Consider the following 57,671-nt stretch of genomic DNA (forward strand, 5'->3'; position numbering starts at 1 on the left):
GCAGAACGTAGATCATCTTCGCCATCTCCGCACGGGTTACGGTACCGTTCGGCTTGAAAGAGCCATCGTCGTAGCCGTTAACTACGCCCAGCGATACCAGAGTGTCCACGACTTCGGACTTAACCTTAATGTCAGCCGAATCCGTGAACGCCGCACCAGCGAACATGGTGAACGCGCAAGCGAACGCCAGCACCAGTGCGAGAATCTTTTTGAGGTTGCATACAAAAGAACAAAAGCAAACGATAGACAGAATAGTTTTTTCAAAACCATTCATAAATTCAACTATTTCGCGAATATCGGCATGCTCAAAAATGAGTAAATAAATGGATATTTCACATCCTGTGCACGAAGCAGAGAAAAGAATATCTGTACAAAATCTATTCAAATTTTTGTTTATACTGACGAAATATTTTTTGCATTGAACGCATGAAGTCCGCAACTTATTATCCATAATATGGTTCATGTTGTTAGACGCACAACCCCGTAAAATGTTCTCGATTCTTGATAGTTTTCTTCGAGAACACGATTTAGTCTCATTTTTTGGATTTTTATATGCCATCTCAAAAAGATTCTCGCACTGGTGCTGGCGTTCGCTTGCGCGTTCACCATGTTCGCCGGTGCAGCGTCTTACAGCGACAAGGCTGACATCAAGGCAAGCACCGCTGTAGACATGCTCTCTTCTCTGGGCGTAATCCAGGGTTACGATGACGGCTCCTTCAAGCCGAACACCACCGTTACCCGTGCTCAGATGGCAAAGATGATCTTTACGATCATGAATGGCGGTAATGACAACGCCAACGCTTACGCGTCCCTCCCGACTGCGTTCACCGATCTGCCGACCGCAGCTTGGGCACAGGGCTACGTACGTTACCTGCAGAACACCGGCATTATCGCTGGTAAGTCTGCTACCAAGTTTGCTCCGAACGATACCGTAACCGGTCTCGAGGCTGCAAAGATGGTACTGGTAGCTGCTGGCTACAATGCTCAGAAGGCTGGCCTGACTGGCGCAGCTTGGGCTCAGAACACCATGAAGTACGGCCAGCTGAACAACCTGTTCGAGGACGTTGACACCGACCTGAACGCTGCTCTGCCGCGTCAGTACGCTGCACAGATTCTGTACAACGCACTGGACATGGAGCGCGTAGTCTGGTCCAACGATATCGAGGACTTCAAGCCGGCTACCGACGTTGATGACGACAAGACCATCGGCGGCAAGTACATGGACCTCGTTAAGACCGATGCTGCTCAGCTTCTGTCTGTCGAGAAGACCTCCGGCAAGGACACCTACGAGATCACCCTGGGCAAGGCTGTTAAGTACGGCGATGGCGATCACACCAAGGCTAAGTTCGACAAGGTTCCGACCGATGTTGCTGATATGATTGGCCTGAATGTTAAGGTTCTGGTTAAGGCTAAGGCTAACGGCGACACCAACGTTTACGGCGTATACGCTGACAACGATTCCAAGGTACTGGCTTCCGGTACTGTTGGTACTCTGGACACCGTAAAGAACGAGTCCAAGAAGTTCAAGGTTGACAGCACTGAGTACAAGGCTGAAAAGGCTCTGGCTGATGTTCCGGTTATCTACCCGAACAAGGAGTCCGTTCCGTCTGGCATCGATACTCTGGGCGAAGTTATTTCTGCTAAGGACACCTATCCGGCTTACTCCATCAAGGCTATTGATCTGAACGGCAACAACAAGGCTGATCTGGTTGTAGCTGTTCCGACCGAAGTTAAGGAAGTAACCTACGTTGGTTCTTCTGCTGCTACCATCGGCGGCAAGTCTTACAAGTTCGACGATGCTGACATCTATGACGGCATCAAGAAGGACGACTGGGCTGTAATCGTTTCCGGCGACTTCACCTCCTCTGGCGATCCGATTATCTCCAAGGCTACTGTAGTTTCTGGCAAGGTTACCGGCGTTAAGACTGGTTCTCCGGACGAGATCAAGATTGATGGCAACTGGTACAAGAAGTCTACTTCTGTAACCACTTCTCCGTCTGTTGATGATGAGGTAGCGGCTGCAGTTGTTGGTAACTACGTTTACAACATCGACACCACCGGCGCTTCTTCTAAGAACATCCTGTTCGTTTCTGACAACAAGAAGGCTGAAAACAATCTGGGTAAGGATTGGACTGTTGAGGCTCGCGTTTACTTCACTGATGGTACCAACAAGAAGGTTATCGTAGATAAGGTTAATGGTACTGATGTAACTGATTCTGTTGATGCACATGCCCTGCAGAACAAGCTGTACACCTACGCTACCGATAAGGACGGCAACTACGAGCTGAAGAATCTGGTTGCTTCCGGTGCATCCAAGAACCTGGCTGGCTACGATAACTATGTTGACACTACCAGCACTACTACTCCGGCAACTTCTCCGCGCACTCAGTTTAATGGCACTGACTACGCTAATAAGCGTATCAATAACACCCTGATTGCTGACGATGCTGTTCTGTTTGTAGTAGCTAATACTGAGATTAAGGTTATCTCCGGCAAGACCGCTCGTGACTGGGCCAACACCGTAGCTGTCAAGAATGTTGGTTTCCTGACCAAGGAATCTAACGGTATTGACTACGTCAAGGTTGCTGCTCTGGTTAATGATGGTGCTAAGGTTGCAAACGCTGATGGCGACAAGATGTACGCTTATGTAACTGAGGATTCTTACGAGACCAAGAAGAATGGCGACACTGTAACTAAGTTCCATGCAATCGTCGGCAACACTACTGAGGCTGTTGACCTGTACGAGGATGGCACTTCTCACGTTGGCACTGCAGCTGGTTCTGTAATCGTTTACACCGTTGACGGCGACGAGATCGACGTTAAGACCGTTATCACTGCTGGCACCAAGGCTGATACCGTAAACAGCACCGTATTCGCAAACGGCGCTTACGCTATCAAGGGCTTTGATGGCAAGAAGAAGGGCGATATGTCCCTCGTTGATGAGAAGGGCGCTGTTATGAACGTAACTCTGGACGAGGATTGCGTATTCATCGGCGTTGACGATGCTAAGAACGTTGGCACTGTAAGCGAGATTGGCGCAGTTCCGACTTCCGCTGATAAGGACGAGTTCGATCGTTACGACCTGAACGCATACGTTGTATTCAACTCTGAGAATAAGGTTATCGCTGTTGTATATGACACCGTTAACAACGAGCTGAATATCACCAACGTTAAGACCGCTTCTACCGTAGCTGCTAAGAACGTTACCCTGACCTCTCTGTCTGCAAAGGCTATTGAGGGCGCATCTGAAACTGTTACCGTAAGTGCTGATAAACTCACCGCAAAGCCGGGCACTACTGTTACCCTGACCGCTACCGTATCCAATGCTGGCATTGCTGACAAGGACACCACTGTTGTTGTTAAGGGTGATAAGATTGGCAACGTAACTATCGTTGTTAAGAAGGGCCAGACCTCTGGTACCGCTACCTTCACCATGCCGACTTCCAACGTTGAGTTACTTTCGTAAGCGCTACTGCTAAGTAATTAACGGCAAAACTGAATAACATCAGTTAGTTGAAAGTCCCCGAGATATCTCGGGGGCTTTCCTAACTTAACAACAAGGAGCAAAATTATGAAATTCGATACCAATGACTTGGTTTATGCCTACCTTACCATGCAGGAAGCCGATAACGACATTGCAAAATTCGAGTATTACTGCACAGATGATGACTTTCTCAAAAAATATGACGACCTGAGCAAAAATCAGAAGAAACACTTCTTCGAGCTGCTGGAGCAGGCCATTGAAACCATCGAGCCCGTGGGGGAAATCGTTGATTATTGCGATCCAGAGGACCAGCTGGACGATTTGCGAAGATTCCATAATCAATTGGATACCCTGTTTTACGAGTTTGGGTAAATTCAAACCTTCCGAGGTATTTTCCAACGTCACTTGGTGATATTGAGATTGATATGCTCGGGGGTATTTTTTATTTGAGGTCAACCGTTGTCATATTACAATTAAAAACCCTCGATTCTGATAATCGAGGGTTTCTTTTTGCTATTCAGCTTACTTAACAAGCATAAAGTACGCCAGCACGGCGATACCGAGGAGAATTCGATACCAGCCGAACACCTTGAAATCGTGCTTCTTGACGAAGCCCATCAGGAACCGGATGATGAGCAGTGAGGACACGAACGCGGTGATTGTACCGATGCCGAGGATCATCAGCTCGGTGGATGTAAACGCAAAGCCGAACTTGAGAATCTTGAGCAGGCTTGCGCCGAACATGACCGGAATGGCCAGGAAGAACGTAAACTCCGCAGCACGGTACGCGACACGCCGAGCAGCAGCGCGCCGACGATGGTCGCGCCGGAGCGCGAGGTGCCCGGGAACACAGCCGCGATCAGCTGGAACATACCGATCATAAATACAGTCGGGTAAGTAAGCTCAGTGAGTGCGTTGATTCGCACCGGCTTGCCCTTATGCGCGTTCTCCACCAGAATGAATGCTACGCCGAACACAATCAGCGCGATGGAAACCGTCTGGTAATTGTAGAACAGTTCTTCAAACAGGTCGTTCCACTTGAGACCGACGATCGCCGCCGGAACGCACGCTACCAGAATTTTGATCCACAGCTTGACGGTATCCGTATTCAGCACGATGGATGCGCCGCCGTGACGGCCCTTTCGCCGTTCAAACGGGAAAATCTGTCCCCAGAACAGGACAACGACCGCGAGTATCGCACCGAGCTGAATAACCACCTCGAACATGCTGTAAAACGCTTCCGACACGTCCAGTTTGACGAACTTGTTGAGCAGGATCACATGTCCGGTACTGCTGATCGGCAGCCACTCGGTGATGCCCTCTACAATGCCAAACAGAAATGCTTTGAGCAATTCTATCATGTGATTATCCTACAAAATCAATTTATTTACTGATAATACAATAGCATAACTTACCCTTCACTGCAAGTGAGCGCACAAAGAAAACCCCCGAGGAAAATTTCCTCGGGGGAATCTTTACTCATTCAGCGGGAGCCAAATGGGTTATTGGATTGTGGCCGGACCACGAATTACCACTGGGTAATGTTGCGGTTTACGTCAACAACTAGAACAGTGATCTGATCGTCGTCGTCGAAGTAAGCCTTTACGTTCGGAGCAGCGTCCTCAGACAGACCAGTGATGGTGTAGCTATCACCAGAGTTGGTGGTGGTGCAGAAGTCGCTGTCGAATGCGTAAGCCAGATCGATGTTGGTGTAATCCAGACCGGTTACGCCCTCAGAATCGTCAGAGTTTACGAACATTACGATAGTATCCTTGCTGTCAACCTTTGCGAACTTCTTGGTGGAACCAGCAGAGGTCATGGTACCGGTGTACTTGCCAGCAACAGTAGCGTCAGCGGTCAGAGTACCGGACATCAGGTTGATGTCGCCAGAAGCTGCATCGTAGTTAGATACGAAGTAGTTGTTATGGTCACGGTCAGCCTTAACGTCAACGTCAGCATCGTTCAGATCGCCGGAATAGGTGATCAGAGCGCCGCTCTTCAGGTTCTTAACAGAGCTATCATCGGTCTTGATGGTAACATTCTCAGAACCATTCCAAGCAGTAACGATGTACTTGGTGCCATCGTTGGTATCCTTAACAACGTCGTCCATAACTACTGCGTAGTTGTCATCGCTGCCGCCGGTGGTGCCCTGCTGCAGGTCGATGAATGCTACCTGAGCGTAGTAGGAGTTGCCGGACTTGTTAGCAACAGCAGCTACATTGCCGATAGCCTTGTTGTAGTCAGCAGCGGTCTTGCCGGAGATTACCTTGTAATCAGCGTCAGTGCCGGAAGCAGTTGCCTTGTACTTAACGAATACAACGCCGGTGGATTCGTAGTACAGACGGGACAGATCGGTGGAGCCCTTCTTCAGACCGTTAGTATCAGCCTGGGTGTAGATCTTCATGTCAGAGGTGCCGTGACCGGTCTTGTCGCTCTGCTTGATGCTGCCGTCGGTCATCAGACCCTCAGTAGCGTCAACGTATGCGTCATAGCCGTTCAGAGCGAACTCGCCCTTATTAGCGTTGTCCTCAATCTCAGCGATACCAACGCGGCTCAGGGTGTAAACATCACCAGATACCTCGTAGGATACCAGAATCGGAGCAGCAGCTACAGAAGGAGCAGAAGCAGTGGTATTCCAAGTAGCTACGTTCGGGTTAGCAGCATTGCCTTCAGAGAACGGCATGATCGGGAAGGACTTGTTGTCCTTGTCGTCCCAGTACTTCTCGATGGTAACGGTCTTCTCAGAGCCGTCAGCAAACAGCATGTGAGCTTCCCACTGAGAACCGGTGCCGCCCTTAGCAGCAGCCTCGATCAGCAGAGCCATGTCATCAACATTGCCTGCAGTGGTGTCGGTGTAGTAAACGTAACCGTTTACAACTACCATGTCAACGTTAGAGCCAGTGTTCGGGCGCTTTACGAAGGAAGTGCCGTTACCAGCCATGGTGTACCAGTTGCCGCCAACGGAAACGCCGTCGTCAGACTTGGTGCCGGTTACCTTGCCGGTAACAACGTCAGCCTTCTCAACCAGGCCATTGCCGGTGCCGTAGTTGCCAGCTGCAGAAACTACAACGTAGTCATCCTTCTTGATGCCATCGTACCAATCCCAATCGTCCTTCTCGAGCTTGGTCTTGGTGATGATGTCGCTGTCGCCCTTCTTGTAGGTTACATTGATGTAGTCAGAGCCTACAGCGGTAACCTTGCCTACAGCGAAGGTCTTAACCTTCAGGATGGAGTAGTTGGAAGTGCCGTCGGTAGCCATCAGGGATACCTCAGAACCCTGCCAGTACTTGGAATCCTCGAACTTAGTGCCAGAAGTCGGCTTGTTGCCGTAAGCATTTACAAAGTCCGGAATAGTAGCCTTGGTAGCGCCAGTTGCCTCAGAGTTAAAGGTGAAACCAGAAGCAGTCTTGTACAGAACGTCGCCGTTTACATAAACGGTCTGCTTAGCGGTTGCAGCCAGATCGTACTTGGTGCCGTCCAGCTTAACCTTAGCGCCGTCCATCTCCAGCTTCTTCAGAACGTTGGACTGCTGGGAGTTGTCGGAAGTTGCGAAAACGCCGTAAACAGTCTTGCGATCCTTGTGAAGAACGGTAACGGTCTTGTAAAGCAGATCAGAGTAATCCTTCTTAACGTCGGTGAACTCGAAGATTGCCTTGCCGGAATCCTTGGACTCGGTGGTGTTATCCCAGTCAACAACAGACGCGGTGGAGTCCAGAGTTACGGTGTAGGTGTCCTTGCCGTTGGTCTTAACAACGTTGGTCAGGGTAGAAGTAGACTTCTTCAGAGACATGTACTTCTCGCCTACGGTCTGGTTGTCATCGCCCAGCAGGGTTACGCTGGTGTAAGCATCGTCGCGCCATACAACGGTCGGGGTGTCGATTGCGTTGTAGATCAGCTGTGCAGCGTACTGACGCGGGCAAGCTGCGGTGAACGAGGTGTTAACATCGTCCAGCAGGCCGTTCTCGTCAGCCAGAGCGTTGGTCTTGGAAGCCCAGCCGGAACCTACCAGGCCAGCCTTCTGAGCGTCATAACCCAGGGTTACGAGCAGCATCTTAGCAGCTTCCTGAGCAGTTACAGATGCGTTCGGCGCAAAGATGGTGTTGCTCTTACCAGCAATGATGCCCAGGGACTGGCAGTACTTGATGTAGCCACGAGCCCAGTGGGAGCCAATGTCGGTGAAAGAGGTCTTGTCATCGTTGTACGCAGAAGCGTCAGAGTTACCGGTACGCAGGACATAGATCATCTTTGCCATCTGCGCACGGGTTACAGTTGCGTTGGGCTGGAAAGAGCCGTCTTCGAAACCTTCGATGACGCCCAGCTCAACCAGAGTGTCCACGACTTCATCCTTGACCTTGATGTCAGCCTGATCCGTGAACGCGGCACCAGCGAACATGGTGAATGCGCAAGCAAACGCCAGCACCAGTGCGAGAATCTTTTTGAGATTCTTCATAGGGGAATTCCTCCTTATAAAATTTTTCGAGTTTTCACTCGTCGCTTAGTATATTACCATAGTCAAACACAAGGGTCAAGCGCAGTTCACCATCCGTAACATGAATGTAACATTACGTGTAATATTACAACTGGCACTGTTGCATTTCTCTATGCCTATTCTATACTATATAATAAGGTATACTTTGCGTGGCAAGTCATTACGCCGTGCAAATATAAAAGATGCTTGTTAAAGCTTCGCCCGGATTTTCCCTCGCAGCCACCGTTTCTCATCTACAAACGACCGAATCTGCACGACTACCCTATCCCCTACTCTGAACTCGTCGTCGCTGAACTGCTGCGCGTACCGGCAGACCACCGTACAGCCGTCAGTCAAACGGCAGAACACACCGCCTGCATACTTACTGGAAATGGTAGCAATGCGGCTGGAGCCTACGGGATGCCGCAGTTCCGCATTGACATACGGGTCAGTGCCGACGTCACGAACAGATAGTGCAAGCATATCCTCACCGACACTGAGCACTTTCGCCTGAAGCTGCTGACCTGCATGATATTCTTCCCGCATATCCGCGAGGTAGGTATAGCTCATAGCCTGCTGGCCCATCGTCACATCGAAACCGCAGGCCGTAACCGTAATGCGTGTCGGTCCGCAGGCCAGCACAGATGCGGATACCACATCGCCCTCGGAAATATGCTGAACATTCAGCGCGTGCCACCGCTGCTGCTCCAAGGCCAGCGAACGAGCCGCGATTGCACACTCTCCCTCGCGGTCTACGCCAATGATAATGTAATCAACGTCTGCACCAATTACACTGTTCGGGTTGATACCTGTCGGTTCAATCCAGAACAGCGGCAGCGGAATCAGCACCTTTACCAGATGCCGCATGACTACCATGCAGGTCAACACCTGCTCAGGCTCATCATCAGTCGGAAACGGAATGCTTTCCAAGCCGATGACCGTATTTCTCAGCAGCGACCGCGAGGAGAACGAAGCATAAATTGCGTTCCATTCTTCGCGCTCATCATCAGACAGATTGCGGTCCAGTTCGGAAAACGCAGTTGCGTTAAACGCTTTGCGCGAGGTCGAAAGTCGTTCCAACAGTTCTTTGTTATCAAGTTTCATGTTGTTTTCCTCCTCCATGTTGTTGTAATGTCAGTTTTCCGGTATGATCCGGATAGGCCACCAGACACGAGAAGTGCGGTGGAATGTATGCCGCCTGTGCCGCATCGTCCAAAAGCAACACCGTAAGTACAGATTTCTGTGTCGCAACCTCTTCTTTGTCCGGCAATGCAAACAAATCCTGTTTTTGCGAAATGTAAAATACCCGAACCAGCAAGCCGCTTTGTTCTCCAAGCGCATACAGCGCAGTATGGGATTCACGGTGAAACAAAAGCGTTTCTCGGGGCAGAATGGCAAAGATTAAATCCAATGCCTGTGGAATGAATGGCTCATAATGTGGACCAACTGCTGAGATAATGCCATCGAACTCCCGCAGATACCCTGCGTCGCGCAGCTGGCGGCAGATCGGAGCTATCGCATTCGGCGAAATATCAAACTGTCGGCGCAGCAGCGGAAGTACCTGAGATTTTCTCATACAGCTGGTGACATTCAGCACTTTCAGCAGATATTTCTGCTGTGGGCTCCAGAATCTCATGTATCGAACCTCCGTTTCAGCCGATTTACCACCGGATCGAGCATTTCCTCACTGCCGTACTCCACAATACAGCTGAACAGGATTTTAGCTGTGTACACCAGCGAGTTCTTGCGAATCTCGTTTTCGTTGGCTTTCATGCGAGCCAGTGCATTTTCTGCAATCTCGAAATCCAGCCGCCACAGTTTCTCCCTCACGTAATCCTGCGGATAGGTGCAAATGCCAATACGCAAGCCATCGCAGTAATACAGCCAATACAAGCAGTCATGCAGCAAGGCGCGTTCGTCATCGGCAAACGCTTGAACCTCCGCTCGGCGCTCAATTTCCTGCAATTCAGCTTTCTCGCGCGTTCGACCGACAAACGAATCTCCTTCAGTATAACTCATCTCTGTATTTCTTATCTCTTTATTACTTGTGTGCCGATTCTGCATGTCTAGACCTGCAGATTTGGCACTTCTAGAAGTGCCATTTTGGCATGTCTTGAACTGCGATTTCGGCAGGTCTTGTTCAGACGTTCCAGATTCCTTCTGGTTGTTTTCAGACATCTGTGCATCGTTTTCTCCGGTTTCCACCGTCATTTCTTCACTTTCTTCCGTATCCGGTTCATTTTCCAGACCTGCCATTTCGGCAGGTCTGCTTTCATCTCTTTCATCTGCGGAGAACGGAGCGCAATCATACGAAAATGCAGCCTTTTCGCTGAATTGCACTTCGGCGAGGTAAATGCGATTCGGCAGGCCGCGACCTTGTCGCTGTTCCCATACCAAGTGTTTTTCTGTCAACTCCTTGAAACACGCAATGGCTTTCTTGTACGAAATCTGCATTTCCTGAGCCAAGTCCTCGCGGGTATAGATCACATATACCTCGCCATAACGATTGATCCAGCTATTACGGCGCGAAAGCTGAAATCGATTGAGCAGGAACGTGTACGCTACCTTGCTCTCAAGCGTCATATCTGAATAGCCGCTGTCGCTGAACAGCCAGCGCGGCATCTGCATATGGTAGTACGATATAACATCGTCCAGTTTCATCAGCCCGAAGGATGGGCGATTTTCATTGGTTTGCTGATTCATGGCTCTTTATCTCCCTTGTTCAGTTCGTTTTGTATCTCTTGAAAGCGTTCGTTGGTAAATAAATACGATGTTGCATAATCCTCCTCATCCAAGTGCAGCAGTTCAGGATAGGTTGCCTGTGTGGCAGGTGCCGGTTTTATCGGTTCCGCTTGCTGCGGCTCAGGCACTTTTTCTTCATTGCGCAGCTCGGCTGGCTCAGTATGGCTATGGTAGTCCGAGATAGACACTGGCCGCAGCTTCTTGAAATCCGCAAACTCCGGCGGTGTTACCTTATATAACAGCATGGGAAACTGTCCGCGGAGCATAACAATACTTTTGGCATTATCCAGACGCAGCACCTCATCCGGCTGCATAAGAGCACGTTGGGTATTACTGCGTGTTTGTGAGTACGGACGGGACAGGTTTGCAACCGGCGAAAAAAGCGGTGTCTGCGGCTGCTGGTTGTTGGTGACACGGATTGTTGTCATACCACATTTGTCACTCACAAACTTTGCGCTCGTGAGGTCATTCACACCAAGGCAGAGTGTTGCATCACAGCAAGCTGCGATCTCCTCCCACTCGTGGCGCGGGTACATATCTGCAAGCTGTGCGATGGACTGCACGATGACGATACAGTTCATGCGGAAACCGCGTGTGAACGCGATGGAACGCTTGAAGTCACCCAGCTTTCCGATAGACGGAAATTCGTCCAGTACAAAGTTGACCGGTATCGGTAATTTGCCGTCTTCTGTTTCGCGTCGCGCGTATTGTTCCAGACGTGAGAAAATCATGGTGAAGAACAGTGAGGACAGGAAAGCGTAGGTGCTGTCCTGTGCAGACAAAATGCAGAAGTATGCACAAGGCTTGTGTCCGGGCAGTGTCAGGTCAATGGAACTGTCTGCGGTAAGGGCATCCACCAACTTGTCCTGAAAGACGTTCAGACGGTTGCCAAGACCGATCACAATATTGCCGCGCAGATTCTCTTTGGCCTGCAGGAACAGACCGTACGGACCTTTCGCCGGATGGCCGGCAGGCAGGAGATTGATCTCGCGGTCAATCCTAGAAAGGCCGTTCTCCGTCAAAAGAGAAAGTATCCGTCCAAGCCGACGTTGGGACAGCGGCAGTCGATGGCCTGCACCGTCTGTATCGTGCTGGACATAATACAGCAGTGCCGTTAGCAAATTCAGTTCGGATTTAGACCAAAAGTCACCGGCTTCTTTTTCGTTCGAGGTGTTATTGATGATGGTAGATGCAATAATCGGTATCAGACGTTCATCGTAATCGGCTTCACCGATACAGTTCCAATGGTCGGAGTGCTCCATATCCAAGAGGTTAAACACTCTTACCTCATAACCCATATCTTCAAGATAACCGGCGGTACTCTCGTACAGTTCGGCTTTCGGGTCGGTCAGTATCATGCTCTCTTTTCGCTTGACGCACTGGAAAATGAGTGGTCGAACAAAACCCCAGCTTTTACCCGTGCCCGGTGCACCGATGGTCAGCATATTTCCAGCAAGGCCGCTTTTGCTGTTGGAGGCGATGTACTGCGAGAAACGGTTGTCGTCCAACGGATCATCACGATGTTTGCCATACACGGTACCGGTAAGGTCAGGCAGCTTGCCGACTTCCAAAACAGTTCTCATCTCGTCCAGTTTCATAAAACGCGAACTGCCGTGTGTAGCATCCGGCAGAATGTCAAACCCGCGCTTGTCCTTGACCGGATGATAACCGGACAGCCAGTTATAACCTTTCCGCGTCAACAGGCATGCCAGCACCAGAATAGCAGCGGTGATACCCAATCCGGTAAGGGTGAACGGTGCAACAAAGTTGCGAATCGGGTTCACGACCCAGATGCTTGTAATGCTGCTGTTCGCATCCATGGACTGCCGAATGCCGAGCCGTACGGAATTAACGATCATGCCATAAAAGTACCAGCCATGCCGCCGAGCACTGCATAGAGCCGCCAGTCCGCATTGTGCTTTGCTTTCCAACGTTCTAATCGTTTCCGACATCGCTCTTCCAGTTTGGCGATGTGTTCAGACAGCGGTATCATAGATCAGCACCCATTTCGAGGATACAGAGCGCCTGCTCGTCGATTACCGCGATGTGGAAGAACGGCGGCGGAAATATCTGCGACAGAAAGCGCTTCTGACTTTCAAATGCGGCAAGCAGTAAACCGTGATAGCCTGCGGCTCGTGCCTGTTGTGCCGCGCGAAACACCTGCCGCAGCTCCATATCCGCTACCACACGAGCAGGAATTTGAAAGACTGTACTAAAGAAATCACAGTCGGCTAATTGCGGTGCGGTAACCGGTGCACCCAGCATACGCGCCAGCCGCGCGCGATACTGCGGCAGCTTCATCAAGCGGAGCTGTAAGACACCATCCTTGTTACACGGCAGTAAGTATGCCGGGCTGATCTGCTGATAGAACTGTGCATATCTGACCCTCTTGCTGTTCTGCAAGGGCTGATCGTCAAGCAGTGCGCGGTAAATGTCAGCGTAACTGCTGCCGCACAGGAAATATGCCTGCTCGGTACATCCACATCCCAGCATGAACGATTGTGCACAGTCTATCTCTCGCTGAATGACAACTCTCTGTGCTGATTTCGGATAATGCACGGCAAACAGTGTGTCACCGAGCCTCAGAAAGCCAGATACCAGATTACTGCCCAGCGGATGCTGTCCTTCCTTTGCCCGCAGTGCTGATGCAGGGAGATAACCGTCATGCTCTCGCAGTGCAGGAACTTCATCCGCAAACGGATCAATGCCGGCAGCATACATGGCAAGTACCACTTCGGCGTTTTCGAATCTTCGATTGACGCGCTGTGTATGCTGGTCAGCCTGCATCGGGAATCCCTGTTCTGCGAGCCATGTATAACCGGCCGGTGTCAGCCGCCAGCCGTAAGTTTCGGAGTATGGCCGCAGATACTTTTGATCTACCAGTGACTGCATAACCGATGAACGGAAAATGCCGCGAAATCGGCGTTCACTCTCATGGTCGATATTCTTACACCAGCCGATCAGCCGCATAACAGGCAGCATAGTTTTTGTTCTCAAATAATCGCCTCCTGTTCTAAAATTACCGCACCACTCTTAGCAGGTCGCGGTAATTGTAATTCTGATTTCCGGTATTCCGGAACATTTTCTTGTTTTAAACAAATGGATAGTGGAATATCCTACTAAAAATCCAACATAATCATCTTTTGTTTTTGCCCTTCAGCTCCGGCGGTACTACCGCCGGAGTGAAGAGCCGTTTTTACCGCGCCATCCACGACTTTTGCACCTCAAAATAAGGCACCACAGTGATCTCAGTAAAGCCCTTTCCATCGGGCACACTGTCCAAGATCAGACTGACGGTCTGGCTGTTGTCATCCTCGAACAAAACACCCTTGAGCGCATTCAAAACACACTTCCATTCCTTGTTATCGGGATCAAACGTGCGGTCGGAACGATGTTTCTCCGTGTGCTCTGTAATAACCACAAAGGCACGTTCATACCACGGCAGATTTCCACCGCCGAGCCGGTGCTCATGCAGCATTTGCAGGAGCGTGCTTTCGATGTATCCGGTCACATACTGGCGATTGCTCTGCAATAGCGTATTCAATCGAATACGTGTCCAGCCGTTCCGATTCACTTCTACCGAACACCGCTCTACGGAGGGATACGGGAGAATATGCTGTAAATGTGCACGCTTACCGGGTCGGAGAACGTCACGCAGGCAGCGTCTTGCTGAAAGCGTCGTACTCTCCATTTTGCAGAGCAGTTCATCTGCCAGACAACTGCACTCCCGTGCATCCTTGGATTGTTTCAGCTGCTCGGAGAGCTGCGTTAGTTTCTCCAAATCTTTGGAAAACGGTATGTCAATCATCTTCGTTCAGAACCTCCTTCTTCGGCCGTTTTCGGCGGCGTGCCTCTTCGATATGCTGGCGCTGACGAATGCGGGCAATGTCACGCGGGTCGGTGGTAATGAGCTCATGCTCTCGCGGGGACGCAATGATCTGCACACCGAGTCGGTTCCGTCCGGCGCACAGCAGAGCCTGTCCGCGCGTGAAATTGGCGTGCATCTGCATTTCTTCGTCCGTCAGGTGGTAGTGCTGCTGAATGAGCGCAGCCTCCTCGGGTTCGGTCATCAGCGCAAACTTGATGCGGCTGTTGTTGAGCAGTGCCTTGCCGAATTTGCCGTTTTCCAGCGCAAAGAAGTCCTCCAAGTCCTGCGAGGCGGCAATAGCGGACGCGCCGTAGCCGCGCACCGTCTTGAAGAGCTCCAGTACGAACTCCGCTGCCTGCGCATTAGAGCCTGCGCCGATCAGCGACCATACCTCATCGAGAATGACGACCTTGTTCTCCGCACGGGACATTCGGCAGTAATCCAGACAGATGTCCGCCGCCAGAAGTGTGCCGAACGGCAGCAGCTCCTTACCTATCTCTGAAATATCAAGGACAATATACTTGTTGTTCATGTCAACATTGGTTTCGCCGCCGAGATTTGCTGCCGAGCCATTGACAAAACGGCTGAGAATACCGGCAAGCGGTTTGGTTTCCTCGCGTTCACTTAGCAAGTTATAAAAATCTGCGGGCGTGGGCTGCGGTTTTAATGTTCCGTCCGCATCGTACAAACTGTCATTATCGCGGGTAATACCGAAACGCTCATACAACCGCATGAGTTCCACATCCAGACGGCTTTTCTCGTCCTCGGTCAGCCCGCGCCGCAGCAGTGAAAAATAGATATGCAGACGGCTGATCTTATCTGCCAGTAGCGAATCTTCACGAGTGCGCGTACGGGTCAGTTCAGCGTTGACATCCAGTGTGCGGCGGCGAATCTCCAAAAAGTTGATGCAATCCGTAGAGGACGGTGCGAGTTTGATGTACAGACCGCCGATAGCCTCACACGCTGCACGGTACTCGTAGCCTTTGTACGGCGCAATCAGGAAAACCTGCTTGCTCTGCTGACGGTAACGCATGGCAATGAGCTGCAGCAGATAGGTTTTACCAGCGCCAGACATACCGAGGACCGTCATGTTGGAGTTGCTGTATCGGTTGCCGTCAAAAATATCCAGCATACAGACTGCATGGTTGCGTAAGTCCTCGCCGATCAGGATACCGTTCTGCTCACAAAGCTCCATCGAATAAAATGGAAACGCACCGGCCGCACCGGAGAGCAGCGTATTTCTTCTCGCTTTGCGGGCGATTTCCGGCGCAGGAGCGACTACCGGCAGGAATGAGTGAAACGCCTGTTCCTCCACATAGTCACAGCGTTTGCAGATAATATCCTGTGACGCACAAAGGCGTTCGACCTCCGCCAGACGAGTATGCAGCAGTTCCTCGTTTGCGGCTGTGACCTCAATGAGCGTGTACATATCGTAGTAATCTTCGTTGGCCGTATTCATCTGCTGCTTGATGTATTGCCCTGCATAGATTGCACTGCCCATCTGCTCGTAGTCTGCACGAGTATCATCTACATCACGCATACGACTGCGGCTCCAAATGGTCGAATTGGCGACTTTCGGCAGTATTTTCTCTCTCGGACGGCGCAATAAAGTAGTAGAAAGCGAAATACCATCTCCCATTCCGACGAGCGCCGCCAGCCAGCCGCCGCGTACAAGGCTCTGATAGCCGTAACCGGCAATGTAGAGATAGGCATGGCATACACCGTCTATCACCAGATAATCGCGGTGCGTCATATCAATGGCAGACGGACAAATGAGATCCATTACGCGCGTAATGCCGTCGGATTGGTCTACTCTCTGTTTGTTTTTCTTAGCTTTCCTGCGTTTCTTCCGGCGTTTTTTCTTGTGCGGAATCTCGGCAGCTTCCTCTGTAACGTTTATCGGTTCCTCGTCATCTTCCGAATCGCTTTCGGTCGGGATACCAAAGTAATCTTCCATCATTAGTCGAAAATCTACCGGCAGCTTGATATTCCGCGAAGTCTGCTTGCAAAGCATACCGAATACGGTTTCTACCATCTGGTTGTCGATGTACTGCGGCTCTGCGACGGTCAACCCACAGCGTGCAAGGTAGCCTTTCGCGGTATCCGCAATTTGGTAGAGCGCATCTGCACGCTGTTCCGGTGTCTTGGCCGCAGGGGCCATATCCGGTTCAAACCGGTATGCGACAAAAAAGCGTGTGGTGAAGGCACCACCTTGAATCATACCGCGGACCTGCTCGATATTGTCCTCGATGCATGCCTGACAGCTTGCATCTGTCTCGGCTGCGGCATATTGATGCATACGCCGCGTGTACTGTTCAACATCGACCAGCTGCGAGAGCCCGAGAATCTGCACACTGCTCGGTGCGATCTTGAGCCATGCGGCAAGTGCTCCGACAATGCGGACACGTTCAGAGGTACTTTGCAAGAAGAAGTTCATTGGCAGCACTTCAAACAGTCCGACAAGACCGCCGTCCCTTGTATAGATAATGCCACGGTCAATGTCTGCGATCGGCAGGCTGCCCTGCAGGTCATCACTTGCGGCGGCGAGTTTTTGCGGGCTTTGCGCGCCAAAAATCGTGTCTTTTATGTTCATATTTGATCGTTTCTCCTTTGTTTAAGATGATTCGGCGGTGCCGCCGCCAACGGAAGTACACGGACAGGTATCGGCTCAGTGAGTCATCGCGGATACCAATCAGTGCAAAACCACAGACCGGCACGAGCAAGCACAGTGAAATAATGAGCTTGATTGTAAGCGATACCATCAGCTGATGCGCGATCAACATGCAGATACCAAGTGTTGGCGCAGCCAGAATGACTGCTTCAATGCAGTTCCGCAGTTCAAACATACCGAATACGCGCCCTGCATCTGTGAAATTTGTCGGAATAAAGTAGGTATCTTCGTCATTCATCTGCAATCATCTCCCATTCTGAAACCGGTTCAAAAAGATGCCCCATCTGTTCACGATATTTTGCGACATTCAAGGCCGCAGCGGCACTACGCCGGAGAAGCACGATTTCAATCGCGCGTGTGAGCAATTCGACAACATACGGCGTGACTGGACAATCCATCAACTCGATCTTGCTGATACGCTGAATACTGACTCCGCTTGCCTGTGATAATTCAGCCAGCGAAATTCGACATTTCATCCGAAATGCCCGGAATCGCAGCACTTGTCCATTGTAATAGTCTTCGTTCACTTTTTCCTCCTATCCCAATACCCAGAAAGGTCCGCCGGAAGCGGCACCTTTATTACATTCGTTTAGGAATATGTTAATATCCCACTCTTTTTGACTACGCTCATAGCTAGCGCAGTCTGCAACCAGAATTTTGCCTTGGCTGGTAATTCCGCGCAGAACAATAAAATGCCCGCCGCGCGTAAAATGACCACGACTCATAATCGCAATGACCAGTTTGCCATCCTGTAAAGCCTGCACAAGCTGTTTCTTGCTCTGACCGATGCCGCGGCAAGGCACGCCCCAGTGGGCGGCACCGTCCGGAATCAGGCTGTGGTAGCTGCCCGATCCCTCGCAACGATGGCCGGTCTTGACCGACCACACACACACTTCCGGCGGTGTAACCGTCTTGTTGGTTAATGTAGAAATACAGATTGCAAGTGAGCTCGGTCCGCAGCCTGCTCCGGCAATAGTGTTGGTTTTGCCATACATTTGACTGCCCCAGCGGCTGTCATACTGGCTGAAATACACCACGTCTTTGGAGTTGCCGCGACCGGTAAATACAATGTCGGACAAATCTGCATCAGCTGAATTGTCTGTTGAACCAACCGGCGCAGAGTAGTCACTGTCCGAAATCGTGTCTGCGATAAGTCCGGCCCACGTTTTCTGCTGATCGTCGAATCCCAGCTTGTCCATAAGCTCATCCGGTGTCATATCGTAAATTACGAGTATGTAGCCAACCAGTTTGCCATCCTTATACTTAGGTTCGAGCTTGTACTGCATTTTGTCTTTCATGGTCTGAACGATCTTATCCTCATTCAGTAAGGCTACATTCTGTTCGTTCAAAACCGATGTAATCGCCACCTGCCAGTAGTCGTTGGTGTTGCCAAGCCGTGTTTCGATAGACAGGAATCCTATGTTTTTCGGCAACAGCGATACGAACAGATCGACCGCCTGCTGTTCCAGTGAACGCTGCCGTTTCCACGAGGCATTCAGGTTCTGCGCCTGTGCGGTCATTTCCTGAATATCAGCCGATTTCACACTGGGTGCGTCAAACAGATTACAAGGTATCCCTGTCAGAAACAACAATGGTATCCCGAACAGGACAGCAGAAGCGGCGAGCACAGGCTTTACAAGCCGTTTCCCGGCTTCAACTGCTGTTGCAGCAGCGGCACCATGCAGACCTCCGGTCATTGCCGACTGTGCGATTCGTGCAGCAGACAAGAATGCCTGTTTACGGCTTGCGTTTTCGTCTTGCATTGCGGTCACCTCCGTTTCTGGGCGTTATGTCCTTTCGCTTAACCGGCTCTGCAGTACGGCGCAATGTATGCGGTTGAGATGCAGGCGAAACCGGAGAGGTTGGATTGAGTGATTTGCTGCGGTTCTGCCGAGGATTAACCGTAGGATTCTGTGCCGCAACAGGAGAAATATCCGGTCTTGCAGCAGCAGAAACTCCTCGATTACGCTGCGGTGTCACATCCGGTTTTGCTGCGTGTGCAGGTGTGCGCCGCGATGTTGCATCCGGTTTCGTTGTTTGTACTGATGTGCGCTGCGATATTACATCCGTTTTGGCTGCGTGTGCAGGTGTGCTCGGATGTGTATGCTCCTGCTTTGCCGGAGAAACGGTCTTCGGTGCCGTTGCAGGAGTGACAGTATGATCAGAAGCAGGAACGGTATTTTGCGGTGTTTGAACAGGTACCGGTGTACTTGTGGTATGGCTGTTCTGCGATGTATTCGGCATAATAGGTGCCGACTTGGTGGTTGCCTGATTCTGTACATGACTGACAGTTTTCTGCTCACGGCTGGAATGCACTTGCGCGGAAGTATGTCCTGCTGCAGCATGCTCTGTTTTCGATGTATCACGAGTCATTGCAGGACGCGGCGGTGTAACCGGACTGATTCGACCGGACTGGTGTCCGTGCGTACCGCTGTTTTTCTCCGTTTGCGTATTGTGCTCAATCGTTTGCGGCTGAAGCGAAGTATTTTGCTCTGTACCGTGTTCCGTAAGACGAGAGTCTGCTGCGTTCTGCGCATTGGCATTTTGTACAATATTTTGCGGACCATTCTGTGTAGTCTGCGTTTTGTTATTTGCTTGCTGTGTCTGCGGTGTAATAGGCGGCCGGCCAGTCTGTGGAGAGATTGGCGGCTTGGTTTCAGCAAAATTATGCGGAAGCGGCGGAACATGCGGCGCAATAGGCGAAACGCGAGAAGAAACTGTCGGATTTGTACTGCTTACATGCGAAACGCTTTCGCCGTCAATAAAATCATCTGCGTCGATGCTGATATCTGCATATTGGTGCGGTGCATGAACCGGTGCTGTGCGCTGCGGCACAGTTCCGGCCGAACGGCTGACATTTACAGTGCTTTCAGCATTGTTGTTAATCTCTGCCGATGCTGTCTGCGTACTGGCTCCAGACGGTGCACCGATCTCGGCGACACGCCCGGTAGTGACCTGACGATCTATACCGTATGCAAGCGGATCCCAATAGCGCGGCTGCATTGTATTGGTTGCATGCGGTGGATTAGAAATGGTGTTTTTGATAAATTCTGCCGCGTGATGGAACATCAGCGCGCTGAGCATACCCGGAATATGATGGTGTCCCAGCGGATCTCCGGTCGATGCCGGATTAAGCCCAATTCGCAGCACAATGCTGTCCAGTTTTCTTGCAGTGCGGACAATGCCGGTAATCAGCATGACCCACGGTACAATAGCAACACCGGTCGGTGAATTAGACATGGCAGAGAGCAGCATTTTGACAAACATCACGTTCAGAACCATTAGTGTACACATAGATGCAAACATTCGCAGCCACCCGCGGAAAATCTCGGCCGTGCTTTTGGAACCGCCCATTGCAAAAGCCAACGGTGCGCAGTAGATGAGTACGCATAGAATAACGTACCGTTCCGCGACCTCGAAAAACAGCTTGATGATCTGCCACTGGATATACACATTGACTACGATGACCACCAGCCAGCCTGCATTCGGAAGTAAACTAAAGAAATCTTCATCAAATGGCGTAAAGGAAACTGCACGCGGCATTTGGAGCAATCGCATAATAACCGCTGTAAGGCTTAGTCCGATATTGCATATCTGTCTGGCGCATACCAGCAGAAAGCTGAACATTGCAGTCCGAAGAAACAGACGCGTGGGATCTTCAGCCTCGATTCCAACGCCGGATACCATAGAACGCAGTGCTTGATATGCTAAATTGCCTATCAGCAGTGCCCATCCAACCGCAAGAAGAATGGTGGCAATTTCCTTGATGATCGGTACGCGTGCGGCAAAATAAGATGTATCCGCACGGAGCAGTGTCAAAAGCTGCTGAAGCAGTTGCTCTACCATCTCGTACCACATGGTAGCAAGCCATTCGCATAAGGCTTTGATAAGTTTTTCTAGAATAGGATTACCTCCTTCCTCTTGTCATAATGCCTCGAATTTCGTATAATGTACTTAATCTAGCGTAGCCAGACCGTTGAACAGCGGGCGGACATAAGCGATAAATGCGCCGATGCCGTTGATAATGACCCAGGCAAGCCAGACGCGTTTAAGCCAGTCCCACGCCTGGTCGGCCTTCTGCTGCGTTCCAGACATTTTTGCGCCAATGACTGCGACAGCGGACATCAATCCGGCGAGCACTGTGGATACACCGGCAATCTTGGTATATACATCCTTGATAATACGATTTGCGACAACCCACATGTCATCAACGGCGCCTGCATGCGGCAAGATGACTGCAAGCATAAGTACCAATAGTGCAATGCGGTATACAAGAAATAACCGCTTCATGAGCAGCGAATAGTTGATAGTTTTCTTTTTATTCATAGTGAAATATCCCTTCGATAGAATTTTTAATGGAGTAGAATTTATGTCTTTGACTGTAGAACTGAATGTTTCTCAACTGGTGATTCAGTTGGAAACTCTAGAGAATCGTTTACAAACAGGCGAACGATCTATGAAGCTGAAGACAGAAGCCCAACAGATCTCTCTCATAGCCAATAAGGCACGTTCACTGCAGCAAAATTGGCGGCAGGAAATCGTTAAGCGTGCTCAGCGCATTGCGGAGCAGTGCGGAGAAATAGAAAACGGAAGCTGAATGAGCTTCCGTTACGATTATTTGATTTCTTTTCCGATGACACACAGCCGGTAAGCCGGTTCGTTGGCAATACAGGTAAGCAGTGTGATTCGGTTATCCGATGTAGGATTCAAGACGGAGGTATTAGTTGCCCCAATACGCCCTGCCGAGATAACTCGATAGGTTCTCACGCCAAGTGATGTCCGGTAAGTGATAATATCGCCGATTTGCACGTTTTTCAGTGTACCGAAATACGGCCACGAACCTCGATTGTGTCCGCAGAGTGCGACATTGCCATTCCAAGTGGATGTACCGTCTACATGGCCTGAGCCTTTTCGCATGCTTTCATAGGTTGCACCGGGATAGACATACGCAAACAGCTTGCGATTACCAACGGAGACAGCGCCGAAGTGACCGTTAGTGCTGACAAGCTGTGTTTGTGCAGTGTAGCTGTCGCTGCTTGTAGCTGTATCGGCAAGCCGGTTGAACGATATGCCTTCCAGACCGTTCAGCTTTTCATCTGTATTGATCTGCTGTTCTACGGCATCCCCCCACGGGTCTATGTATGAACCAACGGGAATCACCGGCGAACCTTCACACGGTGTTGTGCTGCCTGCATCAGTGCTCATGCTGTCCGACGGGATGATGATAGAAGCTCCACCCGAATCGTCTGCACTGTCAATATCTAAGGCTTGGTTGGACGAGGTTGAGACGTAAAAGTGATTGGGGTAGAGATCTGCTGCGTAGTGGTATTCGAGAGCAGTGGCTACTTGCATCATAATGCTTATACAAGTACACATACTGCAGGCTGATTTTATAATATTCATTTATTTTATCCTTTCACTATGATGTGTAGTTATATTATAAAACTAATATTGAGGTGCATATTATGGAATTGTTGGTTATTGGAAATGGATTTGACATCGCTCATGGACTGCCTACAAAGTATAATGATTTCACCTGCTTCTTACGCTGCCTTACTAGGCGTAATAATTGGGAATCTGGCCAATGGTTCAGAAAATCAAATACAGAATTTGGTGAAAGTTATCCCCAGGTTATCAATCTAATAAAACTTGCTTATTATGAGCAACCTGGCAATCTTTCACCCGTAGCAGCAAAACTTGCAGAAGTTTTAGGCAACGCAATAAACACCCAAAATATATGGGTTAAAATCTTGAGCATGTATGATTTATCCAAGCAAAGTGAACGATGGGTTGATTGTGAGGAAATGATTTATGTTGTTATTTCTTCTCTCGAGAACAGTCCTTCAGTTTTAGATCCGGTAACAATTAGCTTAACCGCACTCATTGGAAAATGTGAGCACATATGTATAACTCGGAATCCCGATACACTCTTTAAACAACTAGATGAACTTAAGACGCTGTTTGATCTTTATTTGCAGTTAATGTTTGAGAATCAAAAAAATATATCGAATACGCTTAATTTTTTTGAAGAGAAAAAATTTGACTACGTCCTTAGTTTTAATTATACGGATACTTATGAGCGCATCTACAAGATAAATGAGAAAGGTACGGAAAGCAAGAAAGCAAGGGAATCATATATTCATGGACGCATAAGAAATGATCCGGATTCCTCAGTTAACATTGTGCTAGGTATTCATGACTCTTTGGAAGAACCCTTATGTAATACTAACTTAGAATATGCTCAATTTAAGAAGTATTTTCAAAGAATCATTTGTAAAACCGGTGCAGAATATCAGAATTGGTTTCAAAAAATTGATAAAGAGAATGGCAGACGAGGTGGTTGTACCAATAATCATGAATTAAAAAACACCACTATTTTCGGTCACTCGCTCGATGTGACAGATAAGGATATACTAAAAGATATTATACTTCAATCCAGCCAAACAACCATATATTATCACGAACCTAAAGAGCATACGTCAGAAGTACTCAATTCATATATCCTTAATCTAATACAAATATTAGGAAAAGAAATCTTAATACAGCTTACTAACTCCGATAAACTTATTTTTAAGCCAACTTCTGCTTTGTCTTAAATTATCACCCCAAACGCATAATCACTACCAACAAACGCTTCCACCACATGATGCTGTGCCTCGCCGCCGGTTTCTATGGCAATATCACGCCCTATCAGACGCTTTGCCAGCTTGCGACGCAGGATAACGGTATATTCCGTTTCTGCATGGCCTTGCAGCGCACTCAGCCGTATTCTCGGTGTGCGGACCCGCACAAACTGGCGGCTCACGACATCGTGGATACGGCGTTCCTCGTTATACACATAAACGCGCGCCGTATGCCAGAGAATGTATCGAATCACCCAGAGAATTAGCAACAGCAGCAGTAAGGCAGCCGCTCCGCAGACGATCATAATCTGTGAAATCGTCACATCCGGATCAAGAAACGGCAGGATAGGCAGCTTACTGCCAATGTAAGTAACTGTATATGTCACATGATCTACACTGGTTTTGCTGAGTGTACCACGGTACACCGCACTGGCCCGATAGCCGGTCGCCACCTGACGGCTGGTATAGGTTGTTTTACTGTACACCGCTGTTGCTGTCCAGCTATCCGGCACATCAGAATCCGAGACATTGACAGTCGGTGACCAGCTCAAACTGGTGCGCGGCAGGCTTAATCCATCAGCCTGTACCGATTCCGGTACCAGCGAGCGATCATTATACGGCAGTTCATACGTTTTGGTTACGCTGTGAGGATGGCTGTCCGTCACTGTTTTGTATCCGGTTGTCTCTACTTTGATGCTCTGCAAATCCAGTGTCAAATCACCGATATAACCATCCTTGGTATATGACTTGGTTACCGGAAATTTGTCGATAACAGCGGATAAATCAGCAGATGAAGCATCAAGTGTTACTGTATCCTCTGCATCCTGCGTTTCCGTTTTGTGGTGCACAGTCTTATCCATGCGCTCATAGCGATACCAATAGCCATCCTGTTCAAAAGGCTGCTCTTTGAGTGCCGCCGGATCAAAGTCCGGCGGCATTTCATATGTCTTGGATAAGGTCGGAACACCGTTGATCTCAATCGGTTCTACACTGACCGGCGTAAAAACAGCCTGATCTCCGTCAAGCAACACCTGTTCCGTACCAGCTTCTGCTGCGCCTGCCGCACTGACAAGCAGTGCGGCAAGAAGTGGCATCATCAGCCACCGCAGTCTCTTTTTCATCATAAATATCCCTCTTTTCTGTGATTAGTATCCGGTTTTCGGCAATGTAGGAAGCGGATAAATCGGCGTGCGGTGAATCTTAGTCACCCAGGCGCTCGTAGAGCTATCCCATTCACCCTGATACGAACCACCGCAGTCTACACGATTGGTAATGTTATAACCATTTCCCATATAGGACGGCACATAGACGTAAACCGTTGCCTTTTCAGTCATCTTAAATCCTGCAGGCACAGTTCCAAACTCGTAGCGGATATCCGTCACATACTCACCGATCGCCAGTTTGAGCGAGCCGGAGTCCACCTTGAATGAGTAACGGTTGGTAGAAAGCAGGTTGTCCGCAAGGGTGCGGTATCCGTTTTTATTAGTCTTATAGGTGATCTTGTACCAGACGCGCGCATTGTAAGTGCCGGTTGTGATTGTGCCTACGCGAACTGCATCTGTCGGGATGCGGTCGTGCCAGAAGAAATTATCCAACGGAACATTGGACTGATTAGCAACATTTGTGATATCATAGCGCATATTATCGCCCGCATCCACGGTATAATTACCTGTTTTCTTAATGCTGGTCTTGATGATTGCCGGGTCATCGTACATCTCAATACGGACCACATCGCCCTCAACTTTCAGTTTCACTTCAGCCTTTTGCGTATTCAGCTGATAAAAACGCGGAGCCTTGGATTCCCGTACGAAGTACCGGCCCAGCGGCAGCGGATTGGAGGCTGCAATACCTCTGGAATCTGTGGTAATCGTATCAACAACACGTCCGGTTTCAGCATTTTCAATCTCGAAAACTGCACCCGACAGCAAGCTGCCCTTCAGCTGATTGGTAATGGGATTATCCTGCGAGGATTTCTTGACCACCTGAATCTGACCGAGTACCGGTGTGTTTTCTACGACCAGTTCGGTCGTTTCGCCGCGGTGGACACGCAGAGTACGAACAGTGTTGTCCAACACATAACCCTGTGCGGCTGCAATCTCCTCGACCTTCAGCTTAACTTCGCTCTTGCCATCGGTCAGAATGTCATCGAGTTCGATATAACCGTCTTGATCTGTGGAATATTCGCCGATCAGATTGTTGGACTCATCTTTCACGAGGAATCGAACACCGTAAATGCCTTTCTTTGTCACAGCGTCGATTTTCTTAATGCGAATACTTGCCAGCTTCTCATTTTCAAACTCCACGGTTGCCAACTGACCGGCTTTCACGATCACGTTCTGCGGCGTACCGTCCAGTCGATAACCTTCGGGACACGAAATCTCCGTTACCACATAAACGCCAGCCTCCAAGCCGCTAACCGTTGCCAAACCTGCAGAATTGGTCGTATATTTGCCAATCACTTCACCATTTGCTTTAGTGACTTTGAAAACACAGCCGCTCAGCGGCTTGTTCGTGCCCTTGATGGTCTTGACGATTTGCAGGCCGTAAACACGCGTATTGGTAAAAGTCACTTCATAGGTTTCGCCAGCACGAAGCTGCACCGTTTTGGGCGTACTGTCAAGCTGGTAAGAATCCGGCGCTTTTACCTCAGAAATGACATAAGTGTTTTCCTCCAACTCCGGGAGAAAAATAGCGCCATCACTATCAGTTACCGCATCTTCTCGAACGATAGAACCATCTCCACGTGTAATTCGGAAAACGGCACCTTGCAGAGGCTTATGGCTTTGTGCATCAATTTTTTTGATGAGTAAACCGGGTTTGCGCGTATTTTCAATCGTAACCGTTGTCGGTTTCTCAGTGGTATGCTCAATCTCAAACGGCTTATCATTGAGGATGTACTCCTGCAAAGTGGATTTTTCTTGGACTCGGTAAGTGCCGGCAGGTGCCTTGCTGATAGTGATTTTGCCGTCACTGTCGGTCTGATAGTCGCCCAACAGGACATTATCTCGCCAAATCGAGAAGGTTACACCTGCAATCGGTTTCTTGCTCTGGCTGTCTACCTTGACTACGGTAAAATCTTTCTGGACCGTGTTATCAATGATGATATCAGTATTGCCGTCTGTCGTATGCTCTATGATAACAGGTTCCTTGCTCAACGTGTATCCTGCCAACGTGTGGCGCTCGTAAAATACATAAGTGCCATTGTCTGCATAATGAAGCGTGAATTTGCCATCCGGTCCGGTCGTATAGAATCCAATTGATTTGCCGTCACGAAAAGCCTCAAATACGACGCCCTGCATCGGTTTACCAGTATCTTTGTCGATTTTGGTTACCGTCACATCTTTTTTCATCGTGTTGGGAATTGTGAAGAAGGTAGGCTGCTCTGAATCATTTTCAACGGTAAAGGTCTTTTCGTTCAAAACGTACTTGGGATCTGTCACCGTTTCCCGTACCTGATAAGTGCCCGGTTCGGCATAGGGCAGCCAAATTCGGCCTGAATCATCCGTAGTATAATTGCCGAGCAAGCGTCCATCTTTCCAAACTTCAAAGGTGACACCAGAAATCGGACGATGTGTTTCTGCATCTATTTTGAGCAGACCGAAATGCTTTTTGACTGTGTTAGAAAATGTCAATGTGGGAATTTCGGCCTGATCTTTAATGAGTTCTACGGTTTGCTCCGGTGCATCCATATTATAGTGTGTAGTATCACCGCCCGATTCTTTAATCCGATAAGTGCCAGGCTGCAGGTCCTCGACCATTGCTTCGCCGTTGCTGTCGGTTGTCACACTGGTCAAGTGACTGTCATTAAAATATACGTCAAACTTCCAGTCCTTCAACGGCACCTTAGTTTCTCGATCAATTTTAACGATGCGGATTGCTAATTTTTTGGTGTTTGAAATGTTAATTTCGCGCACAATTTGAGTAGGATCGGCCGAAGGATCGATATAAACTTCGTGTACCTGCTCATCTTTCAGGTAACCGGAGGCCGCTTCGGTTTCAACGACCTGATAAAAACCTTTGGGCAAATTATTAATCCGAGCATATCCATTCACATCTGTTTTCAGCGTTGCGATCGTTTGCCCATCACGACGTACCTCAAAAGTTACACCGGCAATGGGCATTTTGCTTTCTTTGTCGTATTTATAGATCTGAATGGCCGGCTGAGGAGCGTTACGGAAAGTTAATTCGATATCTTTGGTGTTGTTCCATTGGAAGGTTTGAATATCGCTGCCATCGGTAACGTACCCCTCCGGTGCGGACACCTCATAACATTCAAAAGAGCCTTTCGGCAAATCACGACCCTGAATGATGATCTCACCCAGAGCACCTGTTGTATAGGAATGCCGATAATCGTTGTCAATGCCTTTGACCTCAAAAACAGCTCCCATGAGGTTACAACCATCCGCCGAAGAAATCTTGTGAATCTTAAAAGTGTGGTCCGTGCTGTTTGCAAGCTGCAGTTCAAGAGTCTTGCCACCCTCAGAGCCAGTGTTAATCGTCTTGGCAGGCAGGAGCGTATAGCCTTCCGGTGCAGACATTTCTTTGAGCGTTACATTTGTGTTCAGCGGCAAATCCACAAAAATGATTTCGCCGGATGCCGAGGATGTTCCGGTCAGCGGTTTGCTCAGGCCGGGATAGGTTAACTCAAAAGTACAGCCTTCTAGTCCTGCACCGGCTTCATCGGTTTTCACAATACGCAGGCGAGTAGTCCCTTTAGGCACTTCCTGTGCAGTGAAAGTTAATTTCGCAGTAGAACTCTTGACCGCAGGCTCAACCATAATGACCGGTTGCACGCCGCTGGCATTCGTTGAAGCAACAAACACATCGTAGCGGTCAACATTCATACTTGCTGTGATAACGGTTTGCAACTTGCTGTTGGCGGCATCCATTTTCTCTGCGACTTCTTTGGGAATGCATAAGAGAAAAGTTTCGCCGTATGCCATATTATTGGCGTTTTTATACAGTATTTTATCGTTTTTAACATTAGTGAGCGTCAATGTACCGTTGGTGCTCTTGGTTCCGGTCGAATCCATTAAAAAGGCGCCTGTCGGCAGATTCGATGCTGTCAGTGTGATTTTATTACCTCGTACAAAGGTAGCGGATGCAGCAGCCATCGGCAGCACCATGTAGTTCTGACCGTCAATCCGCTTTTCTGAAAAGATTCCGGAGCTGATAATACCATCTGTCAGGTTGATAGTGCCTGCCTTGGCATTGGAACCGTTATATGTGCTGCTGCCAGGCGTATAGTTAACGGTACATGCAGTCCACGGTGCATGGTTCAAACCGCTCGGGCCCCAACCGGTGTAAAAGGTGTTGCCATACTCGAGCATTTTAATCGCCGCATACAATGTCAATGCCTCAGACGTGTTGGAAGCGCTAAGCGTTTTGCCTGATGCGCGATAACCAAGAGATGTGGAACTGGAGTATGTCACACCGTAATTGCTATTTGCAGCAATCTGTGCATCACCTAAAGCCACCCAGATTGCAGCCTGTGAGGCGCTGAAATACATGTTTGCAGTGAAATTACTTGCATTGATGGGTGCCTTCACCCAACTGATGAACTCATTGAGTGTCATACGGGAATCGGTTTTTGTGGCTACACCATAGACGTGCATATCTGTGACTTTACCGGTAACAGTATACGGCTTGCCAGAGCTGCCCGGATTCGTCTTGGTGTGATCAGCACAATATGCACGAATCGTTGTGCCGTCGCTGGCCTTCGTGTACATCGGCCATACATTGCGCGGCGAGTTATTCTGGCGGAACCATGCCTTTTGTGTTCCGGAATCCCAGATGTTATAGGTTTCACCGACCTTGATTTCGATAGCGGATGCTTTGTTATCTTCGTCCGCTGCTGCTGCGGTCGGCACGATTGCCATACCGGACAGCATCGTTGCAGCTGACAGGGCAGCAGCTATCATGCGCTTTGTGATAGATTTTTTCATGTTATCACCCTTTTCATTGAAAAATAAAACGAGAGATCGTAAATGACCTCTCGTTTGTTCGGTTCGAGTATTCAGCTTAGAAACGGCCGAATATCTGAACCGCATATATTTGATTGTATTCGTTTCTGCCGATTGCCACACCAACAGCATTGACCTCGTCACTGAGAATCCATGCGCGGTGGACAGAAGATGTCATAAAGCTCTTCATCAGCGACTCAGGCGTAGATTCCGCAGTACCGCTGATAATATTTTCTGACATGTAATTTGATAACGAAACACCTGTTTCTTCAAGCAATTCGGTTTTCGTACTGCCGTCCGGCCGTTCGTGTGAAAATGATACCATGATTTCCTGCAGGCGAACCTGTGCGACCTCACTGAGTGCACCGTTGACATATACAGGCGAAAGATTAACATTTTCACGCTCGTTGTTGATACAATCGATCATAGTCTGTTGTTGGGACTCAAAGTTTTCAATAGCTCCTGGGCTTTCATAGCTACTGTCAATCGGTGCAGGAACGTAATGGGTTATTCCACCGGCCTGTGTCAGTGCATTGCTGATGACGATACAGCACAATGCGATTGCTACATTACTCATATACTGATACCTCCATGGTGGTGCGCGAGATGGGTTTTCTCTATCTTTCATAGACTATTCTCCCTCGCAAAGCGGTTTTCCAGAAATTCGAGAAACAAATCCTCCAAATTCATATCTGGCGGAATACGGTGCAGGTACGGTTCAAACCGTCTGCGTGAGAAGCTAATATTACCCGTTTTCTTCTCTGTTTGTGCTGCTGTTACTTGATTCCATGCCTTATCCAATTCTCCGGCCGTAATGGACGGCGGCGGACAATTTTTCTTTATATGCTTCATCACAGCAACGGATATGCGATGATTTTCTGCATTCAATCGCTTCTGAAACAATTTCTGTGTAGCTTCATCGTAATAAGAAATCGCAACGCCGCACAGCATATTCAGCCTACGCTCGTCTACTGCATCAAGCAACGTCGGAATCAGATATGTTAGCCGCACAGCATACCGCACATCAGTAACCCCAACATCGAAGAAGCACGCTACTCTCTCTCGAGCTTTTAACTTGTGGTGAATTTCACCACAAGTTGCATTAACCAAATCACTGCGTTTTCCCTGTTGACGGTAGGCATCCAGCAAGGCCCGATACGCCCAGCCGCGTTCGCTTGGGAGAAGGTGCTGACGCCTCTGTAAATTAGTCACGGTAGCGATCACGATAGCACGAGCATCGTCTACATACTCAATATCTGCCGATATTGCATCCATTCCCAGCATTTTGCACGCATTAACACGATTGTGCCCACTGAGAATTTCATATCCGCCTGCCTTACATGGCCGGACTTTGATATTCTCAATCAAACCGTTCTCTAAAATATCATCAGCCAGCATCTTTAGATTTTCTTCGCTGTACGGCTTGAAACCGATATTAGATGTAAAGAAAGGATGTAGCTGTTCAAGCGGAATTTTAGCCGTACTGCGCGGTTTCGATGATTCTGCCGGTATTATGCCGAACAGACCTTCAAACGCTTCATCAACAGTCTGATCTGCATTACTTGACGGTGCAGATAGCTTTGCACTGCGTTCTTTCAGTGCGTTTGCAAGTACGGATTTAGCCATTCCTCATGACCTCCTCCGCTGCCGCACGATAAGACAAAGCTGCCGCATTCTTCGGCGCATATTCCAACAGACTGATCCCAACAGCCGGATGCTCCGCTACCTTGATAGAATAGTCAATCGGCTGGCTGAAAATATGCATTTGCTCACCGTAGCGCTCCACCACATTCTGCCGTGAAATCTGATTGAGAACCGTGCGCTGCATAAACATCGTCAGCAGAATATCCACCTGTTTAAGATTTGGATTGAGCGATTGCTGCACCTTACGGATAATCTCAATCGTATCGTTCAGTCCTGCCGTGTCCAGAAAATGTGCCTGCGTAGGAATGATGACACGTTCCGAAGCAACCAACGCGTTGAGCATCTGCAGGTCTAAATGCGGACTGCAATCTATGAGTACATAGTCATATCGCTCTTTGACCTGATCGACGATTGCAGACAGAACTCTTTCTGGTGCAACGCTGTTGTCGTTCAGAGGGAACATCGATCTGGTATTCTGCATACTGACCAACCGTGAAAGCGTACCGGCCAGTTTGTTATTGGCTGGGATCAAGTGCAAATTTTTTGTTGTCTTCTGAATTGTCTGTTCGACTGACTGTTCTAACTGCTCCGGCACATCAATCGCCTGGAACATCAAATTGGCAAGCGTCGTGGACAGCATCTGTGGTTCATATCCCATAGCGAGTGTCAGACTTCCCTGCTGATCGTTATCCACAAGAAGTACTCGTTTTCCTGCCTGCGCCAGTGCAGCACCGATATTGTAAGTGCTGGTGGTCTTTCCTGTACCACCTTTTCCGCAGCAAAAACTGATTACCATATATTTACCTCCTCTCGGCGTATTGTCCTATATTAACGTTATCTATATAAATACAAAAAAGCCTGCCGAGTTCTGTCTTGATCCTCTTGTATCAATCCCCATTACTCGGCAGGTTTCTTGCCTGCACACTCTGCTTTTTCACCTCAATTCACGAATACAAGATTTTTTCGGCCGTGTATACCCTCACAAATTGTTCGTGAAATTGGACAAAATCAGCGAAACACCCGTGTTTTATAGGATTTCTGACCTTGTCCCTATTATAACCTAATCGTCGATCCGGCGCACGATTCCGGTTGCTTTCATAGCAATTCCGCCTCCCATTTTCGGTATTTCTGCTGCGATAGTGGTAGTATTTACTGAAACCGTGCAATTCATGTAGAAAAACCGTATGCACAATGTGTTCCTATTCATGAAAATTATGGTTTGCAGATCTGTTTCTTTCGCGTTAGCAGCTACTCTGCACAGCGGACGCACAGCTGATATGTAATCTTCCAAATACCGTCTTCCCAATCCGCAACCCCCTTTGTCGTCCACTGTTTTTTCTGCCAGTCCTCGAAATATATTTGCAGCGAAACATGGGTCGTTCCATCTGTCGGCAAATAAATATAGCGATAGCCCTCGCATACAGACATCGGCGGCAAAACCTCTTTTCACAATGGGTACTCTCTGCCGTTAAAGAGATACCGTTCCAGATAAATCACATTGCCGCCCACATTTCTGATATAAATTGCAGGCACACTTTGATCCGGCTGTATACCGTCGGCACTTTTCAGCGTAATCGGCTGCGTCAGCAAATACAGCTCCACCTTGTTCTGCGCCTCTGCCTGCCATTTGCTGAGTTCGTACTGCTTTCTACCGATTTGCATACTGGAAATCAATGCAAGAACGGATACAATAAACGAAAAGAAATGGATGGAGTTAGTACATAATGATGGAAAATGATGTGCTGACGATGAGAATATGCAAAGGCATAATAGAAAGAAACTGGTTTTTTACACATTATCGAATCCGTGCCGTCCAAGAAGGCCGAGTCGCTCAAGGCATGGCTGGCCATGGTGGGCCGTGAGAGGATCTGGATGCGCTGCTGCAGGATCTGCTCGCTGAGCTGCCTCTGGAGTTCCTTGCGGCGTGCAGTGCGGCGGATATGCAGGTGCTGTGAGCGGAAAACAATCAACCGAACAGAAAAAGGGCGACCATACGGTTTCGCCCTTTGTTTGTTGAAATCAGTAGCTGACGATCAATCCGCCGCGCTCGGCGTAGTAGCTGCAGAGCCCGCGGGTCGGCAGGATCTCGATGCTTGTATTTTCCCAGATATCCAGAATGCTGTTTTTCAGCGTCTGAGCCAGTGCGAGATTATCACAATGGCTGATCGCGACGTTTCCGCCGATGAATCCGTGCTCCTTCATGGTGCTGACCAGCGTCTGTACGACCTTTTTCGCACCGCGCGCCTTGCTTTCAAAGGCGATCTTTCCCTCATCACTGCCGCTGCCGATGCCCCAGATGCCGAGAGCCTTGGCGAGCATACCCGTCAGACGATGGATGCGTCCGTTCTTGATCAGGTTGTCAAACGAGGAGAGCGCAAAGAGGATTTTGGTTTCTGCAGAAAACCTCTGGCGTGCGCCGCAATATCGTCAAAGGAAAGGCCATGACGGATCAGGCGCTCGATCTCCTTTACGCAGAGCAGAACCTCCGGTCCGGTGGATAAGGAGTCCAGAATGACGATCTTTTTATCCGGGTTTTTCTCCAGCGCCATATCTCTTGCCGCAAGAGCGCTGTTCATACTGCCGGACAGCTGCGAGGAAATGGTGATCGCGATCGCGCAGTCCGCCTGTTCAAACTGTGCCAGCCATGCGTCCGGCGTGGGGCAGGAGGTGTGGCCGGCCGAGTGTTCCTGCTCCATGGCGTAGAGCATTTCCATCGTATCCAGATGCTCGTCATCAACAAAATCCCGCTCCCCGATGCGGATGGTAAACGGCACACTGGCCAGCCGGATCCTTCCGTCCGGACTGGTGGAAGGGAGCAGATCACAGCTTGAATCCGTAATAATGTTCCAGTTCATATGGTTTTTCCTTTCTCTCTTACCGAAAATTTTCAGTGTTATTGTGGTGAAAGCGCTCTCTCTTGCAGTCGGTCGATCTGCACCGCACACGGCAGCCGGCCTGTCCTGCACACTTTCCTTCATAAAACAGAAAATGTGGGGTCCTAATGTTGTATTCATTATATAACAGAACGCGCATTTGATAAATAACAAGTCTTACAGATGTTTACAAATACTGGTATGGCCGTCAGCGGGTCAGATATTGCAGGATCAGAACAAGGATCAGCATATGTACGGGATAAAAGGCATAGCAGGCATACTGGAATGGCTTGCTGTGATAGCCCTGCCGTCCTCGGTACAGCCAGATGGGGAGGAGCGCCAGAAGTGCAAGACCTTGCTGACAGATCTCAAATTCCATGCCGAATATATGGACGGGATACAGCAGACCGCCCAGCAGCTGCACATTGACCCAGTAGAGGGCGAGAAGCTGCCCTGCCAGACACCACCACTTCCGTCCGCGGAAGAAGTAGAAGATAAAGATCGTCAGCACGCCGGTGCCGTAGTAGTCCACCATGCTCAGGGTGCCCAGCACTGTGCCGATCAGCACAACAAGCAGGGCGGTGAGCAGGTACAGCCATGTTTTTTGTTTTTTGCGCACGGTTTCCATCAGATGAATGCCCAGAAGACCGAGCAGCAGCGTCCAGATCACGTTCTGGTGCACCGGATAGAACCAGGTTCCGCCGTACATCAGGTCGAACGGCACTTCGGAGAGCACGGCAAACAGCGCAAGCCGCAGGGCGTATTTCCGGAAGCTGTGGGTATGAAAATATCCTTCCACCGCCATGAATGCGAAGATGGGGAAGGCTAGCCGTCCGGCACACGTCAGCCAGTCCTGCGCGGGCAGGAGGGTCGCCCAGAGATGATCCATCAGCATCAGCACCATGGCGAGAATGTGAAGTGCCGCGGCGCTGAGGGAAAAACGGCCGGAGGCGAGAGAGGACAGGTTGTTGGTTGACATACGGGTACTCCTTTATCTAAGGCAACACCGCACAATTAAAGCTGCGGCGCTTTGCCGAAATTTTTCACCCTGATTGCGTTGCGATTTCTTGCAATACGAAAGTATTGCTGCAAAACCGCGCCTTATCAGAGCACAAAATTTGCTTGCAAATCGCTCTTGTCTAATTATGCGGTATTGCCCTAAATCGTTCGGTAATCGGGAGGGGAGACACAGGAATGTGCTCTGCATTTATTATATACAGAAGAGCGGACAGCCGCAATGCTGCAGCGATAAACTTTTTGTGAATATCCGCGAGGCGGACACGGCGCACAGACGGAAAACGCCCTGCCGACCGGTGCGGGCAGGGCGAGAAAAGCCGGAGATACAGATTCCCGGCACAGTATTGCAGCCATGCCGGGAACGGTTGAGGGATTATGAAGATCAGAAAGTTACAGCTCGCCGCACGCTTCGCGCTCTGCGAGTTCTTTCATGATAGCGGGATACTTTTTGTCGAGCTGATACAGTATGCCGACGATCAGAACGATGGTTTCGGAAAGATACAGCGTGCTGTACATCCACGAGTCGTTATGGAACACATACTTGCAGTAGTACGGCAGGATCGTGCCGACAACAGCCTGATTGGTGCTCTGGAACATCCAGAGCAGCAGGACAGCGATTGCGGCCCAGATGCTCATTACCTTGACCCAGGCAGACTGATTGTTGCCAAACGTTGCACGCTACGTCACCGCCGCCGTAAGCCAGGCGTGTCAGAATATTGATTTTTCCATTTTCAGAAACAGATCGTGTAGGCAGAACCGCCTCTGCCTGCATGGTTGGATTGGTTTTCACGAAACATTCTCTCCTTCTCTGGTTTCGCTTCCAATTTACAGCCGCCCCAATAAAATGCACCTGATCAATGCTGCGTTTTCCGGCCTGCTGCAAGCGGATAGGATTGTTTAGCGTGCAGCCTGCCTGCTTCACAGAGATCGTGCCTCGAAATTTACATCTTTTGCAAGGTGCAGACCGCATCTATTATCATGGCACGAATTAACATGAATGGCGAGAAATTCTTGTATATTATATATAAAAACCCGAGTATATTTTATGCGATAGGTAAAATGAGTAGTTAATAATGCACAATTTATAATAAAAAAATGCGCGTAATAGTTAAAAAACGATGCAAACCGAGAACCGGCAAACCTATCTAAGCTGATGACCTTGCTTCCGAACATCGTTATCGCGGTCGCGGTTGCACTGCGCTTCTGCCCGCGCTGCAGAAGGCGATGTATTCGACTTCGTTCGGACACCGTACCGCACGTTGAAGTGCCCAAAAGGTTAGACAAATAGTTTTAACAAAAATTGCAAGCACCGTTGCGGATGGCATTGACAGCGTCAGAGCAGTTCGGTATCAGCATGCTGGAGCCGGGTAAGAGAATGGGATGGAAATAGTACATAGTACAACGTCTTTCGCTATTATTATATATCATGTTATTCCTGTGAAATTATAATTTGATTACGCTCTCAACAATGGAATAAAGGCAGTTCAGATGAAATTTCTAAATTTCAGTTTTGAACGAAAATTCTATGTTTTGGAGTGAAAATTATGACGAACAAACAGGAAAAGATGATATGCAATACCTTTGGCATTTCGAAACTCATGCCGTTTCAGAAGAAGGTAATCGCAGACTTATCCGATGGTAGAGATGTACTTGGTTTAGCACGAACCTCCGAGGGCAAGTCGATCTGCTTTCTCTCGATGATTACCCTGCACCCGAATGGTCTGCTGATTGGTATTCTCCCGACCGTTGCACTCATGCGTGATCTGGTGCAGCGTTGCGAGGACAGTAAAATCCGAGCGGGCTGTTTGTACAGCGGCAATGCGGAGAATACCAATGTCATCGAACGGCTGGCACATGGTAAACTTCAGGCGCTCTTTGTTGCGCCGGAACGACTGAGTGATTCTCGTCTCTGGAAGGCAATTCAGAAGAATAGCGTACACACGGTTGTCGTTGCTGCTTTCAGCGCAACTGTTACGCCGGATGATATTTCATATATTGCGAAAAGTCTACGCATGAAAAATCCTGTTGTTCATATCGGCAAGCTCAAACGTTCTAATCTCTCCCTCAAGAAAGCGTTTGTGAAAAATGACGCTGCTCGTTATACGAAAGTCAGAAAAGCGGTTCAGAAATGCGGCAGTAAAGGGAAAATCGTTATCTACTGCACTCGTGTTTGCGATGTAGAAGATATGCGTGACTTTCTGATTGAGGATTGCGATATTTCGGCTTCTGCTATTGCCCTCTGCCACAGCAGGCTCTCCGACCGAGCCAAACAGGAAAAACGTTTTCGTTTCGGTGAGGCACATATCATGATTGCAACTTCCGCGTTCGGAATGGGCGTGAATATTTCGGATATCCGCCTGATTATTGTCTCTCAGCTGCCGTTCAGTGTCGCGTCATTCTACCAGATGGCAGGACGAGCCGGGCGCGACGGCAAACGCGCAAAGGCACTGCTGCTCTGGAATGACGCCGATTTTCAGATGAACCTTGACATTATTTCTGACACGGATGACCATGCAGTTGAAGCCGCCAATGAACTGTATGCGATCTGTGAATCATCGGACGATCTGCACGACGCAGTCATCGGCTGCTTTGCGAAGGAGGGTGAATAATCATGGACTCTCGCTATGGTATCCACACGATCGAATTATTTCACAGGGTGTCTAAGAAGGACTTCAACAAGGTGTTTCATAGTCTGAAAAGTATGAATTCTGGCAATTTTTATCCAGACACGACATATCATTCTGAGAAAGGTCTGACGAAGTATATCTGCACCTCTTACTGCGGCCAGGGCATAGTGCTTTATCTATACCAGCAGGTGCGTAGCAAGAACAAAACAAAGAAAAATCTTGCATCTTTTATTCATTTTCGGCTCAATCCTCATACTTTACTGCACGGAGAGTATGTGCCAAAGAAAGTATTCCAGGCGGAAGAAAAACAGCTCAACTCGCTCGACAAGGAAATGACCAAGCTGCTGCGTGAAATCGGTCTGGACTGCGAGTTCGAACAGCTGACGCTCTCTCGCATCAACTGCTGTCTGGACTTCTTCCCCGAGTCACAGAAATGGGTCGATGAGGCGCTGCGCGTCATTCGACGTAGCCCGTACATGAAGCAGTACAAGCTGTGTACATTCGGCAAAGGATTCCCTAATCATAAGGAAAAGAACGCGCATTCGTGGCGTATTTGCTGCAAGACGACCACATTGACGGTCTATGACAAGACATTTCAGCTGATGGAGGAGGACTTGCTGGAGCAGTATGACGCGCCGATGCTTCGGTTCGAGGTGTCCCGCTCGGGAGCGAAGTTCAAGCGCGGCCTGTCCGATGAAGTCAAGGGCAGCAACAAGGAAATCCTGAAAACCGTGATGAATGAGTCGGAGAAAACCATTCACTCATATATGAAAAAGCTGCACGCAAATCTGCCGTTTGTGCGATATTCCGACTGCATCGCACGGATTGAAACCGTCAAACACTCCGCTACGAGGAAGAATATGCGACTGCTGGTCGAAAAGCTGTCCGATTGCAAAAGTTATGCACAGGCTGTGAAAAACAGCGGGCTGTCCGAGAATAAGCTCCGAACCGTAAGGAAGCAATTCGAAAAACTGGGTGTGCAGCCGGTGACGATGCGCGATACGGCAGGAATTGATGAATTGAGATTTATGCGGTAAATATCACCCCATGCCTTGTTATTCAGCTTGGCATGGGGTTGTTTTTTCAAGGAGCCATTGCAGCTTTTGCGGTGAGATAACCAACATATGTATAAGATAGCATGAATTGCGGTGAAATGCGTTTTCACTATCTAAATTCATATCAAGGAGCTGATTTTCAATGAAATATATCGACTATCACAAAATGAAAGAGTTTTATACCATTGCTGAGGTCTGTCATTTATTCGAGATGGACAAGAAAGAATTGCGGTACTACTCTGAAAAGTACGGTATTTTCCCGCAGGAAGACCAGTATGGCAACCACGGCTTCCGAAAGGTCCTGGTTCGCAAGCTGTACAACTACATCTACAAGGAGCAGAAAAATAGCAAATTCTCTTCCGCTCCGTACTGTTCATTTTACGTTCCCCCTCGTGAGATGTATATGCTGCTACCGAATTTAGTTATATTTTTATGCTATTTGCGTAAATGCCGAAATATATTTCTGTATGGTATGGAATGCACGAGGTTCATTACAGTCAATATCACACCTATATGCGTGCAAAATCGCCTCCCTCGCAAGCGGTTTCGATTACTTTTCATCATGCTTACGCGCAAACGCAAAGGCCGGAGAACCACCATTGCTGATGGTTCTCCGGCTGTATGGGGGGAAGAAAAGGTGTCAAATGCGGCCCATGATGTAGTCTCGCAGGAAGTGTGTGCGCGCGGCGCCGGGATCAAGACTGCTGTCTAACCTTTTATGACACATAGCTGCCGCTATCGCGCACGCCGAGAATATTCAAATGGTTTTCGTCCATTTTCGCGGTATTCCCTCCTCAAGATCATCTGACATTTTCCGCCCGAATATGCTATACTGAAGATACTACATGCAAAAGAGGAAAAGAGTTATGCAAATTCAGCAGCTTACCTACTTTGTCGCCATTGCGGAGCAGGGCAGTATCAACAAGGCCGCGGAGAAGCTGTTCGTCACGCAGCCCAATCTGAGCAAGGCCATCAGCAATCTGGAAAACGAGCTCAAGGTGCGTATTTTCAACCGCACGAACAAGGGCGTCGTGCTGACCGACGAGGGCAAAAAGCTCTACCAGTACGCGCGCACGATCATCAACCAGATGGAGCTCATTCAGGGTCTGTCGGAGAAAGAGCACACGCCGGTGCTGTCTATTGCCTCCTATCCAATCATCACAATAGGGCGTCTGATGGCGAAGTTCTACAACGATTACCACGATAACCGCGTGGCGCTCAAGTTGGTGGAAAACCGTCTGCAGCAGGTGATCGAGAGCGTGGAGCATGGCGAAGCGGAGATTGGCTTTGTGATGAGCAACAACGTGCAGGTAAAGGAACTCAAGCACATGCTGAAGTTCAAAAACATTCAATTCCACGCGCTGGGCACGGACACCTGGTACGCAAACCTCGGTCCGAACCATCCGCTGTATCATGCGTCTGAGGTGACGATGGAGCAGCTCCTGCCCCATCCGTTCGTCCGCCTTCCGGACGATTATTTTTCCAATCTGAGCTTTTATCTGGAGATCGACGGCGTGCGTCTCGAGCAGTTCAAGCGTGTTGTTTACGTCAACGACAGCGCGGCCATCCTGTCGCTGCTGCGCTCGACCGATGTGGTTCGCCTCGGTCCGGGACTGAGCGCGCCGGACTTCGCGGAGTACGGCATCCGCACCATTCCAATCCGAAACTGTCAAGTACAGATCAATGTAGGCTGGATTCAGCGCAGCCGAGAAATGCTGAGCACAGAAGCACAGGCATTTGTGAAGATGCTGGAGGAGCTTTACCCGAAAAATGAGAAATAAGACGTTTCGAGGGTTATAATAGGCTATTCCATTTTGTTATGGCTGGGTTATAACAAAAGCAGAATGGACAAAAAACTGCAGAATGGTATACTGAATAGTGTCAAAGCAAGGGCGCTGTGATTTAGTCACAGCGCCTATTCTTTTGTCTGTTTTCATGAAAAGCGGACATAAAACTGTACAGGAATACTATTCCGTTTCGGTTATAACGTCACTATAACTTTTATGATTTGGACAGGCATAACAAATTTATGATACGGTATAGACACAGAAAGGAATGAGGCTTATGACACCGATCAGCGCACTTGCGATTCTATTCTGCATCTACGCAGTCAGCGAGCTGATTGCGCAGAAAACCAAAGCAATATTCTCCACGGTGCTCAGCATTGCGATCCTGCTGCTTGCAAGCTTCTGGAGCGGCATCTTGCCGCGCACACTGATCGACGACGCGCAGATCACCGGGTTCGGCAACATCATTGCCGGCCTGCTCATCGTGTCGCTCGGCACGACGATCGACTTCGCGGAGTTGCGTCGGCAGTGGAAGGTAGTCGTCACCGCGCTGTGCGGCGTGTGCGGCGCAGTTGCAGCAATCGTACTGATTGGACGACCGTTCATCGGCAGCGAGATGGCGATCGCCGGCGCACCGATCTTCGCAGGCGGCAGCGCGGCAACGCTCATCATGACGAGCACGCTCAAGGAGATGAGCCTCACAACGGCGGCGACGTTCTGCATCGTGCTTTACGTGACGCAGAAGTTCATCGGCGTACCGATCGCGTCCCTTCTGCTGCGGCGCACTGCAAAGCTCATCCGCGATGACGCGGCGCTCGTAGAGCAGTACAGCACTTTGCAGGAGGAAAACGACGCGGCGCATCACGGTCCGCTGCATCTGCCAAAATGCTGCGAGCGTCCTTCGATGTACCTCGCCAAACTGGCAGTCGTTGCGGTCATCGCGTACTATGCATCCAAGCTGACCGGCGGTGCGGTTCACTACTTCGTCATGTGCCTGATCATGGGCGCGGTGTTCTTCGCACTGGGTTTCCTCGATAAAAACATCCTCGGAAAAACGCAGGCCTCCAGCCTGATCACGTTTTTCGTCACCATTCTGATCTTTTCCAATCTGGCGCAGACCACGCCGGAGCAGGTGCTGTCCGTTCTGCCTGCGCTGCTGACCGCAGCGGCCTGCGGCGTTTTCGGAACCATGGCGGCCGCGCTGCTGTGCGCTAAGCTGCTGCACATACCGGTCAGCCTTGCGGCGGCTTACGGCATCAGCTGCACGTTCGGCTTCCCGACCACCATGCTCATTCCGCAGGAGGTCTCCGAGGCGTTCGGACGAAACGAGAAGGAAAAGAAAGCGATCTTGAATTTCCTGCTGCCGAAGATGCTGACGGCAGGCTTCGTCACCGTTACCATCGTGTCCGTACTCATTGCAGGCGCGGCGGTGAAGATGCTGTGAACTGAGCCCCGGTACAACGGGCTTTCAATAGAGGAGGTATACGAAAATGGAGCAAATTTACACGCAGATCCGCCAGTACATCGACGAAAACAGACAACCGATGCTGAACCTTTGGCGCGAGCTGGTGAACACGGAGAGCGGCACGACGCAAATCGACGGCGTGAACGCTGTTTGCAGCATCCTGCGCCGCGAGATGGAGAACGCCGGCATCCACACCCGTGTCCGCGCCATTCAGAACTCCGGTGACATGCTCATCGGCGAGTGGAACCCCGGCAGCTCTAAAGCGCCGCTTCTGCTCATCGGCCACATGGACACCGTGTTCAAGGAGGGCGCAGCGAAGGAAAATCCGTTCCGCGTAGACGAGAACGGCATGGCGCACGGCCCCGGCGTGCTAGATATGAAGGCCGGTCTGGTTATGGCACTGTACACGGTCAAGGCGCTTGACAGCGTGGACTGGAAGGAACGCCCGATCAAGTTCATCTTCGCAAGCGACGAGGAAAACCTGCATATGCGTTCGGACGCGAAGGAGATCTTCGCAGAGGAGGCGGCAGGCGCGCTTGCAGCGTTCAACTTCGAGACCGGCTACATGGACAACCGCTTCGTGGTCGGCCGCAAGGGCGGCGGCCCGGTCAGCATTAGGATTCACGGCAGAGCATCCCACTCGGGCATTGCGCCGGAGAAGGGCCGCTCGGCGGTGCTCGAGGCTGCGCACAAGATCGTCGAGATCGAGTCGCAGAACGACATCATGCGCGGCAGGCTGATGAACTGCGGCATGGTGGACGGCGGCATCGGTGAGAACACCATCCCCGACTCGTGCGAGGTGCGCATCGGCATCCGTTTCCCGAACGCGGAGGTGCGCGATGAGATTTTTGAAATCCTGCACCGCGCGACCGAGCATAATTCAGTGCCGGATACTACGGCGGAGCTCGATCTGAGCCGTGTCATGCAGTGCATGGATACGACAGACGGTGTTATGGCGCTGTTCCGTCATTTGCAGCGCACCGCGCAGGACTGCGGCTTCGGTGAGATCGACTGCTTCCAGGTCGGCGGTCTTTCGGACTCCGGCATCACGGTAGCGTGCGGCGTGCCGACGGTATGCGGCATGGGCGTGCGCGGCGAGGGCAATCACACCCCGAACGAATATGCGGAAGTAGAATCGCTGTTTCAGCGCAGCGTGCTTGCGGCGTGCGCAGCGTATACGCTGAACGACGATTTTGCCAAAACTGCCGAATAAACGGCAGATAAGGGATAAGGAGGTATAAACTCATGGCAAACAAAGAGAAACAGGCGGAAAACAAGGAAAAGATCGGTATCGGCGCATGGCTGGCACTGATCGTCCTCATTCTCGTGCTCTCCGGTGCGTTCCGCACGGCGGAAGGACCAATCAAGGTGCTTGACTTTACTAATCTGGCAGGCTCGTTCGGACAGATTGGCGACACAGGTGCGAACCTCATCGGCAAGGGCGGCACCGGCGCGAAGGACGGCTTCATGGCAGGCTTCAATCTGATTCCGGCGGTCATGTTCTTCTGCGGCCTGCTCGGTGTATTCGAGCAGCTCGGCGCATTCAAGGCGTCGGATATCCTGTTTCGTCCCCTGCTCCGTCCGCTGCTCGGCATCCCGGGCAAGTGCGGCATCGCATTCATCTCGAGCTTTACCGGTTCGGACGTTGCGGCCGTCATGACCCGTGAGCTGTACGAAGACGGCGAGATTACGGACGACGAGCGCACGATTTTCGTAGCGTATCAGTATGCAGGCTCGGCGTGCATCAACAACACCATCACCGGCGGCGCACCGCTCGTGGCGATCTGCCCGGTGGCACTCGGTCCGTGCATCGTCATCATGTTCGTCTGCAAGCTGATCGGTGCGAACATCGTCCGTCTGATTCTGCGTGCAAAGCGCGGTAAGGCATAAGGAGGTAACGGAAATGAGCAATCAGGCAACCAATACAGCGGCTGCAGCCGCACCCGCAAAGGCAAAGAAACCTCAATCGTAGATACCTTCCTCAAGGGCTGCGCAAAGGGCTTCAAGGTCGGCATTGAAAATATCACCCCTGCGATGATCCTCGGCTATGTACTGGTGTACATTCTGAAGGAGACCGGTCTGATGGACATTCTCGGCACGGTCATGTCGCCGGTCATGGGACTGTTCGGTCTGCCGGGCGAGGCTTTCGCGGTTCTGATCTCGGCGTTCTTCGCCAAGGCCTCCGGCTGCGCGACCGCCGCTTCCATGTATGAGGCAGGCGCGCTGACGCTCGGTCAGGCGTCTATGATGCTCCCGGCATGTATCCTGATGGGTACGCTCATCGGACATTATGCGCGTATCGTGCTCGTAACCGACACCAACAAGAAGTGGCATCCGCTGCTCATCGCCGTCTGTCTGCTTGATGCGGCTATCAGCCTTGTCATCATGCGCGTCATTCTGGCGGCAATGGGCGTTCAGTAAAAGGAGGCCGAGCATATGCTTTCTAAGTTATCGCGTCGGCGCGGCCTTCAGCTCGAAGCGCTCGGCAGCGTGCTGATCTGCACGGTGATGCTGGCCGATCGGTTCCTTTTTACCTTGCAGGACGGCTTTGTCCTCACCACAGCCATCATTTCCGCCGTGCTGCTGACGATCGGCATCCGCGTGGTCAAGCGGCACGACGAGAAAAATCAGAACTGATCCTTCGGGCGTTCCTGATACCCCAACCGCCCGAATTCACACCTCTTTTGGAAAGGGCCTGCGCTGTCAGGCCTTTTCTGTTTCTCCCCCCATTTTGCACAGCAGCGATCTGGTCAGCTACACGATTTCAGACCGTCCGGTACTGAGACCATGCTGAACGAGGCATTTGCAAAAATAAAAAATCCCCGATTAAACCGCAAGGTCAGCAAGTTCGGCTGACCTTGGGTTAAACCGAGGATTTTTTTGATTCTGCTTATTTTTTCGCCTTGCTGCCGACCAGATAGCACACAGCGGCAACGATCATGCCATTGATGGATGCGATACCCCACGGAACCAGATTTGCCACCACAGCGCCCAGCAGAACGCCGATAACCGCAAACCAGTTCACCGTTTCGGTGATCTCCATGTCGTTGTACTTCTCTCGGTTCATAAAGAAGCTCATCACCAGAATAATGCCGACCGGCGGCAGTGTGCAGTTGAGGATATTCAGCCAGCCGCAGAAGTTCCAGTACAGCCAGACCGACAGCACCGTGCCGACAATACCGGATATCAGCACCATCGGCTTCTTTCTCTGGCCGAAGATGTTCGCCAGACCCAGACCGGCGGTGTACAGCGCGTTGTCGTTCGTAGTCCAGATGTTGAGACCGAGAACCAGAATCGCCAGATAAAACAGACCGAGGTTGATCATAACCTCAAAAATGTCATTGCCGCCGACGTAGACCGACGAAATACCGCCGAAGAAAAACATCAGCGAGTTGCCGATAAAGAACGCGATAACGGTCGTGATCGCACCAACCTTGCCGTTGCGGGCAAAGCGAGAGAAGTTCGGCGTTGCCGTGCCGCCGGAGACAAACGAGCCGATAACCAGACCGGCGCCGCCGACAACGGTCAGCGTACCGCTGGACTTGGCAAACTGATCAATCAGCGTGCCGTTGCCCTGTTTGACCGCCATCACCATGGCAACCGTACCCAGGATTGCAACCAGCGGAACCGCAATATAGCTGATGAGCGTCAGCGATTTGATGCCGAAATACGCCGAGGCCGTCATACACACACCCGCAATGATAACGAGCACCCATTCAGCCGCTGTGCTGCCGCCGAGCAGCTCATTTGCAACCGGAATGGCAAACATGGCGATACCGACGCCGAACCAGCCGATCTGCGTAAACGAGATCATCGCGCTCGGCAGGTACGAGCCTTTTGCACCGAAGGCTTTGCGTGCCAGCAGGTCAAGGCTCATGCCGGTTTCCGCGCCGACGTAGCCGAGCAGACCGGTGTACAGGCTCAGGATCAGGCCGCCGATGATCATAGAGATGATAAAGCCGCCGAAATCCAGTCCGTCTGCCAGCTCCTTGCCGACCCACATGCTGGCCGAGAAGAAGGTGAAGCCCAGCATGATCATGAACATGGTTACGATGCCGCGGCGCGCATAATGCGGCACGGCCGCTTCCGCAAAGTCGATATCGACCGGTGTGTTGTCATTTTTCATAGATTCTTATCCCCTTTTTGTGGCAATACCGCATAATTGAACAAGCGCGATTTGCGAGCAAATTTTGCATCCTGATTAGGCGCGGTTTTGCGGTAATACTTGCTGTATTACCGTGAAATCGTAACGACATCAGGGTACAAAATTTCCGCAAGGCACCGCAGCTTTCATTGTGTGGTGTTGCCTTATTTATTAAAGAATGTACTTTTTGAGCGTCGTGGTGAACTCGTCAATGCGCTGACGCGCGATCTCCTCCAGCGTTACGTCCTTCAGGCTCTCGACAAAACCGCGCTCCTGCTGATACAGCCAGCGCGTCAGCTTTGCGTCCAGCTTTTCATAGTGGCAGTCCTTCAGCCAGTCCTCATAGGAAATCGGCAGCGCATGACCCAGTTTTTCCTCCAGCAGCGCCTGCTTGTCGATCTTGTCGGCACGCGCGAGAATGCCGTTCCAGAATTCCAGCACCTCTTCAATGTGCTCGTGGATTTCGTAACGGCGTGCACCTCCATCGTAGATCGTGCACTTCTCAAACAGCGGATTCTGCATGGAAAGCGTCTGACGGCGGAACTCCGGCGCCACAATGCCGCCCTTCCAGTAAAAGTCGATGAGCGCACGGTTGATGCCGGAAACGCCCTTGTCGCCTTCCTCGTAGCAGCTGAAAACGCCCTCGTAGTACACAGTGATGAAGCCCTCAAAGTCCGGCCAGTAGGTGCGGATTTCTTTGGTCAGCTTTTCGAGAATCTCAATGCCCTGCGTACCGCCGATGGTAAACAGCAGGATGTTGCGCAGCTTGGCGCCCTGCTTGCGGTAATAGTCGGTGACATAGCGCAGGCACTGCACAAGCGTCTCGCCCGAGGCGATGATATCGCCGATCATCAGCGTGCTGTTGGGCACCATGGTCAGCTTGCAGTATTTGATATCGAGTGACATCTCATCATTCTCGCCAAACACGCGCTCACTGGACATAAAGCTGATGTCATGCACGCGAATATGCTCCTTGTAGCAGCTTTCCTCGAGCGGGTAGTTGAGTGCGCCGCGCAGAATGGACAGAATGTTCGCTGAAGTGATCTTTTTCTGCTCCTTGAGGTAGTACATCATCTGCGAGGTAGCTGTTACGAGTGACGCATACACCTCGTAGCCGACAACCTCCGGATGGTTCATCAGCTTGCGGGTCTCGGCCTCCGAGACGATGTAGTATTCATTGACAAAGCTGCCACCCGCCAGACGGTAGCAGTCTACACCCTGATCGCTGAATTCCGGTACGATATGGACGTCATTCCAATTTTCGATCATATCAGTTTCCTCCCTAAAAAAAGGGACCGACTGCCGTTTTTGCGGGCAGAAGGTCCTTAGTTTTCATCGTTTTCCTATTTGATTCAACGGAATGCCGCATGTTCTGTTTTTACACAGCATATCCGTCCATCCCCTCTTTTTCGACTTCATTTTACTGAATTTATTATACGGGAGAAACCATACCGTTGTCAACAGCTTTGCAAGCCTCAGCCGGATTTCTTACTTATAATCCGCATTCAGAAACAGCGGCTTGATCGTAGAAATCTCGGCGTATTCCTCCTGCGAGACCTGCATATCCGCATTCATGGTCTGCAGATCGGCCTTGACGACCTCAAGCGCCTCCATGACGTTCAGCGCATGGCCTTCCGCGATGGCCTGCTGCATACGGCGCAGCACGATCGGGTGCGCGTACCGTGCGGGCAGCGGAAATGCCGGAAAACGGTCGATATAGTTCTGCATCTGTACCCGCGCCTGCTTATCCCCGCGCAGAACAGCCGCATTGTTGTTGCGCGCCGTCGGCAGCAGGCGCCATCCGCCAAACAGGAAAACTGCCGCCAGCAGACACAGCAGCAGGTATCCGCCGGAGAAACCGCGGCACACGAGCGACACCACGCCGTAAATCAGCGCCGCCGCCCCGAGCACCATGATCGCTGCAGCCGCCCAGCGGTATCCCGCGCTCCTGCTCTGGTAGTTGCGCCGCCGTTTGGCTGCACGACTGAGCCGCTTGTACAGCTCGGGCTTGCGCTCGAGGTACGTGATCGCATTCTCCAGCTCCTCAATCTCCCGCTCGGCGCGTATGCTGAGCGGCGGCCGTCGGCGTTCTTCCGCCCTCCGGCGCTCGTACTCGACCTCGAGTTCAGCCTCCTCTTCCTCGCTGACGCACGGAATCTCCGGATGCATCTTGTGCAGCACGCGCAGCAGCTCGTCAATCTGATCCTCGTATTTGAAACAGCACACCTGCTGCAGACCATTATCATACTCCACAAGCAGACAGGCTCTGCCTGCAAGCACACCCCGGACACCGCCGGTGCCTTCTTCTATAAACTTAAATGCCCGCGTAATGGCGGAAAACGGCACATAATAATGCCGGTCAATAAAATAACTGTTCAAATATAATGCCCGACGACCAACACCGCACGGACCGATCCGGCGGCAGTGCTGCTTATCGCGGACAAGCGAAGCGTCATCCAGCATGGTTCTGCTGAGCGGACGCGGTTTAAAAATCATGTCCATCACCTGTAAATATTGTAGCACAAAAGCGTGGATTCAGCCACCCGATCCCATAAGAAATCCTGCTGCGGCGGTTCTTTATGCAAAGCGACAAATTCTCTCTTTCAGACAAATCGTTTTTGGCATACTATCCAAAATCACAGTATTCCTATTGACAATTAGGATATTCAAGTCTATACTTTCAATCACCGAAACCCGATAGGATTTATATGAATTGAAAGGAGAACCTGTCATGAGCCGAATGTACTGTATGAATCGCTGCTGTATGTGTATGCACCGCTGCTCGTGTATGCGTTCCCTTGTGACCTGGCGAATGTGCGCATAACGCGCATAAACCATCCTGGCGGAAGGCATACGTCTTCTGCCTTTTTTTGTCGAAAGGAGCTCTCCCTTGTGAAGCATTTTTTTAAATCACTGCCAGTTCTCTCCATTCTGCTGGCGCTCGCCTGCGATATTCTGCTGCCGGATTCCGCGCAGCATCCTGCCGCAGAACATCCCTATTTTACATGGGCGCTGCTCATCGGACTGGCCGTGTATGTGATTGCCCTGCTGATATCGCTCGGCAACACCAAGGTGCGCGATAAGCTGTCGTACAGCGCACTGTTCTATGCAGGAGCGGTTCTGGTGCTGAACATTCTCAACCTGCTGACCGCCAAGTTTGCGATTCTGCCGGTGCTGTACTTTCCCTCGCTCGACCGCGTGTTCGGCGTTCTCGTCGAGGACAGTGCGTTCCTCGCGACCTGCCTTGCATACTCCGCACGCCTGCTGTTCTTCGGCTGGCTCGGCGGTGCAGTCGTCGGCATGCTGACCGGCATTGGCATCGGCTTCAACAAGACCTTCGCCTACTGGGTACAGCCGCTCGTCCGCGTACTCGGTCCGATCCCGTCCACCGCGTGGATCCCGCTCGTGCTCATCGCATTCCCGACTGCGATTTCCGCCAGTGCCTTCCTAATCGCGCTGGCTGTGTGGTTCCCGACTACCGTGCTCACCAGCAGCGGCATCGCTTCCATCCCCAACTCGTACTTTGAAGTCTCCTCGACGCTTGGCGCGGGCAGCTTCTACCGCATTGCCAAGGTCGGCATTCCGGCGGCTATGCCGCATATGTTCCTCGGCCTGTTCAACGGCACCTGCTCGTCGTTCATCACGCTGGTCACCGCCGAAATGCTCGGCGCCAAGTACGGCATCGGCTGGTACATCAACTGGCAGAAGGAAATGATGGCATATGCCAACGTATATGCCGGGCTGATCATCATTGCAGTCACCTTCTTCATTCTCATCACGCTGCTGTTCAAATTCCGCGACCGCGTGCTCGCATGGCAGAAAGGAGTTATCAAATGGTAGGAAGTATTTCGATTTCGGGTGTATCCAAGCATTTTGTCAATCCCACCGGAGAGCGTATTACCGCTCTCGACAATGTTTCGCTCGATATTCCCGCCGGTTCGTTCGTTTCGCTGATCGGACCGTCCGGCTGCGGCAAGTCCACGCTGCTGCGTTTGATCTCCGGTCTGATTCCGATGGACGACGGCAGCCTGACGCTGGACGGCACACCTATCAAGGCCCCCGGTGCAGACCGCGGCTTCATGTTTCAGGAGCACACGCTATTCCCGTGGCTGTCGATTTATGATAACATCGCGTTCGGCCTGCGCGCCCGCGGCATCTACAAGCAGGAAAAGGACCGCGTAGACGAATTTATCGAGATGGTCGGCCTCAAGGGCTTCGAGCATTCGTATCCGTACCAGCTTTCCGGCGGCATGTGCCAGCGCGCGTCTCTCGCAAGAGCACTCGTTGGCAAGCCCAAGGTGCTCCTGCTCGATGAGCCGCTCGGTGCACTCGATGCCTTCACCCGCATGAACATGCAGGACGAGATCCTGTGCATCTGGAAGGAAACCGGCATGACCGCCATCATGGTAACGCATGATGTGGATGAGGCCGTGTATCTTTCGGATAAGGTGGTCGTTATGACACCCCGACCGGGACGCATCACCGGCACGTTGGATATCCGGCTTGCCCGCCCGAGAGCACGCAGCTCGGAGGATTTTCTTCACTACCGTGCAGAGATCCTTCGTCAGCTCCATTACGGCGGCACAATCCAAGAACCCAACTACTACATTTAAGATCGCATTAAAGAACGCACGTTCATTATTATTACTTTTATTATATATTTTCCTTGAAAGGTCAGAAAACCATGAAAAAGAACGGTACTTTATTTCGAGTAGCAAGCGGACTTCTCGCAGCTGCACTGACACTCTCGCTTACCGCCTGCGGCGGCTCGAGCAGCAATTCGGACGCTTCCGCGGCAGCAGATTCCGGCGCAACCCACCTGCGTCTGATCTACTCTCCTTCTCTCTGTGCCGCACCGATGTACATCGCGATCGAGAACGGCTACTTTGAGGACGAAGGTCTGGACATTGAGCAGGTAACGGTTGACGCGGCACACGTTTCCGAGGCCATCGGCGCGGATCAGGTTGATGTCGGCATGGGCCTGATCGGCAAAATGCTCCAGCCGCTTGAGAACGGCCTGCCCATCAAGTTCACCACCGGCATCCACACCGGCTGCACCAAGCTGCTCGTGCCCGGCGACAGCGATATCAAGAGCATTGCCGACCTCAAGGGCAAGAAGATCGGCGTACCCGGTCTGGCTGACGCGGCAACCGTTGTCTCCAAGCGCTCGCTGAGCGCGGCAGGCATCGGCGTGACCGACCAGAACATGGAGGTTGAATTCTCGGTTTACTCCCGCAACGATCTGGCGCAGGCACTGCAGAACGGTGCCGTTGACGCGATCGCACTCGGTGATCCGGCGGCGTCCATCGCGGCAGAGCAGTACGGTCTGACCGCTCTCATCGACACCGCAACCGATCCCGAGTACAAGGACGAGTACTGCTGCGCAGCATTCGTCACCAGCAAGCTGGCGGAGGAAAATCCCAAGGCCGCAGCCGCCTTCACCCGTGCGGTGCAGAAGGCTTCCCAGTGGGTGCAGGACAATCCGGACGAAACGGCAAAGATCATCACGGAAAAGCAGTATATCTCCGGGGACGCGGATTTCTGCGCGGAGATCCTCAAGACCTACAACTACAAGCCTTCGGTTCAGGGCGGCTATGACGCACTTAAGCAGAACGCCGAGGAGCTGACCAAGATCGGCATTCTGAAGGAAGGCACGGATGCCAAGGCGTTCGCAGACAACGCCTATATCTTCTTCGATGATGTTCCGGATGCACCGGAGAGCGACGCTTCCACCGGCACGACCGCCTCTGCGCCGTCCGCTTCTGCTTCTTCTGCCAATTTCCAGCCGACAGAAGCAGCAGCCGAGGCTGAGGACGACTGCTGCAGCGGCAAAATCACCAAGCCCGCACAGGACACAAACGCAAAGGCATAACATTGTTTTTACAGGGAGGAAAGGATTATGTCGGAACTGAAATGCACACACAGCTGCTCGGACTGCAGCAGACTCGGCTGCCGTTCGGCCAGCGAGGAGCAGTACCCGCCGTTCTGCCTGACGACGAACGTAGATAAGGCACTGCTCGAGGAAACACTGGAAATCTACCGCAACGACCCGGAACAGGGTCTGATTGCCCGCACCTCCGCGTGCATTGAAGGCGAGTTTTACGGCCGCCTGACCCGTGTCGAGGAAACCATCGAGTTCATCAAGCGCATGGGTTATAAAAAGATCGGCATCGCGTCCTGCGTCGGTCTGATGCGAGAGACTTCCATCTTCGCCCGTATTCTCAAGGCAAAAGGCATCGAATATTTCACGGTCGGCTGCAAGGTCGGTGCACAGGACAAGACCGAGATCGGCGTGCCGAACGAGAAAAAGCTCAACGGCGGCTGCGGACACGAATCCATGTGCAACCCGATCATGCAGGCCAAGACGCTTGCCGCGCACGGCTGCGATTTCAACATCGTGATTGGTCTGTGCGTCGGACATGATACCCTGTTTCTGCGCCACAGCAAGGTTCCGACAACGGTTATGATCGTCAAGGACCGGGTACTGCAGCACAATCCGGTGGCGGCACTGTACGGCGCACAGTCCATGTATTCGCGGTTTAAGGATTTGGGATTGTAAATTCAGCAAACCGGCTGCAATCCGGCACCGTCCGAACTGCATCCCTGCGTTTCTACCCTTTGGACTTCATCATCATCTCTCTTTCGCCGTTTTGAATGATTGCAAAAACCCCCTGCCTTCTTTCTGAAGACAGGAGGATTTTTCAGCTTAACCTATAACATCGGGCAAAGCCAAGGCGGCTCATCTGGTTTTCTCTTTGCCGAGCGTTGAATACAGCACACCGAACACGATAAGCACCGCACCGGCAATAAAGCCGACTGTCATGTGCTCGTTCAGCAGCAGGACACCGAGCACCATCGAGGTGAGCGGCTGAATCGGGTAAAACAGAGAACAGGTGCTTGCCTCTGCACGGGAGAGACAGTAATTCCACAGCGAATGCGGAATGGTCGTGCAGAAAATCGCCACATAAAACAGCACAAGGATGTACTTCGCGTGCAGGAAGTCCATCTCCGGGTGAGTGATGATCTCGCGGAGCATCAGCGGCAGCGTGCCGATAGCGGCAACGTAAATACCGTAAGTCGTGACGGTCAGCGCATCATACTTCTGCGAGAACGAGCGCATGAACACGCTCAGCGCGCTCCACGTCAGCACCGAACCGAGCGAAAGCGCTATGCCGAGGATATGACCGCCGCCGGCGTCTCCCCCGACGATGCAGACCGCACCGGCAACCGCGCTGACAATGCAGACGACCTTCTTCATCGTCATGCGCTCATGCAGCAGCAGCACCGCAAAGAAGCAGATGGCGATCGGGTTCATGCAGTTGATGAGCGATGCCAGCGATGCTCCCGCCAGCTTGGTGCCGTACTGCTGCAGACCGATGGACAGCACATAGCCGCCCAGACCGAACATGATAACGTATTTCCAGTCGCCGCCCTTGATCCTGCGCGGCTTGCCGTTCGGGTCGGGCTTACGCAGGCGCTGCAGGATGGTCATGGCAATGGCTGCGATGATGTAGCGCAGGCACAGCAGCGTGAACGGCTGAATCACATCGAGCAGTACCTTGCTTGCCGTGTACAGGCTGCCCCAGAAAATCGTGGTCAGCGCAAGCAACAGGCAGGTTGTTTTATCGTTCTTTTGTTGTTGCACAGTTTGTCAACTCCCCTTTTGTGCATTCTGAGTTAATTGTAGCACTATTTCAGCGAGTTGAACATAGGACGATATAATTTTTAGTGATTCTGCATTATGCTACTCCCACTACGTTCTCCGCACTTCACTCTGTATATACGATAAAAAAGAGGACCCCAAGGTCCTCTTTCTCGCGCTTTAATAAACGTACTCGAACTCGAACTCTCCGATCACGACCGGAGCGCCCTCCTCGATGCCCATTTCCTCCAGCTTGGCGTAAATGCCTGCAGACTGGAGCATACGATCCATATACTGGCGGGATTCGTAGTCATCGATATTGACCGAGCCCATAATCTTGTCCACCCATGCACCGGTGACAACGTATGCGTCGCCGTCGCGCTCGATGGTCCAGTCGTTCTCGGTTGCGGCCTTCTCCTCGACCTCGACGAACTCCGGCTCGTAGATGAATACCGGCGGGAGCTGCTGCAGCTCGTGCCACGTCAGATTCATCAGCTCCTTGACGCCCTGGTTGGTCGCCGCGGACAGCTCCGCAAACAGGAAGCCGCGCTCCTCTGCGTACTTGCGGATCTTCTCAACCGGCTCGCGGTCATCGCCCAGCAGGTCGGTCTTGTTGGCAACAATGATCTGCGGACGCGCTGCCAGAAACTCGCTGTAGCCGGCAAGCTCGGCGTTGATCTTCTCAATGTCGTCGATCGGGTCACGGCCCTCGCTGCCTGCCGCGTCAACCAGATGCAGCAGCAGACGACAGCGGTCAATGTGCCGCAGGAAGTCGTGGCCCAGACCGGCACCCTCACTTGCGCCCTCGATAATACCCGGAATATCGGCCATGACGAAGTTCTGCTCCTCACCGACCGAAACCACGCCGAGGTTCGGCACCAGAGTCGTGAAGTGGTAGTTTGCAATCTTCGGACGCGCCGCAGAAACCATGCTCAGCAGCGTGGACTTGCCGACATTCGGGAAGCCGACCAGACCGACATCAGCCAGCAGCTTCAGCTCAAGGATAATGTCGCGCTCGACACCCGGCAGACCCGGCTTGGCAAAACGCGGCGCCTGACGCGTCGGCGTTGCAAAATGCGTGTTGCCCCAGCCGCCGTTGCCGCCCTTGGCTGCTACAAACGGCTCACTGTCGGACATATCCTTCATGACCTGACCGGTTTTCTGGTCGCGGATGATCGTGCCGCGCGGTACGCGAATGATCAGGTCCGCACCGTCCTTGCCCTTGCAGCGCTTACCGCCGCCCGGCTCACCGGGAGCCGCGACATACTTTTTCTTGTAACGGAAATCGAGCAGCGTGGACAGATTGTCATCTACCTTGAAGATGACCGAGCCGCCGCGGCCGCCGTCGCCGCCGTCCGGACCGCCGGCCGCCACATACTTTTCGCGGTGAAAACCAACCTTGCCGTCACCACCCTTGCCGGATACGATCTTGATTTTTGCAATATCAATAAACATGGTAGTCCTCCTTTCTTCTCAAAGGTGTAATATCTATCTAAAATCAACAAAATCCCAGACGAAGTCTGGGACAATAAAATACCAGTTTGCTTGCAAACTGCAACCACATGACAGGATTTCGTCCAGAAATCCGAGTCATCGGCCCGCCCGCAGGCGAATTGCGCCTCCGGCGCAATCATCCAATCGCGGCACTCCGTGCCGCAACAAAACGTCCAGCTTTGCCGGATGTTTTGTTACCCCGACCCAGCCGCATTGTACGGCGCCGTTCGGGTATCAAATTTCGGTTTCGCAAGGAACCGGAATTTGAATATAGGGGCTTTGAAGCCCCCTATACGCAACGCTATAATTACTGCGGGTAAACGGAAACCTGCTTGCGGTCCTTACCCAGACGCTCGAAGCGAACAACGCCCTCAACCTTTGCGAACAGGGTGTCGTCCTTACCGCGGCCAACATTCACACCCGGGTGGATCTTGGTGCCGCGCTGGCGAACCAGGATGTTGCCTGCCGGTACGGTCTGACCGTCTGCACGCTTTACACCCAGTCGCTTGGACTCGGAATCACGACCGTTCTTGGTCGAACCAACGCCCTTTTTATGAGCGAAAAACTGTAAGCTAATCTTCAGCATCTGCTTGCACCTCCATTACGTTCAAGAAATCAGAATAGTTTTGTTCCAGTTCGGAAAAATGCAGCTTCAGAGCACAAAGTGCATCCTGTCCGCGTTCCACATCGCCTTTCGGCAGCGTAAAGCGGATATGCGCTCCGTCATCCTCGATGAGAGTATCGACCGGAATATGCTGTACATCATACAGCAGCGCATGCGTCAGCATAACCGCACTGGAGATCGCTGCGCAAACGATGTCTTCCCCTTCCTCCGCATAGCCTGCGTGGCCGAGAATATCCACCGCGAGGATTTTATCCTCCTGCAGCGAAAAAGTGACTTTGGTCACGGTCTTACGCCTTGATGGACGCGATGGTCACCTTGGTGTACGGCTGACGATGACCCTGACGACGGCGATAACCCTTCTTCGGCTTCATCTTGAAGATGTTGATCTTCTTGCCCTTGCCGGTCTTCTCAACCGTGCCGGTTACAACCGCGCCGGAAACGTACGGAGCGCCTACGGTGATGGAATCACCCTCGCCTACTACCAGAACCTCGTCAAAGGATACGGTAGCACCGTCCTCTACGCCGAGCTTCTCAACGTAGATTACGTCGCCCTCGGATACCTTGTACTGCTTGCCGCCAGTTTTCAGAATGGCATACATGTGTTTTCCCTCTCTTTCGTTGTAGAGTCACGCTTGGCACGGCGGTGCATCGTTTGATACACACTTACAAAAGCCTATGCACAATGCGGCTTTTAATAGCATAGCACAAGAGGCACGAACTGTCAAGTCCATGCCTCTGATTTTTTTAATTTTCCCGCAGATTATGCGTTTGCATCCGCAGATGCGGAAGAAGCGCTGCTGTCAGACGAATTGTCGGACGCACTGCTGTCGCTCGAACTGTCAGAGCTGCTATCCGAGCTGCTGCTATCGCTCGAATTGCTGCCGGAAGCCGTGGTATTGCTGCTGTTATTGAAGAACGAAGCAACAAAGTCATAGAAGCCGGACGGAATCGTGCTCGTCGAGCCGGTTGCGCTGCGGTCGGTGCTGACAAAGCCGGTGTCACCCTCTGCAAGACCGATCACGCGGTCGGTGAACAGCACATAGTACTGGCAGATCGGTGCATCGCCGGTGGAGGCGGCATAGCCGGAAGCGTCATCGCGGTACTCGCCCAGCTTGTCCTGCAGATAGCCCTTCGGAACGCTGATGTAGCGAAGCTGCGAGCCGGTGCTCTGTACTACATAAACGCCGTCGTTCAGCATCGGGATCAGATCCACGATGCTGTTGGTCTCTGCGGTCTTAGCCGCAGGAAGCGTTGCGGTGATGCTGCTCTGCAGGGTCTGATTCTCCTGCGTCAGCGCACCAATCTGTGCGGACAGATTGTCCTTATCCTTATTCAGTGTTTCGATCTGCGAGTTCAGGTCCGCAATTTTACTGCCGCGGGACTTGAACAGTCCGCCGAAGATGATCGTCAGCAAAAGCAGTACCAACACGGCAATGCAGAGCACCATGCGGTAGTTCAGCTTGACCGATGCTCTGCGCA

General features: G+C 51.1%; 49 protein-coding genes and 2 pseudogenes (1 of these 51 running past the window's edge). 17 read left to right on the forward strand and 34 right to left on the reverse strand.

The features are described from left to right. Window positions 1–274: S-layer homology domain-containing protein (locus DXB00_RS16430; protein ID WP_199697286.1), on the reverse strand; the 274-nt coding region annotated here is incomplete at its 3' end. A gap of 306 nt (window positions 275–580) precedes the next feature. Between DXB00_RS16430 and DXB00_RS10785 the strand changes: the two genes are divergently transcribed. Both DXB00_RS10785 and DXB00_RS10790 read left to right on the forward strand, forming a co-directional pair. After that, window positions 581–3,466, forward strand: coding sequence for an S-layer homology domain-containing protein (locus tag DXB00_RS10785; RefSeq protein WP_119214889.1), 2,886 nt, complete (start codon window positions 581–583; stop codon window positions 3,464–3,466). Between the two features lie 105 nt (window positions 3,467–3,571). After that, window positions 3,572–3,856 (forward strand): hypothetical protein, encoded by a 285-nt coding sequence (locus DXB00_RS10790; protein ID WP_119214890.1) that lies wholly within the window; start codon window positions 3,572–3,574, stop codon window positions 3,854–3,856. Between the two features lie 150 nt (window positions 3,857–4,006). Here DXB00_RS10790 and DXB00_RS10795 read toward each other — a convergent pair. From DXB00_RS10795 to DXB00_RS10860, 14 genes and pseudogenes are all read right to left on the reverse strand, one after another. Then, window positions 4,007–4,845 (reverse strand): annotated as a pseudogene (locus tag DXB00_RS10795) (undecaprenyl-diphosphate phosphatase). 167 nt (window positions 4,846–5,012) lie between these two features. Continuing rightward, a complete protein-coding gene (locus DXB00_RS10800; RefSeq protein ID WP_119214891.1) occupies window positions 5,013–7,934 on the reverse strand; it encodes an S-layer homology domain-containing protein in 2,922 nt (973 codons plus the stop codon). A 228-nt stretch (window positions 7,935–8,162) separates the two neighbouring features. Next, entirely contained in the window at window positions 8,163–9,056 is an 894-nt protein-coding gene (locus tag DXB00_RS10805; protein WP_119214892.1) for a hypothetical protein, read from the reverse strand. After that, window positions 9,046–9,588, reverse strand: coding sequence for a hypothetical protein (locus DXB00_RS10810; protein ID WP_119214893.1), 543 nt, complete (start codon window positions 9,586–9,588; stop codon window positions 9,046–9,048). The genes DXB00_RS10805 and DXB00_RS10810 overlap by 11 nt, the downstream gene beginning before the upstream one ends. Next, a complete protein-coding gene (locus tag DXB00_RS10815; protein WP_119214894.1) occupies window positions 9,585–10,655 on the reverse strand; it encodes a replication initiator protein A in 1,071 nt (356 codons plus the stop codon). The genes DXB00_RS10810 and DXB00_RS10815 overlap by 4 nt, the downstream gene beginning before the upstream one ends. Beyond that, complete coding sequence (locus tag DXB00_RS10820) at window positions 10,652–12,553, reverse strand: VirD4-like conjugal transfer protein, CD1115 family (RefSeq protein ID WP_158581306.1); 1,902 nt, start codon at window positions 12,551–12,553, stop codon at window positions 10,652–10,654. Before DXB00_RS10820 ends, DXB00_RS10815 begins: the two co-directional genes overlap by 4 nt. A gap of 130 nt (window positions 12,554–12,683) precedes the next feature. Then, entirely contained in the window at window positions 12,684–13,691 is a 1,008-nt protein-coding gene (locus DXB00_RS10825) for a hypothetical protein (RefSeq protein ID WP_147359211.1), read from the reverse strand. A 199-nt stretch (window positions 13,692–13,890) separates the two neighbouring features. After that, window positions 13,891–14,502, reverse strand: a complete 612-nt coding sequence (locus DXB00_RS10830) for a hypothetical protein (RefSeq protein WP_119214897.1) — start codon at window positions 14,500–14,502, stop codon at window positions 13,891–13,893. Further along, window positions 14,495–17,155: a VirB4 family type IV secretion system protein gene (locus tag DXB00_RS10835; RefSeq protein WP_119214898.1), complete on the reverse strand. Its 2,661-nt coding sequence runs from the start codon at window positions 17,153–17,155 to the stop codon at window positions 14,495–14,497. Before DXB00_RS10835 ends, DXB00_RS10830 begins: the two co-directional genes overlap by 8 nt. Beyond that, window positions 17,094–17,471 carry a PrgI family protein gene (locus DXB00_RS10840; protein ID WP_119214899.1) on the reverse strand — a complete coding sequence of 126 codons (378 nt, stop codon included), beginning with the start codon at window positions 17,469–17,471 and terminating at the stop codon, window positions 17,094–17,096. Before DXB00_RS10840 ends, DXB00_RS10835 begins: the two co-directional genes overlap by 62 nt. Beyond that, window positions 17,464–17,760: a helix-turn-helix domain-containing protein gene (locus DXB00_RS10845; RefSeq protein WP_119214900.1), complete on the reverse strand. Its 297-nt coding sequence runs from the start codon at window positions 17,758–17,760 to the stop codon at window positions 17,464–17,466. Before DXB00_RS10845 ends, DXB00_RS10840 begins: the two co-directional genes overlap by 8 nt. A gap of 9 nt (window positions 17,761–17,769) precedes the next feature. Next, complete coding sequence (locus DXB00_RS10850) at window positions 17,770–18,996, reverse strand: C39 family peptidase (protein ID WP_119214901.1); 1,227 nt, start codon at window positions 18,994–18,996, stop codon at window positions 17,770–17,772. Then, window positions 18,971–21,136 carry a conjugal transfer protein TrbL family protein gene (locus DXB00_RS10855; RefSeq protein WP_442861378.1) on the reverse strand — a complete coding sequence of 722 codons (2,166 nt, stop codon included), beginning with the start codon at window positions 21,134–21,136 and terminating at the stop codon, window positions 18,971–18,973. The genes DXB00_RS10850 and DXB00_RS10855 overlap by 26 nt, the downstream gene beginning before the upstream one ends. Before the next feature lie 51 nt (window positions 21,137–21,187). Continuing rightward, window positions 21,188–21,559 (reverse strand): hypothetical protein, encoded by a 372-nt coding sequence (locus DXB00_RS10860; protein WP_243107206.1) that lies wholly within the window; start codon window positions 21,557–21,559, stop codon window positions 21,188–21,190. A 43-nt stretch (window positions 21,560–21,602) separates the two neighbouring features. Here DXB00_RS10860 and DXB00_RS10865 point away from each other — a divergent pair, with 43 nt between their 5' ends. Continuing rightward, on the forward strand, window positions 21,603–21,830 hold the full coding sequence (locus DXB00_RS10865) for a hypothetical protein (protein WP_119214903.1): 228 nt from the start codon (window positions 21,603–21,605) through the stop codon (window positions 21,828–21,830). Window positions 21,831–21,847: 17 nt separating this feature from the next. On the opposite strand, the gene DXB00_RS10870 is transcribed toward DXB00_RS10865, so the two are convergent. Beyond that, window positions 21,848–22,588: a class D sortase gene (locus DXB00_RS10870; RefSeq protein ID WP_158581307.1), complete on the reverse strand. Its 741-nt coding sequence runs from the start codon at window positions 22,586–22,588 to the stop codon at window positions 21,848–21,850. A 110-nt stretch (window positions 22,589–22,698) separates the two neighbouring features. Between DXB00_RS10870 and DXB00_RS10875 the strand changes: the two genes are divergently transcribed. Next, entirely contained in the window at window positions 22,699–23,829 is a 1,131-nt protein-coding gene (locus tag DXB00_RS10875) for an AbiH family protein (protein ID WP_119214905.1), read from the forward strand. Here DXB00_RS10875 and DXB00_RS10880 read toward each other — a convergent pair. From DXB00_RS10880 to DXB00_RS10930, 9 genes and pseudogenes are all read right to left on the reverse strand, one after another. After that, entirely contained in the window at window positions 23,826–24,980 is a 1,155-nt protein-coding gene (locus DXB00_RS10880; RefSeq protein ID WP_119214906.1) for a hypothetical protein, read from the reverse strand. The two genes, DXB00_RS10875 and DXB00_RS10880, sit on opposite strands and share 4 nt — an antisense overlap. Before the next feature lie 21 nt (window positions 24,981–25,001). Further along, window positions 25,002–29,801 carry a SpaA isopeptide-forming pilin-related protein gene (locus DXB00_RS10885; protein ID WP_119214907.1) on the reverse strand — a complete coding sequence of 1,600 codons (4,800 nt, stop codon included), beginning with the start codon at window positions 29,799–29,801 and terminating at the stop codon, window positions 25,002–25,004. Window positions 29,802–29,877: 76 nt separating this feature from the next. After that, complete coding sequence (locus DXB00_RS10890) at window positions 29,878–30,396, reverse strand: CAP domain-containing protein (protein WP_158581308.1); 519 nt, start codon at window positions 30,394–30,396, stop codon at window positions 29,878–29,880. A gap of 47 nt (window positions 30,397–30,443) precedes the next feature. Beyond that, complete coding sequence (locus DXB00_RS10895) at window positions 30,444–31,445, reverse strand: ParB/RepB/Spo0J family partition protein (RefSeq protein ID WP_119214909.1); 1,002 nt, start codon at window positions 31,443–31,445, stop codon at window positions 30,444–30,446. Continuing rightward, window positions 31,438–32,259 carry a ParA family protein gene (locus DXB00_RS10900; protein ID WP_119214910.1) on the reverse strand — a complete coding sequence of 274 codons (822 nt, stop codon included), beginning with the start codon at window positions 32,257–32,259 and terminating at the stop codon, window positions 31,438–31,440. Before DXB00_RS10900 ends, DXB00_RS10895 begins: the two co-directional genes overlap by 8 nt. Before the next feature lie 650 nt (window positions 32,260–32,909). Next, window positions 32,910–33,125 carry a hypothetical protein gene (locus DXB00_RS10910; protein ID WP_118729678.1) on the reverse strand — a complete coding sequence of 72 codons (216 nt, stop codon included), beginning with the start codon at window positions 33,123–33,125 and terminating at the stop codon, window positions 32,910–32,912. A gap of 357 nt (window positions 33,126–33,482) precedes the next feature. After that, window positions 33,483–34,477: pseudogene (locus DXB00_RS18250) on the reverse strand (DegV family protein). 67 nt (window positions 34,478–34,544) lie between these two features. Next, the gene (locus tag DXB00_RS10925) at window positions 34,545–35,315 is read right to left on the reverse strand and encodes a TraX family protein (protein WP_119214912.1); all 771 of its coding nucleotides are present in this window, start codon (window positions 35,313–35,315) and stop codon (window positions 34,545–34,547) included. A 428-nt stretch (window positions 35,316–35,743) separates the two neighbouring features. Then, on the reverse strand, window positions 35,744–35,989 hold the full coding sequence (locus DXB00_RS10930) for a hypothetical protein (RefSeq protein WP_442861377.1): 246 nt from the start codon (window positions 35,987–35,989) through the stop codon (window positions 35,744–35,746). 908 nt (window positions 35,990–36,897) lie between these two features. On the opposite strand from DXB00_RS10930, the gene DXB00_RS10935 reads away from it, so the two are divergent. The 9 genes from DXB00_RS10935 to DXB00_RS10975 all read left to right on the forward strand — a co-directional run bounded on the left by DXB00_RS10935 (window position 36,898) and on the right by DXB00_RS10975 (window position 44,924). After that, window positions 36,898–37,962, forward strand: coding sequence for a helicase-related protein (locus DXB00_RS10935; protein WP_119214913.1), 1,065 nt, complete (start codon window positions 36,898–36,900; stop codon window positions 37,960–37,962). Between the two features lie 293 nt (window positions 37,963–38,255). After that, on the forward strand, window positions 38,256–39,017 hold the full coding sequence (locus tag DXB00_RS10940; protein WP_147358094.1) for a hypothetical protein: 762 nt from the start codon (window positions 38,256–38,258) through the stop codon (window positions 39,015–39,017). 160 nt (window positions 39,018–39,177) lie between these two features. Beyond that, window positions 39,178–39,747: a hypothetical protein gene (locus tag DXB00_RS10945; protein ID WP_118729672.1), complete on the forward strand. Its 570-nt coding sequence runs from the start codon at window positions 39,178–39,180 to the stop codon at window positions 39,745–39,747. A 154-nt stretch (window positions 39,748–39,901) separates the two neighbouring features. Then, window positions 39,902–40,816: a LysR family transcriptional regulator gene (locus DXB00_RS10950; RefSeq protein WP_118729671.1), complete on the forward strand. Its 915-nt coding sequence runs from the start codon at window positions 39,902–39,904 to the stop codon at window positions 40,814–40,816. 283 nt (window positions 40,817–41,099) lie between these two features. Continuing rightward, window positions 41,100–42,266: a hypothetical protein gene (locus DXB00_RS10955; protein WP_118729670.1), complete on the forward strand. Its 1,167-nt coding sequence runs from the start codon at window positions 41,100–41,102 to the stop codon at window positions 42,264–42,266. A 46-nt stretch (window positions 42,267–42,312) separates the two neighbouring features. After that, on the forward strand, window positions 42,313–43,500 hold the full coding sequence (locus DXB00_RS10960; protein ID WP_118729669.1) for a M20/M25/M40 family metallo-hydrolase: 1,188 nt from the start codon (window positions 42,313–42,315) through the stop codon (window positions 43,498–43,500). Window positions 43,501–43,532: 32 nt separating this feature from the next. Further along, window positions 43,533–44,177, forward strand: a complete 645-nt coding sequence (locus DXB00_RS10965) for a nucleoside recognition domain-containing protein (RefSeq protein WP_118480957.1) — start codon at window positions 43,533–43,535, stop codon at window positions 44,175–44,177. 75 nt (window positions 44,178–44,252) lie between these two features. After that, window positions 44,253–44,708: a nucleoside recognition domain-containing protein gene (locus DXB00_RS10970; protein WP_119214914.1), complete on the forward strand. Its 456-nt coding sequence runs from the start codon at window positions 44,253–44,255 to the stop codon at window positions 44,706–44,708. Between the two features lie 15 nt (window positions 44,709–44,723). Further along, window positions 44,724–44,924, forward strand: coding sequence for a hypothetical protein (locus DXB00_RS10975; RefSeq protein WP_118361023.1), 201 nt, complete (start codon window positions 44,724–44,726; stop codon window positions 44,922–44,924). Window positions 44,925–45,177: 253 nt separating this feature from the next. On the opposite strand, the gene codB is transcribed toward DXB00_RS10975, so the two are convergent. The 3 genes from codB to DXB00_RS10990 all read right to left on the reverse strand — a co-directional run bounded on the left by codB (window position 45,178) and on the right by DXB00_RS10990 (window position 48,927). Next, the gene (gene codB / locus DXB00_RS10980; RefSeq protein WP_118729668.1) at window positions 45,178–46,413 is read right to left on the reverse strand and encodes a cytosine permease; all 1,236 of its coding nucleotides are present in this window, start codon (window positions 46,411–46,413) and stop codon (window positions 45,178–45,180) included. Between the two features lie 189 nt (window positions 46,414–46,602). Continuing rightward, complete coding sequence (locus tag DXB00_RS10985; RefSeq protein ID WP_243022690.1) at window positions 46,603–47,700, reverse strand: hypothetical protein; 1,098 nt, start codon at window positions 47,698–47,700, stop codon at window positions 46,603–46,605. A gap of 219 nt (window positions 47,701–47,919) precedes the next feature. Then, window positions 47,920–48,927, reverse strand: a complete 1,008-nt coding sequence (locus tag DXB00_RS10990; protein WP_118729667.1) for an ATPase P — start codon at window positions 48,925–48,927, stop codon at window positions 47,920–47,922. 396 nt (window positions 48,928–49,323) lie between these two features. On the opposite strand from DXB00_RS10990, the gene DXB00_RS10995 reads away from it, so the two are divergent. The 4 genes from DXB00_RS10995 to DXB00_RS11010 all read left to right on the forward strand — a co-directional run bounded on the left by DXB00_RS10995 (window position 49,324) and on the right by DXB00_RS11010 (window position 52,990). Next, complete coding sequence (locus tag DXB00_RS10995; protein WP_118729666.1) at window positions 49,324–50,271, forward strand: ABC transporter permease; 948 nt, start codon at window positions 49,324–49,326, stop codon at window positions 50,269–50,271. Then, window positions 50,265–51,044 carry an ABC transporter ATP-binding protein gene (locus tag DXB00_RS11000; RefSeq protein ID WP_118729665.1) on the forward strand — a complete coding sequence of 260 codons (780 nt, stop codon included), beginning with the start codon at window positions 50,265–50,267 and terminating at the stop codon, window positions 51,042–51,044. Before DXB00_RS10995 ends, DXB00_RS11000 begins: the two co-directional genes overlap by 7 nt. Before the next feature lie 71 nt (window positions 51,045–51,115). Next, window positions 51,116–52,303 carry an ABC transporter substrate-binding protein gene (locus tag DXB00_RS11005; RefSeq protein WP_117489777.1) on the forward strand — a complete coding sequence of 396 codons (1,188 nt, stop codon included), beginning with the start codon at window positions 51,116–51,118 and terminating at the stop codon, window positions 52,301–52,303. 27 nt (window positions 52,304–52,330) lie between these two features. Continuing rightward, entirely contained in the window at window positions 52,331–52,990 is a 660-nt protein-coding gene (locus DXB00_RS11010; protein ID WP_116705304.1) for a DUF1847 domain-containing protein, read from the forward strand. Between the two features lie 180 nt (window positions 52,991–53,170). On the opposite strand, the gene DXB00_RS11015 is transcribed toward DXB00_RS11010, so the two are convergent. The 6 genes from DXB00_RS11015 to DXB00_RS11040 all read right to left on the reverse strand — a co-directional run. Then, a complete protein-coding gene (locus tag DXB00_RS11015; RefSeq protein ID WP_118361037.1) occupies window positions 53,171–54,076 on the reverse strand; it encodes a DMT family transporter in 906 nt (301 codons plus the stop codon). A gap of 177 nt (window positions 54,077–54,253) precedes the next feature. After that, on the reverse strand, window positions 54,254–55,528 hold the full coding sequence (obgE, locus tag DXB00_RS11020; RefSeq protein WP_110436007.1) for a GTPase ObgE: 1,275 nt from the start codon (window positions 55,526–55,528) through the stop codon (window positions 54,254–54,256). A gap of 346 nt (window positions 55,529–55,874) precedes the next feature. Then, complete coding sequence (gene rpmA, locus DXB00_RS11025) at window positions 55,875–56,153, reverse strand: 50S ribosomal protein L27 (protein WP_110436006.1); 279 nt, start codon at window positions 56,151–56,153, stop codon at window positions 55,875–55,877. Beyond that, entirely contained in the window at window positions 56,140–56,475 is a 336-nt protein-coding gene (locus DXB00_RS11030; RefSeq protein ID WP_110436005.1) for a ribosomal-processing cysteine protease Prp, read from the reverse strand. Before DXB00_RS11030 ends, rpmA begins: the two co-directional genes overlap by 14 nt. A 4-nt stretch (window positions 56,476–56,479) precedes the next feature. Continuing rightward, window positions 56,480–56,791 (reverse strand): 50S ribosomal protein L21, encoded by a 312-nt coding sequence (gene rplU, locus DXB00_RS11035; protein WP_117489775.1) that lies wholly within the window; start codon window positions 56,789–56,791, stop codon window positions 56,480–56,482. Between the two features lie 161 nt (window positions 56,792–56,952). Beyond that, window positions 56,953–57,671, reverse strand: partial view of a hypothetical protein gene (locus DXB00_RS11040; RefSeq protein ID WP_117489773.1) — the 3' portion only. Its footprint extends 196 nt past the window's final position; only the last 719 of its 915 coding nucleotides appear in the window; its start codon lies beyond the right edge, outside the window — the gene reads right to left on this strand; the stop codon is at window positions 56,953–56,955.

The sequence above is a fragment of the Butyricicoccus sp. OF10-2 genome (genome assembly GCF_003481925.1).
In the GTDB taxonomy this organism is placed as follows: Bacteria; Bacillota; Clostridia; order Oscillospirales; family Butyricicoccaceae; genus Agathobaculum; species Agathobaculum butyriciproducens.

Coding starts and splice junctions, on each gene's coding strand:
- DXB00_RS10935 (WP_119214913.1), top strand. CDS start 36,898: ATGACGAACAAACAGGAAAAGATGATATGCAATACCTTTGGCATTTCG.
- codB (WP_118729668.1), bottom strand. CDS start 46,413: ATGAAAAATGACAACACACCGGTCGATATCGACTTTGCGGAAGCGGCC.
- DXB00_RS10890 (WP_158581308.1), bottom strand. CDS start 30,396: ATGAGTAATGTAGCAATCGCATTGTGCTGTATCGTCATCAGCAATGCA.
- DXB00_RS10865 (WP_119214903.1), top strand. CDS start 21,603: ATGTCTTTGACTGTAGAACTGAATGTTTCTCAACTGGTGATTCAGTTG.
- DXB00_RS10790 (WP_119214890.1), top strand. CDS start 3,572: ATGAAATTCGATACCAATGACTTGGTTTATGCCTACCTTACCATGCAG.
- DXB00_RS10810 (WP_119214893.1), bottom strand. CDS start 9,588: ATGAGATTCTGGAGCCCACAGCAGAAATATCTGCTGAAAGTGCTGAAT.
- DXB00_RS10985 (WP_243022690.1), bottom strand. CDS start 47,700: ATGATCGAAAATTGGAATGACGTCCATATCGTACCGGAATTCAGCGAT.
- DXB00_RS10830 (WP_119214897.1), bottom strand. CDS start 14,502: ATGATTGACATACCGTTTTCCAAAGATTTGGAGAAACTAACGCAGCTC.
- DXB00_RS10950 (WP_118729671.1), top strand. CDS start 39,902: ATGCAAATTCAGCAGCTTACCTACTTTGTCGCCATTGCGGAGCAGGGC.
- DXB00_RS10815 (WP_119214894.1), bottom strand. CDS start 10,655: ATGAATCAGCAAACCAATGAAAATCGCCCATCCTTCGGGCTGATGAAA.
- DXB00_RS10880 (WP_119214906.1), bottom strand. CDS start 24,980: ATGATGAAAAAGAGACTGCGGTGGCTGATGATGCCACTTCTTGCCGCA.
- DXB00_RS11005 (WP_117489777.1), top strand. CDS start 51,116: ATGAAAAAGAACGGTACTTTATTTCGAGTAGCAAGCGGACTTCTCGCA.
- DXB00_RS10820 (WP_158581306.1), bottom strand. CDS start 12,553: ATGATCGTTAATTCCGTACGGCTCGGCATTCGGCAGTCCATGGATGCG.
- DXB00_RS10840 (WP_119214899.1), bottom strand. CDS start 17,471: ATGAATGACGAAGATACCTACTTTATTCCGACAAATTTCACAGATGCA.
- DXB00_RS10945 (WP_118729672.1), top strand. CDS start 39,178: ATGAAATATATCGACTATCACAAAATGAAAGAGTTTTATACCATTGCT.
- DXB00_RS10860 (WP_243107206.1), bottom strand. CDS start 21,559: ATGAATAAAAAGAAAACTATCAACTATTCGCTGCTCATGAAGCGGTTA.
- DXB00_RS10805 (WP_119214892.1), bottom strand. CDS start 9,056: ATGAAACTTGATAACAAAGAACTGTTGGAACGACTTTCGACCTCGCGC.
- DXB00_RS10930 (WP_442861377.1), bottom strand. CDS start 35,989: ATGAGCATCTGGGCCGCAATCGCTGTCCTGCTGCTCTGGATGTTCCAG.
- DXB00_RS10895 (WP_119214909.1), bottom strand. CDS start 31,445: ATGGCTAAATCCGTACTTGCAAACGCACTGAAAGAACGCAGTGCAAAG.
- DXB00_RS10885 (WP_119214907.1), bottom strand. CDS start 29,801: ATGAAAAAATCTATCACAAAGCGCATGATAGCTGCTGCCCTGTCAGCT.
- DXB00_RS10800 (WP_119214891.1), bottom strand. CDS start 7,934: ATGAAGAATCTCAAAAAGATTCTCGCACTGGTGCTGGCGTTTGCTTGC.
- DXB00_RS10955 (WP_118729670.1), top strand. CDS start 41,100: ATGACACCGATCAGCGCACTTGCGATTCTATTCTGCATCTACGCAGTC.
- rplU (WP_117489775.1), bottom strand. CDS start 56,791: ATGTATGCCATTCTGAAAACTGGCGGCAAGCAGTACAAGGTATCCGAG.
- DXB00_RS10835 (WP_119214898.1), bottom strand. CDS start 17,155: ATGAACATAAAAGACACGATTTTTGGCGCGCAAAGCCCGCAAAAACTC.
- DXB00_RS10870 (WP_158581307.1), bottom strand. CDS start 22,588: ATGATGCAAGTAGCCACTGCTCTCGAATACCACTACGCAGCAGATCTC.
- DXB00_RS10975 (WP_118361023.1), top strand. CDS start 44,724: ATGCTTTCTAAGTTATCGCGTCGGCGCGGCCTTCAGCTCGAAGCGCTC.
- DXB00_RS10990 (WP_118729667.1), bottom strand. CDS start 48,927: ATGATTTTTAAACCGCGTCCGCTCAGCAGAACCATGCTGGATGACGCT.
- DXB00_RS10900 (WP_119214910.1), bottom strand. CDS start 32,259: ATGGTAATCAGTTTTTGCTGCGGAAAAGGTGGTACAGGAAAGACCACC.
- obgE (WP_110436007.1), bottom strand. CDS start 55,528: ATGTTTATTGATATTGCAAAAATCAAGATCGTATCCGGCAAGGGTGGT.
- rpmA (WP_110436006.1), bottom strand. CDS start 56,153: ATGCTGAAGATTAGCTTACAGTTTTTCGCTCATAAAAAGGGCGTTGGT.
- DXB00_RS11000 (WP_118729665.1), top strand. CDS start 50,265: ATGGTAGGAAGTATTTCGATTTCGGGTGTATCCAAGCATTTTGTCAAT.
- DXB00_RS11010 (WP_116705304.1), top strand. CDS start 52,331: ATGTCGGAACTGAAATGCACACACAGCTGCTCGGACTGCAGCAGACTC.
- DXB00_RS10960 (WP_118729669.1), top strand. CDS start 42,313: ATGGAGCAAATTTACACGCAGATCCGCCAGTACATCGACGAAAACAGA.
- DXB00_RS10925 (WP_119214912.1), bottom strand. CDS start 35,315: ATGTCAACCAACAACCTGTCCTCTCTCGCCTCCGGCCGTTTTTCCCTC.
- DXB00_RS10910 (WP_118729678.1), bottom strand. CDS start 33,125: ATGCAAATCGGTAGAAAGCAGTACGAACTCAGCAAATGGCAGGCAGAG.
- DXB00_RS10850 (WP_119214901.1), bottom strand. CDS start 18,996: ATGCAAGACGAAAACGCAAGCCGTAAACAGGCATTCTTGTCTGCTGCA.
- DXB00_RS10875 (WP_119214905.1), top strand. CDS start 22,699: ATGGAATTGTTGGTTATTGGAAATGGATTTGACATCGCTCATGGACTG.
- DXB00_RS10965 (WP_118480957.1), top strand. CDS start 43,533: ATGGCAAACAAAGAGAAACAGGCGGAAAACAAGGAAAAGATCGGTATC.